Origin of the sequence: Parvularcula bermudensis HTCC2503 (genome assembly GCF_000152825.2) — a bacterium.
GTDB lineage: Bacteria > Pseudomonadota > Alphaproteobacteria > Caulobacterales > Parvularculaceae > Parvularcula > Parvularcula bermudensis.
On sequence record NC_014414.1, the window covers coordinates 1988656 to 2045559 of the forward strand.

Consider the following 56904-nt stretch of genomic DNA (forward strand, 5'->3'; position numbering starts at 1 on the left):
AGGACTTTGCCGTGAGCGTCAGCCATGAAGATATCACCGACCGGCTCATCTCCGTTCTAGATCTCGAAACGATCGATCGCGACCTTTATCGCGGGCCTGTCTATCCTGGGGCCAAGAACCGGGTGTTCGGCGGCCAGGTGCTGGGACAAGCGGTCATTGCGGCGTCAAGGTCGGTGGTGGAAGAGAAGAAAATTCACTCCCTCCACGCCTATTTCATGCGAGCGGGCAACGCGACCAAGCCCATCATCTATCAGGTGGAACGTGACTTTGACGGGCGTAGTTTTGCGACCCGCCGGGTGATCGCGATTCAGGGCGGCGAGCCGATTTTGAACATGGCAGCCTCTTTCGCCGTCGAAGAAGAGGGGATGCACCATGCGGCGCCCATGCCGGAAGAGCCGAAGCCGGACGAGTTGATCAATGATCATGCCCTGGCGGAGGAGAAGGATGGCCATTGGCCCCCGCTCATCATTGATCTGTTACGCAAACCGCGCCCTTTCGAAATCCGCCGTGTGTCGCCGCGGGACGATATCGTGCCCACAGAGGCCCCCCCACAGATGAGCCTCTGGCTGAGGAGTTGGGGGCCGCTGCCCGAGGATAGCCAGATCTTGCACCGCGGATTTCTCGCCTATGTGTCCGATATCGGACTGATGGGCACGGCCATGCGGCCCCATGCGGTCAGGTACACCTCCCCCGGCATGGTCGCCGCGAGTCTCGATCATGCGATGTATTTCCACGAAGATGTCGATGTCACCCAATGGCTCCTCTATACTTGTGAGGCCCCATGGGCAGGCCATTCGCGCGGCCTCAATCGTGGTCGGTTCTATACGCAGGACGGCAAGCTCGTCGCCGAAACGACCCAAGAAGGGCTGATGCGGTTGCGTACACAACAAAAAGATCAGGCGAGCTAACGCCGTCCGATCGCAGGATGGCGCCGTCGACGGCGCCATCAGATAGGGAGGACAATATGACCGACGAGATACCCCACGATCTGCCCCTCGACCGGCTCGTTCCGTGGCTCGAGAAAGAAATCGATGGCTTTGCCGGCCCCGTGACGGTGACAAAGTTTAAGGGCGGTCAGTCAAACCCGACCTATCGGCTGTCGACACCGGGGGGGGATTATGTGCTTCGGCGCAAACCTTTCGGCGATCTCCTGCCGTCAGCCCATGCGGTGGATCGTGAATATCGGCTGATTTCGGCCCTCAGCGAGACCCCCGTACCCGTCGCCGAGCCGTTTTGTCTGTGTGATGATGATGACGTGATCGGCTCGATGTTTTATGTTATGGAGTTCGTTCCTGGACGGACCATATCAGATGGTCTGATCCCCGATGCGACGCCAGCGGAACGCGGCGGGATGTATCGCAATTTGATCGAGACCTTGGGCGACCTCCACTCAGTCGATTATCAGGCGCTTGGCCTGTCTGACTTCGGTAAGGCGGGCAATTATTTCGAGCGTCAGATCGGGCGATGGACCAAACAATATAAAGCGGCAGAGACGGACGATATCCCCGAGGTCGAGCGGTTGATTGAGTTCTTGCCGGAAACAGTGCCTGCGCAGCAGCGAAGCTCGATCATTCACGGCGATTATCGCATCGATAATGCCATGTTCGACGTCGATAGTCCTGAGATTCTGGCTGTTCTGGATTGGGAATTGTCGACGATCGGCGATCCGATGGCGGACTTTACCTATTTGCTTATGCAATGGTCGTTGCCTGTCTATAAAGGCCAGGCCGGGTTGATGGGGGCCGATCTCGATGCCTTGGGTATTCCTCAGGTCAATGAGGCCGTGGCGATTTACCGTGCCCGGACAGGCATCGATGGCGTACCGGACCTCAACTGGTATTTCGCCTATAATCTCTTCCGTCTTGTGGGTATTTTGCAGGGGGTCAAAAAGCGGGCTCTGATGGGTAATGCGTCGAGCCCTTTTGCGATGAAGGCTGCGGCAATGATTGAGCCCTTCTCGAAAATGGCCTGGACTTTTGCGGAAAAAGCAAAAGGACCCAACTGATGGCGACGCCCGCACTGATCGATTGTTTGTCGGCGGACGCGCCGACGGTACCTGAGCGCTGGATGCAGGGACGCACGGCCTATGGCGGGTATTCCGCCGCCCTGGCCTTGAGGGCGGCCCGCGCCCATGCGGCCGCCGATGCGCATTTGCGGTCGGTCCAAATTGCTTTTGTCAGCCCCTTGACCGGCCCCTTAACGCAAAAGGCCGTCACGCTTCGGGAGGGGCGCAGCACTCTTTTTGTGCGCGCCGATTTGAAGACCGAGCAGGGGGTCGGTCTTGCGGGAACCTTTGTCTTTGCCCGCCCCCAGGAGGCGGCGGCCACGTACGAGACGGCCACCTTCCCCGCGGAGATGACGCCCGTCAGTGATGCGAAGGATGTCCCTCGGCTCTCCATAATGCCGAGATTTATCGAGAATTTTGATCTCCGCCATGGCGGCGCCGCCCAGCGCGGGGTGTTTCAATGGTGGGTTCGGTTACGGGAAGGGGCAGGCCTCGACCGAGAGACACGCCTATGCCTTCTTGGCGATGCCTTGCCCCCGGCGGCCTTGTCCTTAGGGCCCGCCGCGGCGGTCAGTTCCGTGACCTGGCAAATGAACTTTCACCCAAACCCTGCCAACGTCGATAGTGAATGGTGGTTGCTCCGCTCCCGGACGACCTCATTGGGGCTCGGCGGCAGCCATCAATGGATGGAGCTATGGGCGGAGGATGGCACCGCCATGGTGTCGGGGGTTCAACAAATCGCGGTCTTTGGATAAGGAATGGCCGTCATCCGGCGGCATTTTTCTGTCCGCCCATAGGCAATCCGTCTGCTGGTCTATCAGAGATAATCGAGAAGGTGCAGGGTGAAATGGGCCGCCTGACGCGCGGCAATGGGGCCAAGGCGCAAATAATCGTCATTGGGCGCTTCTTGAGCGATATTGCTCCCCGCCCTGATCACCAAGAACGGTACCCCGAGAGAGACGGCGACATGGCCAAGGGGGGCTGATTCCATCTCCATAATATCAACGTCGAAGCGCGTACGAAGGGTCTCGATCCGCTGCGTGGTCACGCCGAAAAGGTCGGAGGACGCAACAACGCCGCGCCGCGCTGTCACATTGTAGGTCTCGCCATTGGCCGAGACCTCAGGCCCCTCATAGGCGGCGATCGCGTCGTCGGCGCGGGCGAGGAGCTCAGCGGGGGGCGAGAAGGCGTTCTCCATCTCCGCCCCATTATCCGGGCCATTCATCGGACGATAGACCATACCGTCCGCTGTCAAACTGCCGTAATCATGCTCATAGGTCACTGTCGCAACGATGACATCTCCCGTGCGGAGTGTGGGGTCAATCCGGGCACCGGTTCCACTCATCAGAACAAGCCGCGGCTTCATTTCGGCCACGAACAGGGTTGTTGTCATGCCGGTGAAGGTTTTGCCGATGCCGGTAATCGCGACCACCACCGGCGTATCGTCGATCATCCCTTCCCAATAGGGAATGCCCCAGAGCGACTTCTTCTCCGGTGCCGTCATCGCCTCCACGAAGGGAGGAATTTCCTGGGGCACCGCGCCGAGGATCAAGATGGTGTCGGTCGGCGTGTAATGGGTTGGGCTTGCCGGGGCGGGGGCGGCAAGGCCTGTGCTGCAACCGAATAATAGGGCGGCAAGGATACCGATAAAGCGATGTAACATGAGCTGCCCCCTTCTGAGCTTGTGCCTAGAGGTTCCCGGACCCTTGCAGCAAAGTCCAGCCTATTCATGTCACGGGGCCTTGGTTGAAGGGGGGCAGGGCTTGCGCCTTGGCATGTGGGCAGCTAGGGCCCAGCGCTTGCGGGAGGTGACGGCACGTCAAGACCATGTGCCCACCGCACCGCATCCCTTCGCCAACCAGGAAGGATAACATGGCAAAGAAACTTCAAGGCTACCTGAAGCTTCAGGTACCGGCCGGCGCCGCCAATCCGTCGCCGCCCATTGGTCCCGCGCTCGGTCAGCGGGGACTTAATATCATGGAATTCTGCAAGGCGTTCAACGCCGCCACGCAGGAGATGGAAAAAGGGATGCCCGTCCCGACCATCATTACCATCTATACGGACAAGTCCTTTACGTTCGAGACCAAGTCGCCGCCGGCCTCCTACTTTCTGAAAAAAGCCGCCGGCCTGCCCAAGGGGTCTCAGGCCCCCGGCAAGGAAACCGCCGGTAAAGTGACCAAGGCCCAGCTTCGCGAGATCGCTGAGGCGAAGATGAACGATCTCAACGCCAATGACCTCGATGCGGCGGAAAAGATTATTGCCGGGTCCGCGCGGGCCATGGGCTTGGACGTGGAGGGCTGATCGATGGCGAAGCAAGGCAAACGTCTGCGGAATGCAAAAGAAAATCTCGACGCGCTGGCATTGCGTTCGGTGAGCGACGCGGTCGCTCTGGTGAAGGAAAATGCGTCGGCGAAGTTCGATGAAACCATCGAAATTGCGATGAATCTCGGGGTCGACCCCCGCCATGCCGACCAAATGGTGCGGGGGGTTGTGAACCTCCCCGCCGGCACGGGCAGGACGGTGCGGGTTGCGGTCTTTGCGAAGGACGACAAAGCCGAGGAGGCGCGGGCCGCCGGGGCGGATGTCGTCGGGGCCGAAGATCTCGTCGAGCAAGTGCAGAATGGTCAGATTAATTTCGACCGGGTCATCGCGACCCCCGACATGATGCCGCTTGTCGGTCGCCTCGGGAAGCAATTGGGCCCGAAGGGGCTGATGCCCAATCCGAAGGTCGGGACGGTGACGCCGAATGTGACGAAGGCGGTACAGGACGCCAAGGGGGGCGCGGTCGAATTCAAGACCCAGAAGCAGCCCATCATCCATGCGGGGATCGGCAAAGCGAGCTTTGATGCCGCTAAGCTCGAAGAGAATGTCCGCGCATTCGTCGAGGCGGTGAACCGGGCAAGACCTTCCGGGGCGAAGGGCACCTATATCAAACGGATTGCCCTGACCTCGACCATGGGGCCGGGCATTCGGATTGATCCGCAAAACGCGGTGAACGCCGAAGGCTGATCGCCGAAGGGCGCGAAGCGAGGCTGTCGGGATCGGCAAGGGGGCTTTTCCCCATGCCGACACGGCAGAAGCGCCATTTGCCCCTGATGTCGACATCCCATCGTTTCGAATACAGTTAGGGGCTCGCCGGATGGCGAGCCCTTATGTGTTGAGGCGCGGAGAAGGGAGAAACAGGAGCGGTCGCGAGCGGCCCACTCCTCGCCCTCCAGGGGAGCGAGACGACCGCCCCCGATGGATCCCTAAGGAAAGGGCGCCGCTTAGCGCCGATTGACGGGCGCGCCCGTCATAACGGCCGTATCGGTGTCGCGGTTCCCCACTTGCCAATCGATGATGCCATTGCGTTGGCGACGATTGACCGGCGCCGGGGAGGCGGTGTTGGCCTGAACATCATTGATGATCGTGGGGACGGAATTGAGATGGCCAAGGGTCGAGACCTCGACCCCGCTATTGCCGTCAATGTCGTTATCCTCGATCAGGCCGCCGGAATTGATGACCTTGATCCCGTCACCGCGGTTCGACCAGATCTGGTTGAGGCGCACCAGAACCTCTCGCGCATTCTCTTCGAGAAGGACCCCGTGACTGGCATTGTCGAGGATCTTATTGCCCACAAGGGTGGCGGGGCCGGAGCCGCTATAGCTGAGCCCCACTCCATTGGTGTTGATAAGGTTCCCTGTCGCCAACATCGAAGCGCTGCCATCGAGGCTGACCCCCTGATGATAATTGTTCGACACGATATTATCGATCAACACGGCCCGATCCCAGGCAGGTTGGGTCTGGCTGACCGCAATGCCCATGCGTCCCCCGGAGACCCGGTTTTTCTCGAGCAGCGCCATCCCACCGGCAAGCTTCACCAGCTCCCCATTATGGTGGCCCGCCCCATCGACCGCGGCGCCGACCATGCTGAAGATCCCGCGCCGTACGTCGACGCAGGGCTCGGTCAGCCCCTCGCTCGCCATGACCACCGATCCGCCGAACCGATCCTGATAGAGGGCAATCAGCGATCTGTCGGTCTGCATCCAGGCCGGCTCGAAGGAGACATTTTCGATCTGCACATGCTCGCTGGGCAATTCGGGGTCGAACCGCACGCAGCTGCCATCGACCAATCCGTTTTCCCCCGTCGCCGCCTTCGTCCGTTTCACCGGAAGGATCCGCGGGCGGGACGGTCCGCTGCCTTGACCTTCGATCCTGACGGATCGCGTCAGTTCAAGGTCTTCGAAGTAAATCCCCGGACGGACGACAACCACGCCCCCCCAGGCGACATTGTCGATGGCGTCCTGGATGGAGCTATAGCTCTGGACGTCCTGATCGGCGGCATACCCGCCCTGGTCCACGACGACATAGCGCGGCAGGCGCTTGTCCTTTTCGAGTTCTTCCTGCTTCGCCGCCGCCCGGGCTTTCGCTTTGGCGCGATCCTGGGGGGTGATGGTAGGCATGCCACCAAAGCTTTGGGCGGCCGCCGGGGCGATGGCGGCGGTCATCAGGCAGGCGGCCATGAGGCTGCCAAGGGCGGTACGGATCACAGGGCGGTTCATCGCAATTCCCTCGGACATCGACTTCTTACTCATGGCTCGTCGGCTCATAGGTAATTTCGTATAATTCGTTCAGTGCCTTTTGCGCCGGGGCATAGCCAAGGCCGATGGCTTGCCCGAAATGATGGGCCGCCTCGGATCGGCTGGGGTCGACCGGATCGTCGCCGTAAATCCCCTCCCGGTAATATTGTCCCAGGGCATAATGGGCGAGGGGATAGCCGAAGGACGCGGATTTCTTCAGCCAGGTCACCGCCACCTCTCCATTGACAGGAACGCCGATCCCCTCAGCGTGCATCACGCCGTAGATATACTGCGACTGCGGATGATTGACCCCGGCGGCGGCGGCGATGAGAGCAACTTTCTGAGGGGGCGTCAGCACCCCGGTCATCCCGTCCCGCTTTTGCTCGGGGGTGAGACTGTCCTTGTCCTCGACCAAATTATACTGGAACCGCTCGATTGCCTTACGGGTCTGCGGCCCGACATCGCCATCGATCGGTCCCAGATAGAGCCCGAGAGCCGCGAGGGCGTTTTGGACGATATCGTCATTGCCGCTGAATTCCCGCTCGATCTCCTCAATCGCCAAGGCAAGACGACGCTGCTGAAGAACGCGGGTTTTCTGCTCCAGATCGGTGAGCATCGGCGAGGGACGGCTGAACGCTTCGGGCAGCGGCGGCTCCCACTCACCCTCTAGCTTGAGGGCGGTCTCGATCTCGTCCGGTGTCATCAGCTCACGAATGCTGTCGGCGGCCTTCAGCGCAAGAGGGTTGGCATTGCGCGCCCGATTGGTGGCGAGCCGGTAGAATTTCAGCGCTTCGACATTGCTTTTCGGCAGGCCGGTGCCCTGCTGATACATCGTTCCCAGACGATAAAGATCGAAAGCGGACCCCGATGACAGGATCTCGACGATCAAGGACTCCGCCTCCTTGACCTGCTCGGTGCTCATCTCGGCGCGGAGGATCGGCAGTCGGTCTCTGGCATAGGCCCGGGCATTGATCTGCGCGAAATCGGGCTGTTGCCTATAGGCCGAAAAATCATGGGTTGCGGCAATGGTATACCAGGCCAGCGCCCGCTCGAGATCCTTGGTGATGACACCGGTTTCCACCGGGCTGAAGGTCGGCGCTTCCTCGCCGCCACCGACGAGGAAGAGCGGGGAGTTGGTGAAGATATCGCCGAGAATTTGCCGCGAGCGCACGTCGCCCGCAATCGCGTGCTTGGTCCAAAGGTCGAGGGCTTCGAGCACCTTGGTTTGATCAATTTGTCCAGAAGGGTGACGGGCATAGGCCCGAAGGGCGTCTTCGAAATCCGCGAAGGCCGTTCCACTGAATGCCGTGGTCAGTGCCAACGCGCCAGCCACGAACAAACGGAGCGGCCGCCGCCCCCCGGTCGAAGTGCCGAACGATCCCATCCTCAATCCCCTCTTCATCCCGCCGGGGAAGGAGCCATTCCCATCGCCCACCAGGTCACCTTCACTATTGTTAACACCTTCAAACCGCCTTGGCACCCCTCCGTCATCGTTTTCACGGGGCCCCCTCAGCTTTTGTGACTTCGAAGACGCAAACCTCGCCGTCGATCAGACACCGACATTCATGTCCGCCCTGCCGGGCCGCGTGGGGAATATCGATCTTCGCCAGGGGGTCATCGGTGGACAGCTCAATGCGGGTGCCGGGCGCCGCAGCCCTTAAGGTCGCCTCCAAGCGGAGGACCGGCAGGGGGCAGCGCAAGCCCCGTAGATCGAGACGTAAATCGGGCGATTCCGTCATCCGGCGGCGCGCGCCGATTGTGCTCGGCGTGCCTCTCGCCCTTGGGTGTCGACGCTGGGGGGAAGACCCATCACCTCGCACAATTCCGCCACCGAGCGGTCGAGATCGCGGGGGTACCACAGCACTTCTCGCTCGCTGATCGCGCCTTTGATCGCCAAGACACGCGGGCAGAACAGCGCTTCGGCTGGGGTCGGGAGCCGATTGTCCCCTTCGCGCTCGACCCGGGCGCAGCCCGAGGCCACGGCAAGCGCGCCGAGGTGACGGCGCCCCTCGAGCGGTGCCCGCCAGTGACAGACCCCGCCGTCTTTCTCAATGCCCCAGCTCGCCGAGAGAAGGAGGGGGCGTCGGACGACCGCCGGGCCTGTTGCCACGAGGCGGAGCGCGGCGCCCTTGCGCGGCGTCTCCTCAAAGCGGGTCGCCTTTCGGCTCATGCCGGCGGCCGCCAGGACGCTTCCGTCGATCAACGGAAAGGTCTCGACCAGGAACGGCTGATACGTGGTGGCGACGCGCCTGGCGGTCTCTGCTGCCTGCTGAGCATCGGCAAATAGCCAGGTGCGCTCACTGATGCCCGAGCTGCGAGGGGGCAGGGAGAAGGAGAAACGCCAGGGGCGATCGAACGCCTCGGCAATGGCGACCGCTCCCACGGCGCCTTGCCGCGCCGCTTCGAGGGGCGAGGAGAAACAAGGGGCGAGACTGGCAATATAGGCGGCATGTGCCGGAGCCAAGGCGGCAAGGTCGTCCCAATTCGCCATCGCATTCACCTCCAGCCGGAGCGGGCCACCCCTTGGTGTCCGCGGTGGTGCTGGGGGCGGGGCGGGGGGCGGAGGTTTAAGGGCGATGGGCCGGGTCCCACCATCGAGGATGAACCCCATGGCCGCCGCCTCGCTGACGGCCTCGGCCGCGGCCTCGTCGGAGGAGGGGGTCAAGACGGCCAGACGGGCCGGCGGAAGCCCCTCAAGCTGGAGGATGAGCGTAAGGGGGGCAGGGTCGCCGCTATATTGGTCACACAGCTCGGGATCGCGGCTGAGGCCCGCCTCCCCCAGCGCCTTTGCCAAATCGTTGAGGTCTGCCGTGAGATCGGCGCCGCTCGGCTCGGCTCTCTCGCCCTGGAACAGGGTCGCAGGCAGGATTTGCCGGTCGAACAGGCCAGCCAGCGCCGTCGAGACGCGCGAAAGAGCGCTGGGCCCAAGCCCATTTAAGAGCCTATGGGGACCGGTCCCAAAAGTGGGCGTATCGAGTATCGCCGTCTTGACCACGATCAGGACAGTTACGAGTTCATTTGCGAAGTCAAGATAAGTCAGAGCTCTCGCCATCCTCGCCGAAGGGGCGTACCCTTAAGAAGTGTTGTCTCGGTGAGGCCGAATTACGGGAGATCGAACCGCTATGGATGGGCCTGAATCGCTGTTCGCTCGGCGTCTTGAGGGATTTTCAGCGCCCGCGGCGGAACCGGCGCAAGAATCGCTTTCGGCGGAGGGGGCGACCATTCTGTCTGCGGATTATCCCCATGCCGGCGCGATGCTGAGGGCGGCGCGCGATGCCATGGGGCTGACCCGCGAAGATGTCGCACGACAAACCAAGATCAAGTCTGAGCGCCTCGAAGCGATCGAGACAATGGCAATCGATGATCTTCCGGCGAAAACCTACACGCTGGGGTTTGTGCGGGCCTATGCGCGGATTACCGGATTGCCCGAAGACAGTTTGGTCGAGCGGTTCAAGGCCGATGCGGGCTATGGCTATGGGGCGGCCCCGACCCAAGATGAGCCGGCGGTGCGGGCCTCGTCCATCCCCAAGGAGCAGCGGCGCGTTGGAATCGCCTCAGTCGTGGTCCTAACCCTTGGCATCATCTGGGTCTCTTGGCGTGTCCTCGAAGCGGCGGCGCCGGAGACGGTGGAGACGGCGTCCCTCAATGGCGTCCCCATCGTGGAAAGCGCCCGGGCTGACTCCGCCGTGACCTACGAAGTCGGCACCTCGATTGGGCCGCAAAATGAGGGGACGATGCGCGAGAGCGCGCCGCAACTGTCGAGGGCAGGAGAGACGGGCGGGGATCCGGTGGTGACGCTTGATCCCACTCGGTTGGCCGAGAGCCTTGAAGCGGGGGAACGGGCCGCCCGGGAGGCCGCCCTGACCGAGGCCCTCGCGGCTGAGGCGGCGGCGTTTCTCGACGAAAATCGCCCAATGTCGGCCCCTGAGACACCGGCCACCGACCGCCCCTCCTCAACGGCAAATGAGCTGAATGCCCAGAGCCTTGCGCAACTCGAAACGCAATCGCCGCCGCCGGCCGCCGGCGACGCTCCAGCGTCGGATCCGATCGGCCCTGATGCCGAGGCCGACCCGGTGAACAGGGTCACCGGCACCGCCGCTCCAGCCCAGCTGACCGCCCCCGAGGCGCCGGACGCGGTGGACCCGGACGAGATCATCGTCGTTGAGGCCACAGCGCCGCAACTGGCGGCCGAACCAGCGGCGGCTCAAGCGATCTCCGATGCAGAAACGCAAGTCAGCGCCGAGGCCGCGCCGCAAGGACGGGTTCCCGCCATGATCCGGATGGCCCTTGAACCGGTCTATCCGGCGCGGTGTGAGAGCGAAGCCGCGGCCAGCGAGGTCGTGGTCGTCGCCTATGACGTTTCTCGGTATGGCAAGGTCCTCAACCCCCAGGTGGCGGAGAGCTCCAACGCCTGTTTCGATCGATCCGCCGTGGCCGCCGTGGCACGGTGGGACTTCTTTCCGGCTCAGGAAAACGGGGAGAATGTCTTCGATAGTCGCCGGACGAGCCGCGTGGTCTTTCAGCGGCCCTAGCCCGGCAAATTCCCGTCCTTGCCAAGCGTTGGCCGCCATCGCCTTTCCACTCATTCGGCGCCATCGATTGAGCCCTGTCATCGGTCGGCCTATGTGAGGAGAGGCAGCCCCTTGTCCCGTTCCCCCTGGTTATTGGCGGCCCCCTGTTGATTGGAGGAAGGTCATGAGTATCCGTCCCTGGCGCGACATTGAGCGCCGACCCAGCCGGAAGATCCATGTCGGCCCCGTCGCTGTGGGCGGCGACGCCCCGATCGCTGTTCAGTCCATGACCAACACCGATACGGGCGATGCCAAAGCGACTCTCGACCAGATTGAGCGGATTGCCGAAGCCGGCGCCGATATCGTCCGGGTGTCGTGTCCGGACAAAAGATCGACCGCGGCGATGGCGGAAATTTGCCGGTTGAGCCCCATTCCCGTGGTGGCCGATATCCATTTTCACTATCAGCGGGGGATTGAGGCCGCCGAGGCGGGCGCCGCTTGTTTGCGGATCAATCCGGGGAATATCGGTAAGCGGGAGCGGGTGCTTGAGGTCATCAGCGCGGCCCGGAACAATGGGTGTTCCATGAGGATCGGCGTGAATGGCGGCTCCCTCGAGCGGGACCTTTTGGAGAAATATGGCGAGCCCTGCCCGGAGGCGATGGTGGAGAGTGCCCTCAACCACGCCCGGGTCCTTGAGGAGGAGGACTTCCACGAATTCAAGATTTCGGTGAAGGCGTCCGATGTTTTCCTGACCGTCGCGGCCTATCAGGCCCTGGCGGAGGCCACCGACAAGCCCTTGCATCTGGGGGTGACGGAGGCGGGCGGCTATCGCATCGGGACCATCAAATCGTCCATCGGCCTTGGCTCTCTCCTCTGGGCCGGGATCGGCGATACGATCCGTGTCTCCCTGTCCGCTGAACCCGAGGATGAGGTGAAGGTGGGCTATGACATCCTCAAATCCCTCGGCTTGCGCCATCGCGGGGTGAATGTGATTTCTTGTCCGTCCTGCGCCCGCCAGGGATTTGACGTGATCCGCACCGTCGAGACCCTCGAGGCGCGGCTGGCGCATATTTCCACCCCGCTGAGCCTGTCGATTATTGGCTGCGTCGTGAACGGGCCGGGCGAAGCGCGGGAGACCGACATCGGGTTCACCGGCGGCGGGGGAGATGCGGGGATGGCGTATTTGGGCGGCGTCCCGGCCTTCAAGCTCAAAAACGAGGAAATGATCGACCGTCTCGTGGCACTGGTTGAAGAAAAAGCGGCAAAATTTGAAGAAGAGCAGGCTGCGGCGGCGCAAGTCGCCGAATGACCGGCATCGAACAAAAATGCCGTGTCACATAAAGACGACGCCGATTCGTCCTTAATAAAGTCCTGAACTCGGCCTGACCATTAAAGAGCCGAACGAGGAAAATATTATCCGTTCTTTCGTACACCTAAGGCTTGTAATGAGTTGGGGTCTGGGGAATGGGACGGCAGATTTGGGGAGCGGGAGCCTTAATTGCCCTGCTATGCCTCGTATCTTCCTGCGGCGGTGGGGGCGGTGGCGGCAGCGCGGACACGGCCCCCAGCGCGGGGAGCGTGGGGACGCCGACCGCCTCGGGGGCCGACCCCGACGGTCCCAGCGACGACACGCCGAGCCCCGATCCCGAGCCGGCCCCTCAACCTTCTCCTGAACCGGCTCCCCTTGAGGCGGCGGAGAACGAAGATCTCTTCGCGCCCATCATCGCCGCCATTGAGGCGTCGCCCGTGGAAAATCTGCTGGTGGTTTTCGGCGATGAGGATGAGCGCCTTTTTGCCTATGAGAAGGGGCATTTCCCGGAGCAGGAAACCTATCTCACGGCGTCAGCCGCGAAATTGTTATCGGGGGCGACCTTTTTCCGGCTGATCGAGGACGGCGTGATGCGCCTCGACGATCGGCCAAGCGCGTATTTCGATTATTGGACCACCGATCCAGCGGACCCGCGGAGCGAGATCACACTCGCCCATCTTCTGGGCTTTGTCTCCGGCTTCCACAGCAATCCTTTGCTCTCACCGGGATGCGCGAACAATCCACTGATGACCCTCCAGGAATGCGCGCAAAAATACTACGAAGACGGGCTGAACGGGGATCCAGGCGGGGTGTTCGACTACGGGCCTTCTCACTTCCAGATTGCGGCGGCCATGGCCGAACAGGCGATGGGTCTGCCCTATACCGAGATATTCGAAACGGTCACCGCCGCCGCGATCGGTATGACCGATACAGAGTTCAAATCGCCGAGCCGGCAAAACCCGAAGGCCGCCGGCGGCGCCACGTCGAGCCCGGTGGATTACGAGAAATTCCTGCAAGCGCTTCTGTCAGAGCGGTTCTTGCCCAATCTCTCCGCTTTTGCCGAAGACCGGACCCCGAATGCCCGTTTTCGGGGACGCCCGAAGGTCAAGAGCATCGAGGGATCGGATTGGCACTATTCCAGCGGGGCATGGCTTGAATGCGATGCTCCCCGCTTCACGAAAGCGTGTGCCGAAGAGGCCGTGATCTCAAGCCCAGGGGCCTTTGGCTGGACCCCGTGGATCGATCTTGCCCACGGCTATTACGGCATGGTGGCGATGGAGGAATTCGGGGTTTTCGAGCAAGAGATTGGCGAGGAGGGCGTCCGCCTCGAGCAGGAATTGCAACCCCTGATCGAGCGCGCCCTCGAAGAGCTCCGGGCGCGGCGCTAACGCGCCTATGCCCCATTAATCTCCTCGCCATGGTGCGTCATGCTGCTCTGCAACAAAAACCGTGTGTCTCCCCGGTAACCATGTCATAACCCTTCCAAGAATGGGGATTGGTCGCGTGTTTTCGGCACGACCCAGCGGGGTGGGGTATGCGTGGGCTCAGGTTGCTCCTGGTCGTGATGGCCATTGGGACTTTTTTGGGGGGGTGCAGCGAAAGCGGATCCCGCTTGCAGGACATGGTCGATCCGGGGACACCTCCTGATCCTGATCCTGATCCTGATCCTGATCCCGACCCAGGTCCTGAGCCTCAACCGATCGATGTTCTGTTCGCGCCGGTGGTCGAGGCCGCCGATGCCTCCGTCGTCGATAATTTGCTGATCATTATCGGGGACCGGGATGGCCGCCTCTTCGCCTATGAGAAAGGGGTTTTTCCTGAGGAGGAAGCGATTCTCACCGCATCGGCGGCGAAAATATTGTCCGGCGCCACCCTTTATCGGTTGGTTGAGGATGGGGTCCTCTCCCTCGACGATCAGCCGCAGGATTATCTTGATTTCTGGACTGACGACCCTGCGGACGTCCGCAGCCGGATCACCTTGCGGCACCTCCTTGGTTTCACTTCAGGGTTTGATGCGACCCCCGTCCTGTCCCCTGGATGCGTCAGCAATCCTTTTATCACCTTGCAGGAGTGTGCGAAGCGCTATCACGACGAGGGGGTGGAAGCGGAACCCGGCGAGATTTTCTATTACGGGCCGGCCCATCTCCAGATCGCGGCGGCCATGGCCGAGGTGGCGACAGGGCTCCCCTATACCGAAATCTTTGAAACCGTCACGGCTGCGCCACTGGGGATGACGGATACGGAATTTCAATCCCCCAGCCGCACCAATCCGCGGGCTGCGGGGGGCGCTGTCTCATCACCCAATGACTATGAGAAACTTCTCCGCGCTCTGCTGGCGGAGCAGTTCTTACCCGATCTTGAGGCGTTTGCCGTGGACAGGACCGCCGATGTGATCTTTGGCAGCCGCCCCCAGGTCACCGGGATTACGGGGACGGATTGGCACTATGCGACCGGCGTTTGGATCGAATGCGATACGCCCCGCTTCAGCGACGCTTGTCTTGATCAGCCGACGATTTCGAGCCCCGGCGCCTTTGGATGGACGCCGTGGATCGATATGGCCAATGACTATTACGCCATGGTGGCGATGCGAGAATTTGCCTTTCTCGATCAGGTGATCGCAGAGGAGGGGGTCCGCCTTGAACAGGAGCTGCAACCGTTGATCGAAACGGCCCTGCGGAGTTTGAGGGCTCAAGGGGGGGCGGTCGCCTTCGCCCCCCGGCGACAGCTTGACCTGGACTTGTGTCGCGGGGGAGACACATGGCAGATCATGGCGCCCCGGCCAGACGGAAAGCGTGCATACGGTGATCCCCCAAGACAAGCTCAATGCGCTCAAGACGCGGTTCGCTGAGGTCGAGGCCAAGATGGCCAAGGCGACGGAGGCCGATGAGATCGTCCGCTTGTCGAAGGAACATGCCGAGTTGAAGCCCGTGGCGGAAGCCGCTCTGCTGTTGACCGACGCCCGACAGGGTCTCCTCGATGCCGAGGGGCTGACCAAGAGCACCGACCCGGAAATGGCCGAGATGGCCAAGGAAGAAATCGCTTCCCTCACCGGCCAGATTGAGCGGCTGGAGGCGGACCTCCAGCTCATGCTCCTGCCCAAGGACAAGGCGGATCAGGCGCCGGTCATCCTGGAGGTGCGGGCGGGCACCGGCGGTGACGAGGCGGCCCTGTTCGCCGGCGATCTTTTCAGGATGTACCAACGCTATGCCGCGACACGGGGGTGGCGGGTCGAAATCCTCTCAGCCACCGAGAGCGGTGTCGGGGGCTACAAGGAAATTCAGGCGAATGTGTCGGGCGACAATGTTTTCGGACGGCTGAAGTTTGAAAGCGGCGTGCATCGGGTTCAGCGGGTGCCTGAGACCGAAACCCAAGGACGTATTCACACGTCAGCGGCAACCGTTGCGGTTCTTCCCGAGCCTGAGGATATTGATATCGACATCCAGGAGAGCGATTTGCGGATCGATGTGTTCCGGGCCAGCGGGCCGGGGGGGCAGTCGGTGAACACGACCGATTCCGCTGTGCGTATTACGCATATTCCGACAGGGGTGGTCGTCAGCCAGCAGGACGAAAAATCACAGCACAAGAACCGCGCCAAGGCGATGAAGGTGCTCCGGGCACGGCTTTATGAGGCGGAGCGGAGCCGTGTCGCCGCCGAGCGAGCGGCGGAACGCAAGGGGCAAGTGGGGTCGGGGGATCGCTCCGAACGGATTAGAACCTATAATTTCCCCCAAGGGCGGGTGACGGACCATCGCATCAACCTGACCCTTTATAAGCTCGACAAAGTGATTGCCGGTGAGGCGGTCGATGACTTGATCGATGCCCTTATTGTCGAGGATCAGGCTGAACGTCTGGCGGCGATGGAATCGGACGCCAGCACTAAGTAGCCTGCGCGACCTCAAAGGGCCGAGAAATCGTAGCGCAGGCCGATCTCGGCGATGACACCGCCATTTTCGATATCGAGTTGGCCATCGAACAGGGCCGCCTGATTCGCAAAGGTCGTCTCACTGATAGTCAACTCGATCTCAGAGGTGCCGCGATAGCCCAGTTCGGCGAAAATGTTCAGCTTGGGGAGGACCGCGTAGCTGGCCCCGGCCATGAATTGATAGGCGAATGCCGGCTCATCGTCATCGACGATCGTCAAGCCCGACGGGGCATAGGTGAGGTCGTTATAGGCGATGCCGACCCCGCCGCCAAAATAAGGGGTCAGCAGCGAAAAGGGGCTGTCAGCATCGATATAAAGGTTCGCCATCCAATAGGTCGTCTGGAGGCTACCGCGCGCGTCTCCTATGATATCGCCCACGCTCACACTGGTGGATGTGGTCGAATTGGGGAGGAGAGCGGCGGCATCAATCTCGCTCGCCGGGACGCCAGCTAGGCGAAAGCCGTCATGAACATCGACATCATACTCGACGGAGGCCGCCTCGAGCTCCACACGAATATTGTAGCGCGAGAGGCCCAGAACCCCGCTATAGGTCGCACTATCGTGGAACTCGGTCTCCCACGATAGGGGTGTGCCGTCCGGCAACGTGGTGCCATCAAGGGGAGACTGAGAGTTGGTGATCAGGAAATCTTCGGTCAATCGGCCTTCATTGGAGGAATTGCCGAGGAAGCTGCCGCCGATGGATCCACCGATATAGAGTGTTGTTTCCCGGGCGATGCCGGTATGCGACCCGATCATCGCGAGGCAGCCGGCCCCTCCCAAAAGGGCGCTCGTTAGACGCAACTTCATGGAGTGCTCTCCCTCCCATCGACCCTCAAGCCTATTGGAAAGCCATTGTCCCCCAGAACACAAGTCTCCTCATCAGCATATCAGGATCTCCTGTCGATCCTTGGGCGCGTTGGCGTGGCGGAGGGGGCGCCGTGCCGTGTCGCCCCACTTCGGGCAGCGGCGAGACAGCTCCTGGCGGGCTACCCGACCGCGGCGCTCGATGCGCGGGTGCTGTTGGGCCATGTTCTAGGATGCGGTCCGGCGGCGCTGATTGCCGCCGATCAGGAGGAGGTGGGCTTGGAGCCTCTCACGGCCTTTGCCGCTCTTCTCGATCGCCGCCGACGGGGGGAGCCTGTGGCCTATTTGACGGGGGAGCAGGAATTCTTTGGCCGCGACTTTCACGTGACCCCGGCGGTCCTGATCCCGCGGCCGGAAACGGAGTTGTTGGTGGAGGCGGCCCTTCGCCCCCTGCCCCATGGGGGACGGCTCCTCGATCTTGGGACCGGCAGCGGCTGTATCGCGGTGACGATCCTGGCCGAGCGCCCCGATAGTCGGGGGGAGGCGATTGACCTGTCAGCCGAGGCCCTGGCCGTCGCCCGGATCAATGCTCGCCGCCATGGGGTCGAGGGAAGGCTGGGCTTGGCGCCGGTCCCCTTTGAGGCAGCGCCCTCAGGGCCGTTCGATCTCATTCTCTCCAATCCGCCCTATATCCCTGACGACCAGTCTCTCCCGACGAGCGTTGAGAGCTATGAGCCGCGGCAAGCGCTAAGGGCGGGGGCGGACGGTCTTGACGCCTATAGGGTTCTGGGCCCCGTCATCGCCCAGCGTCTGGCGCCCCAAGGCACGGCCCTCCTCGAAATTGGGGCCGATCAAGCCGCCGCCGTGACGGCCCTGTTGAGGCGGTCCTTCCCCGTCCATCAGGTCAGCGTCAAACGCGATCTTGCGGGCCTTGACCGTATGGTGACGATCACTCCCCTTTAAGCACGCCCTGTCCGATGCCCCTCCGGCCGGGGGAGCGGCGACAGGTCGGTCACAGGGAGGTCTCGGTGCCCTCCGTGAGATGGAACACCCGATCCTGCGGGGAGGGGAGGTGCCCCACCCGCGACTGATCGAGGCCGATGCAGTACCCCCTCAAGATCCGCCCCGACGCGCCATGGCCAACGATCACCGTCGGACGTCGGAGATCCTCGAGAAAATGTCGGATTCGGACTGCTGCATCCTTATAGGCCTCGCCGCCGGGGACGGCGAACGCCCATTTATCGGCCTGCCGCTTTTTCCATATCCCGGGGGAGTGCGCCTCGATGTCGGCGACCGTTTGGCCGTTCCAATCGCCCAAATCGACTTCCAGCAATCGCGCATCGAGGGTGTAGCCTGAGGCCGGCAATCCGAGGGCGTTCCGAATAATTTCCATGGTTTGCCGTGCCCTGGACAGCGGGCTGGCCGCAAAATCATACGCTGCTGCGGCGGGGCCGAGCTGGGCGGCGAGGGTCTGGCCGTTGCGGCCCGCCTGCGCCTTGCCGGTGTCATTGAGAGGAATGTCAGAATGCCCCTGAAAGCGGCCTTCTTTGTTCCAATCGGTTTGGCCGTGCCGGATGAAATAGAGAGGGAAGGGGAGCACGACCGGTCCGCCGGGCAGGGGACGGGCGCAATTGTCCACGGCGTTCGGTCCCATCGTCCGCCCCCTCTCAGCCATGCTTGATTACCTTTCGAAGTCTCGGGCGATTCCAAAAAAATCGCCATTGCGATCGATCCGCTGTCATTACGACCATCAGCGCGCTTGTCCCGAGGAGAGGGCACGTCTAACGCTGCCCTGTCTACGCCCGCTTGTGCCGAAAGGAGTGCCGATGTCCATTCTCGTCGACAAGAATACCAAGGTGATCTGCCAAGGCCTGACCGGTAAGACCGGTACATTCCATACGGAGCATGCCATTGCCTATGGGACCAAGATGGTGGGCGGGGTGACCCCCGGAAAGGGCGGCCAAACGTGGGAAGCCGGCGAGGTGGCCAGTGGCGCGACCTTACCGGTGTTCGATACGGTTCAGGCGGCCAAGGAAGAAACCGGCGCCGATGCCTCCGTGATCTATGTGCCGCCGAAATTCGCCGCCGCCTCGATCATCGAAGCGATCGAAGCGGAGATTCCCCTCGTCATCACCATCACCGAAGGCATTCCGGTCCTCGACATGGTCAAGGTGAAAGCCAAGCTCGAAGGGTCCAAGACGCGGCTTGTCGGCCCCAATTGCCCAGGGGTCATCACACCGGATGAATGCAAGATCGGGATTATGCCGGGCCACATCCACCGGCGCGGATCGGTGGGGATCGTTTCGCGCTCCGGCACTCTCACCTATGAGGCGGTGCATCAAACGACCCAGGTCGGCCTAGGGCAATCAACCTGCGTCGGGATTGGCGGGGATCCGGTCAAGGGCATGGATTTTATCGACGTGCTCGAGCTTTTCCTTGCCGATGACGAGACTCAGCAGATCATCATGATCGGTGAAATCGGCGGTTCGGCGGAGACCGAGGCGGCGGCGTTTCTCGCCGAGAGCAAGGTCAAAAAACCCACCGTTGGCTTCATCGCCGGGGTCACCGCGCCGCCGGGACGGCGCATGGGGCATGCGGGGGCCATCGTTTCGGGGGGCGCCGATACCGCCGAGGCGAAGATCGAGGCCATGAAGGCGGCCGGGATTTCGGTGTCACCTTCCCCCGCCGGTCTGGGGGCGACCATGAAAGAATTGCTGGCAGGCTAAGCTCTGGCCCCGGCACCCAAATGTTCCCGATTGATGGGCTCAATCGGGAAGTATGTTGCGCCTTTATCGAGGCGACCTAAATATGTGGCGTATGCACTAGACATTAATGACCTCGCCTGAAGGGGGATCGCGGCGACGGTCGCCAAAGGCGAAGGAGTGTGAGCTCTATGGCTCATGACGGATCACAGGGCGGAAACTTTCAGGCGCGCAAGGGATTGCACGCCACAAGCTTTCTGAGCGGCGGCAACGCAGCATATCTCAATCAGCAATACGAACAGTACACGAAGAATCCGCACTCGGTCGAACCGGCGATTCGCGCATTTTTCGAGGGATTGGAAGACAGCGTGAACCCGCATGACGCTCCCAGCGGCCCGAGCTGGGCGCGTAAGGACTGGCCGCCGACGCCCTCCGACGAAACGACCGCCGCCCTTGGCGGCGATTGGGGCGCCGTCGAAGGCGCCTTTGAGAAAAAGATTGCGGACCGACAACCCAATCTTGCGCCGAATGATGTCATGTCGGCGGTACGTGATTCGATCAGGGCGCTGATGCTGATCCGTGCCTATCGTATTCGGGGACATTTGATCGCTGATCTCGACCCCCTGAAGATCGAGGAAAAACCGGTTCACCCCGAGCTTACCCCCGAACATTATGGGTTTGCCGAAGAGGATTTTGACCGCGAGATCTTCATCGACAATGTCTTGGGCCTTGAGACCGCTAATTTGCGGACGATTTTGTCGATCCTTCAGCGAACCTATTGCGGTACCTTTGCCGTCGAGTTCATGCACATCACCTCCCCCGTGCAGAAGGATTGGATCCAGCGCCGCATCGAGGGCATGGATAAGGAGATCAAGTTCACCGAGGATGGCAAAAAGGCGATTTTGCTGAAATTGATCGAGGCGGATGGCTTCGAGAACTTCCTCCAAACCAAATATACCGGCACGAAACGGTTTGGGCTCGACGGGGGCGAATCGATGGTTCCGGCCCTTGAGCAAATCATCAAGCGCGGCGGGGCCCTTGGGGTTGAGGAAATCGGGATCGGCATGCCCCACCGCGGGCGGCTGAACGTTTTGGCGGCGGTGATGGGGAAGGCCTATCATCAGATCTTCCACGAATTTCAGGGCGGGGCGGCAATCCCCTCTGATGTCGGCGGCTCGGGCGATGTGAAGTATCACTTGGGCGCCTCCTCCGACCGCTCCTTCGACGACAACAATGTGCACTTGTCTCTGACCGCCAACCCGTCTCACCTTGAGGCGGTGGATCCGGTGGTGCTCGGCAAGAGCCGGGCAAAGCAGGATATGGGCCCCTCCGAACGGGTCTCGGTCTTTCGGACCCAGGTCCTCCCGCTTCTCCTCCATGGGGATGCGGCCTTTGCCGGTCAGGGCGTCGTGGCTGAGTGTTTCGGCTTCACCGGTCTGCGAGGGTATCGGACCGGCGGGACGATGCACTTTATCGTCAACAATCAGATCGGGTTCACGACCGCCCCCCGATTCGCACGCAGTTCACCCTATCCGTCCGATGTGGCGAAAATGGTGGAGGCACCGATCTTCCACGTCAATGGCGACGATCCGGAGGCGGTGGTTTTTGCGGCGAAGGTGGCCACGGAATTCAGGATGGAGTTCGGCCACGACGTTGTGATCGATATGTGGTGTTATCGTCGGTATGGGCACAATGAGGGCGATGAACCGTCCTTCACCCAGCCGCTGATGTATCAAAAGATTAAAGATCATCCGACCACGCGGGAGATCTATACCCAGCGCCTCGTCGAAGAAGGGCTTATCACCCAGGAATGGGCCGAAGCGGAAATGCAGAAATTCCGCGTCTTTCTTGACGAAGAGTTTGAAGCGGCTGGTGAATACGAGCCGAAAAAAGCGGACTGGCTGGACGGCAAATGGTCTGGCTTTTCCACTCCTCAGGATGAGGATCGTCGCGGCGATACCGCCGTCGATATCGATCGCCTGAAGATGATCGGGAACAAGCTGGTGGAGGTGCCGAAACACATTACGGCGCACAAGACCCTGCTGCGGATCCTGAAGGCCAAGAAGGCGATGTTCGACGATGGGAAGGGGTTTGACTGGGCCACGGCGGAGGCTTTGGCTTTCGGTTCGCTTCTCCTCGAAGGGTACCGGGTGCGGCTGTCGGGGCAGGACTCCGTACGCGGTACGTTCAGCCAGCGCCACGCGCAATTCGTCGATCAAAAGACCGAAAAGCGCTATACGCCCCTTCGCCATCTATCTGAGGACCAGGCCCAGTTCGAAGTCATCGATTCACACCTGTCAGAATTTGCGGTGATGGGGTTCGAATATGGCTATTCCCTTGCGGATCCCACCACGCTGGTTTTGTGGGAGGCGCAGTTCGGTGACTTCGCCAATGGCGCCCAGGTGATCTTCGATCAATTCATCTCTTCGGCCGAACGCAAATGGCTGCGGATGTCCGGCCTGACATTGCTTCTCCCCCATGGATATGAAGGGCAGGGGCCCGAACACTCCTCCGCCCGGTTGGAGCGATATCTCCAGGCATGTGCGCAAGATAATATCCAGGTGGCGAATTGTACGACGCCGGCCAATTATTTCCATATCCTCCGTCGTCAGATGAAGCGGGAATTTAGGAAGCCTCTCGTTTTGATGACTCCGAAATCATTGCTTCGCCACAAGCGGGCCACATCGACCCTGGAGGAGATGGGTCCTGGCTCCTCCTTCCACAGAGTGTTGTGGGACGACGCGGAATCGTCGGTTGGCTCGACGATCGAGCTGGTGCCCGACAATGTTATCAAGCGGGTCGTGATGTGTACGGGCAAGGTTTATTACGACCTGCTCGAAGAACGCGAAAAACGCGGCATCAGCGATGTTTATCTGATGCGGGTTGAGCAACTCTATCCGTTCCCGCGGACCTCTATCATGCGGGAATTGCGCCGTTTCGATAAGGCCGAGATGATCTGGTGCCAGGAGGAGCCCCGCAATATGGGTGCCTGGACCTTTATCGAGCCCAATCTCGAATGGGCACTCAAACAGATTGACGCAGAATATCAGCGGCCACGCTATGTCGGCCGACCGGCCGCGGCGGCGACCGCCACCGGCCATACCGCCCAACACAAAGCCGAGCTCGAGGCCTTTCTCGACGAAGCGCTGACGACGGAGAAGTAAGAGCGACATGACAGAGATCCGGGTACCGACTTTAGGTGAAAGCGTCACGGAAGCGACCGTCGGCGAATGGCTTGTGAAAGAGGGCGACAGGGTGTCGGTCGACGACCCCCTGGTGGAGCTCGAAACGGACAAAGTGTCGGTCAGCGTCCCGGCCCCCATGGCGGGGGTCATCACCTCGATCACGGCCAAAGAAGGCGACACGGTCGAACTCGATGCGCTGCTCGGCGAAATAGGTGAGGCGAATGGCACAAAGGCGTCCTCCTCCGCCTCTTCGTCCAATGGCAGCGAGGCCGCCGCCTCGAGCGCGCCGACAAATAAGGATGAGGGTGGCGAGCCGATTGAGGTTCTTGCCCCCTCTTCAGGGGAGAGCGTGACCGAGGCCGATGTCGGCGAATGGCTCGTCAAGATTGGCGACCAGGTGGCGGTGGATGAGACCCTGGTCAGTCTTGAGACCGATAAGGCCGCGGTCGATGTGTCGGCGCCATCGGCGGGCACCATCACCGAGATCCGGCAGAAAGAGGGGGAGACAGTGACCCCCGGGACAGTCCTTGCCATCATCACCCAAGGTGGCGGAGCGGTGCCGGAGACCAAGTCACCCGAAAAGGCCAGCTCGGCGAAGCCCGACCCGGCGGCGGCCAAATCGGCGTCGACCACGGACAGAGCCGCACTTTCCCCTGCCCCTCGCCGCATGATCCAGGAAAATGGCCTCGACCCCGCCTCTATTGCTGGGAGCGGCAAGGATGGTCGGATCACCAAGGGCGATGTCGTCAGCTATCTGAAGGATCAAGAGGCGAAGCCGACGCCTACACCGTCCACCCCAAGTCCTTCCGCACCGCGCGATCTCGGTGAGCGGGAGGAACGGGTCAAAATGTCCCGTCTGCGTCAGACGATCGCCCGTCGACTGAAAGAAAGTCAAAACACAGCGGCCATGCTGACGACCTTCAACGATGTCGATATGTCGGCGGTCATGGAGGTTAGGTCTCAGTACAAAGATCTCTTTGAGAAGAAGCATGGGGTAAAGCTCGGCTTCATGTCGTTCTTTGTGAAAGCCTGTGTGCATGCCTTGCGGGAAATTCCCGATGTCAATGCGGAGATCGACGGCACGGATATCATTTACAAAGACCATTACGATATCGGCATCGCCGTCGGGACGGAGAAGGGGCTTGTCGTGCCGGTCCTACGGGACGCTGAGCAAAAATCCCTCGCCGAGATCGAAAAGGGGATCACGGATTTCGGTCGCCGCGCCCGCGACGGTCAATTGTCGCTTGAGGAGATGCAGGGCGGCACCTTCACGATCACCAATGGCGGGGTATATGGCTCTTTGATGTCGACGCCGATCCTCAACATGCCGCAATCGGGGATCCTTGGGATGCACCGTATCGAAAAGCGGCCGATCGTTGTGGGGAACGAGATCGTTGTCAGACCGATGATGTATCTGGCTCTCAGCTACGATCACCGTATCGTTGATGGAAAGGGCGCCGTGACCTTCCTGGTGCGGGTGAAAGAGAATCTGGAAGATCCCCAGCGGCTTCTCCTCGATCTGTGAGGAGGGGCGGGCGGTCTTAACCCGGGCCAGCGGGGCACTCTTGGCGGCCTCTCGGCCGCGCGGGGTTGGCGGCGTGGCGCGTAAGCGCCGGGGTCACTGACCCCGGGCGGCCAAGTATTGGTTCGCGAAGGGGCCCCCTATGGCGGTTTTGCTGGTCCCCAGTGAGGGGGCATCGCCAATGAGGAAGCGTGTCAGACAACCAGAAGGGGGGGCTTGCGCGCGCCCCCTGGCGAAGGGGCCCTCGTCATATCCAGGGTTTGCCCTCGGGCGTGGAGCCTCTTACATCGCGCTATGACCGACGCCCTCGACCCCTCCCGCCATCACGACCGACTGCTCGTCATCGATTTCGGCAGTCAGGTGACGCAGCTCATTGCCCGCCGCCTCCGAGAAGACGGCATCTATTGCGAAATCCATCCCTTTAATCGTGTGGATGCGGCCTTTCTCGAGGAGTTCTCCCCGAAGGGCATCATCCTCTCCGGCGGCCCTTCCAGTGTCAGAACGGCCACCGCGCCGCGCCCGATCGAGGCTATCTATGCGTATGGCGTCCCGATCCTGGGGATCTGCTATGGTGAGCAATGTCTGGTCGCGCAGCTCGGCGGTGAGGTGGAGCGGGCCACACACCGGGAATTTGGTCGTGCCGATGTAACGGTGGTTAGCTCTAGCCCCCTGTTCCAAGGGGTGTGGACCGAGGGGGGCACCTATCCGGTCTGGATGTCCCACGGCGACCGAGTCATTGCGTTGCCGGATGGATTTCACCCGATCGCGACGACCCCTTCCGCGCCCTTCGCCGTCATTGCCGACGAACTTCGCAACTATTACGGGGTGCAGTTCCACCCCGAGGTGGTCCACACCCTCGACGGGGCGCGGCTTCTTTCCAATTTCACCCGTCAAATTTGTGGCCTCTCCGGTGATTGGACCATGGCGTCTTTCCGGGAGGAGATGACGGCGAAAATCAAAGACCAAGTGGGCGATGGCCGCGTGATCTGCGGCCTGTCCGGTGGGGTGGATAGCGCTGTGGCCGCTGTCCTGATCCATGAGGCCATCGGGGATCAGCTCACTTGCGTCTTCGTGGATACAGGGCTGATGCGTCAGGGCGAAGCCCGCGCGGTCGTCGATCTGTTCAGAGAACATTATCACATCCCCCTCGTTCATGTGGAGGCGGAGGATCTCTTTCTTTCGAAACTCGAAGGAGTCGAGGATCCTGAGCGGAAGCGGAAAATCATCGGGGGCACGTTCATCGATGTCTTCGAGGCGGAGGCAAAGAAGATTAAGGGCGATTTTCTTGCCCAGGGGACACTTTATCCCGACGTGATCGAGAGTGTCAGCTTTGATGGCGGCCCCTCCGTCACGATCAAATCTCACCACAATGTTGGCGGCCTGCCCGAACGCATGAACCTCAAATTGGTGGAGCCGTTACGGGAGCTGTTCAAGGATGAGGTGCGTCACCTGGGCCAGGAACTCGGGCTGCCCGAAGGGTTCGTAAAACGCCATCCCTTTCCCGGGCCGGGCCTTGCGATCAGAATTCCCGGGGCGGTCACGCGGGAGAAGGCCGATCTCCTGCGGCAGGCCGATGCCATCTATCTTGAGGAGATCCGCGCTGAGGGGCTCTACGATGCGATATGGCAGGCCTTTGCCGTCCTGCTGCCGGTGAAGACCGTAGGCGTAATGGGCGATGAGCGGAGCTATGACTGGGTTCTGGCCCTAAGGGCGGTGACCTCGACCGACGGAATGACTGCCGAGAGCTATCCCTTCGAGCATCGCTTTCTTTCTCGCGTCGCTACACGATTGATTAACGAGGTCGACGGAATCAATAGAGTCACATACGATGTTACATCAAAGCCCCCCGGCACCATCGAGTGGGAATAAATTAGGGGGGCGGACCGTCGCACGGATTTGCGGTCGTTTCGGAGGAACCGCTGCCAGACTGGGCAGTTACCATATCAACCTCAGGAGGTGGCGATGAATCGGCAAACCATCATCGGCGCTGCGAAATCGACGCGTGGACGTATGAAGACAATGATCGGGCTATTGACCCGTAATGACGCGCTGACCAGTGCGGGACGGAGTGACCGAGCAGAAGCATTGGTCCATCACTCCCTCGGACGGCGGGGCTCCCGCCGCTAGAGCGTTTTCACGCGATCTGGTACCCTGTTTGCGTCAAGAAAAGGCGATAAGCAAAGTCCTGGAGACGTTTTACGGCGCCGATTACGCTGATACGGCGCTAGACGGCAGACATTACTTGCGGCACTCGATATTTCGGTGGGGTGAGATATATTTCCCCCTCCTTGGAGAGTGAGCGAGTAATGGATTCTCTGCGCCGGCGGCTTCAGACATTTTCAGCGATTCCCGAAGAGGCATGGGAGAAATTCTCCACCTTCTCAGGGGTCGAAGTTCGCGAATTCGAGAAGGGCGAAATCATCGTCCGGGCGGGGGATCCTGCGGAGGTGATCTTCATCGTTCACGAGGGGTGGGCGAGACGATATCGCATGATTGGCGACGGCAGGCGTCAAATCACGAATTTCATGCTGCGCGGCGATGTGTTCGACCTGCAGGCCCTCTCGAGCCTCAAGGCGGACCATTTCGTTCAAGCGGCCACCCCCCTGACCGCTTCTGTTTTTTCCTCTCGTGATTTCCTGACCCTGATTCGTCGGTCCGGAGACATTGCCGCATCTTTTTGGTGGGCTGCGGTTCAGGAAGAGAGTATTCTCCGTGAGCAAATTGTCCGTATTGGTCGTCGAACGGCGGAGGAACGGATCGCGCATCTTCTTCTCGAATTGCGTCGGCGTTTACGGGCAGCCGGCTCAGAAGAAGAGTCCATTGATCTGCGTCTTACCCGAACCGACCTTGCCGACACGCTCGGCTTGACCCCGGTCCATGTGTCGCGGACCATGTCACGGCTCAGGAAAGAAGGTCTCATCTCGGAAGAAAAAGGCTATATCCATATTGAGAATCTGAACACGCTGCAAAAATTGGCGGGATTTGACGCCAATTATTTGCATCTTCCCATGGCTTTATCGGGCAAAGACGATCAAGTGCCGGCCCTGGAAAACGGGGCGGATAATGCCGCCCCCTGACAGATCTTTTTGCCAAGGAGGAACATTATCTATGATAGACCCCTTGGTGTCTCGCCGCGCCGTCAAGGCGCGATAACGCGCAAAGAAGGGCAGCTTGGCGCAGGTCACCGTCAGTCACAGAGCATTTTTCGGTGACGGCACTGGCCGCTGAAATCAAACTTTTGCGCCATTGGGCTTCGGCATCGCCGATCGCCTGGGCGTTCCCGGTGCGATAGGCCACCCATTCATGATAGGAAGCGATCACGCCTCCCGCATTGACCAGAATATCGGGGCAGATCTTTACTCCCTTAGCCCGGAGCGAGGCATCCGCCTCCGGTGCCACACCGGCATTGGATATTTCGATCACGGCCTTTGCGCCCACCCGATCGGCTCGGTCACGATTGATCGCATCGCCGAGGGCGGCGAGGCAGAGTATGTCGCATTCCTTGTCGAAAATGGCCTCCGACTCTTCCGTATAGGAAAGGTTGCCCTGGCCCTTGGCCTCAATCATGTCTTCGACATTCAGGCCGTCTGGGTCACTGACCGTCCCGGTCGAATCGGCAAAGGCAACGAGGTCGTCGCCGTTCTCGGCCATGGCGCGGGCGAAAGCCTGACCCGCGCCGCCAAATCCCTGTATGGCGATCCGGGCACTCTTGCCCTCTGCAAGGCCAAGCGTTTCGCGCATTGATTGGACGACGATCGCCGCGCCTTTGCCTGTCGCGCCAAAGCGGAGGTCGATGCCGCCAAGATCCAAGGGTTTGCCCGTCACCACACCGCGCCCCGCCCCCATGCGATCATAGCCCCGAGCGATCGCGGCCATTTCGGGCGCCCCGGTTCCGACATCCGGTGCTGCGATATCTCTCTCAGGCCCCAGAATATCGGAGAAGCGGCGACCGAATTCATGGGCAATCCGGGCCCGTTCGCGGTCATTGCACTGACTGATATCCACCTTGACCCCGCCCTTTGCGCCGCCAAAAGGTAGCCCAACAAGGGCGCATTTCAGCGTCATCAGGAAGGCAAGGCGCTGGACTTCGTCAGCATTCACGCCGGGGCTGAATCGCAACCCACCCTTTGTGGGGCCTAAGAAATCATTATACCGACAGCGCCAGGCATCGAGCGCGTCCGACCGTCCATCTTCCCGCTCAATGATCAATTGACGCTGAATGAGTTCGGTTGGCGATTGCAACAGTCCGACGATCGATTGCAAGTGCTGCTCATAATCGAGAAGGGGGGACAGTCGGGACAGCGCCCCTTGGATGTCGCTGGGCATATGGGTCTCTTTCATTTGATCAGTGGGGGTGAACAGATCCACCTTTGATAGCCCAGCGTCCCATGGAGCAGGGCGCAAATCCGCTATCTGTCTCGAATCGGTGGGCTGTGATTTCCACGGCATCGGGGGAGAGGTCGACCACATTGAAACTGGCCGGGCCGTCCCGCAAGCGGGTCGACAGGGTTCCGCATGTCACTGAAAGATATGTATGGTGTCCGTCCCCCTCAATTTGCGCTCTTGGGACGTGGACATGCCCCGCCAGAAGGAGGGTATAGGGACTTTTCGATAATTGCTCGCTGGCGCGCTGTCCGCGGCGGGTGGCGATGCGCAGGGGGGCTTTTGGCGGCGATAAAAACGGATGGTGGCAGAATAGAACGGCCCCCCACCCATCATGGGCGTGGGCATACTCAATCGCCCCGCCAAGCTGATCGAGATTGACCGACCCTTCCGCCCAATTGCGTCGCGCCTGCCATCCTCTCGCTGTATTAAGGCCGAAGAGGGCAGCCCCCTTGAGCGAGCTGCTGGACGGAAGCCAGCCCAGCCGGTCTTCATATCGTTTAAAGGGCGCCTTGACCCGGTCGACCATGTTCAACAGCGGTGTGTCGTGATTTCCGGGGACCCCCAGCACAGGGGGGCCGAGATCCGATAGCCAGGTCGAAGCGGCATCGAATTCCTCCCGCCGTCCCTTTTGGGTCATATCGCCGGCAACGATCACCGCATCGACGCCGAGAGAGGGGAGGATGTCTTTCACCGCTTCCAAGGCAGACTTATTCTCCGCACCGAAATGCAGATCGGCCATCTGGACGAGTCGGAGAGGAGGGGTCATGGGCGCGCGGAGAGCACTCTCCCCCCCTGATCCAGTGCGTTGAACCGGGCAGGGCTGCGAAGATCTCGAGCCTCACCATCCAGGGTCACGGGGATGGCCTCGCCAGTATCGCTGCGCACCTCGATGTCGGTGGCGCGAAAGAACTTCACATGCGGGGCATCGCGCCAGCCCATCATTGCCGCCTCGGCTGCGGTTGTGAGTAAATCAAAGGAATTCTGCGGATCGATGATTCCCACCTCGAAAACCGCCCGCCTGTCCGCCGTGGCGATAAACAGGGTGGCCGCAACGCCTTTCTCCTTAATCTTCTCGCCTTCGACCGTCGTCATTGAAATGGTCAAAGATCGGCTAAGGTCGAATGCCTGGACATCGCCTAATGTCCGCATTGCCCTGATAATTTCGCCGTCGCGTAGAGCCTCCCGCGAGTGAACCAACTTCGACATTTGCCCGGCAATGGCCGCGACGAAAAAGAGGTGATCCTCGATGCATCCGGCGGGAAGGTCATAGATTGTCTTTGCACGAAGAGCTTCCGACAGGCATTCTCGCCAATCGACATTCTCTCCGTGGACTGTTTTATGGACAACATTCATCGTCCCGCCGGGGAGCGGTAGGATCATTACATCCCGCTCCCTAAGGATATGAAGGGCGCCCGCAATCGTCCCGTCTCCGCCCCATATGATCGCCACATCATTCGTCTCAAACTCAGTGTCTTGGATCGCCGACAATAATTGATCGGGATCGGGCGCAGAAATCCGGTGCTCGGCATGGCCGATATCGGCAAGGGCAGCGGCCAATTGTGCCTCTGCGTCGGCTGGTACACTGCCCGCCAAAGGATTGATAAATCCGTAAATCAATGGGACCTCAGTGCGGTGATTAATTCGTCCTTATCCATACTGGATCGACCGTTGATACCAATCTCCTGAGCCCGCTCATAAAGATCGTCTTTCGTCCATTCTTCGTATGGGGGGTGCTGACCGCCTATGACAGAAGGGTCTTTTCCATCATCACTGGCTTTTGCATTCGCGATGCGGGCGGCTTTTTCTTTCGACATCCCCTCGTCTCTCAGACTGTTATACATCTCCTCATTCTTGATTGAGGGTCGCTGTTCAGTCGCCATGTCGCCTGTCACCTCCGCCTTTCCAGCCCTTTAAAACGCCCATAAGCGGTCTGGGTTCCGCCCTCCCGGCCGATACAGATAAATCGGACGGCGGGGGGAACCGCGGCGATTGGTCCCCGTTTCTTCTATGTCAGTAATGACTGAAATTAAATTACGGAGGACTATTATGCTCGGCTGGGCTCTCGCATTTTTCGTACTTGCCATCGTCGCAGCGGTATTTGGATTTGGCGGCGTCGCTTCGGCGTCCGCAGGTATCGCTCAAATTTTGTTCTTTATCTTCCTGGCGCTTCTCGTCGTCACTTTTGTCGTCAGGGCGTTGCGTGGTCGTTCCCCCATGTGATGGTCATACAACCTATTCGAAAAAACCAGCCTGCGGGCTGGTTTTTTTGTGCGTCAATGATGTCGCGGTCAATTTGCAAATAATCCTTAGACAACAAAAAACCCAGGCGATGGCCTGGGTTTTTCGAAGCACTATAATCGTCATTATACTGTTATAATTAAGAGACGGCGTCTTTCACGTCGTCTGCGGCTTGGCGCACTTTGCCTTCAGCTTGGTCGACTTCGCCTTCGGCTTTTAGCTTGTCATTGTCAGTCGCGTCGCCAGCAAGTTCTTTCGCTTTACCTTGAAGTTCTTTGGCTTTGCCTTTGATATCTTGTTCGCCCATGTGAATATCCTTTCTAGATTGGGGGTAGTTATCATTACAACGTCTTGTCGGACCACCGCGTTCCGTGACAGCGGCAGGTTTTCCTGACGGCCCTATGCGGAAAGAACGGGTGAGGCGGCAGGACGATCGCCCCACCACGGGGCCTGTGGTCGATGGCCCTGTGGTTTTTCCTGGCTGAGCGGAACAGCGAGGGCAGCGGCGCGTTGATATGAGGAACATTATGGAGCTTGATATGGCCAATACTGCGAGAGATTTTCCCCTCAATCGTGAAAAGCTCGCCGAGAGCGATGTGAAGGGGGATATTTCTGCCCTCCAAGACGATCTCGCGGCGCTGCGGTCCGATCTCAAAGCGCTATTCGGTGATGCGAAGGACTACGCCGCCGAACAGGCGCGCCGGGGCGGCGATCGCGGTAAAGAGACCGCCGAGAAGGCAAAAGAATCTGCAAGCGAAGCTCGCTCTGCTTTTGAAGATCAAATTCGGGAAAAGCCGCTCACCGCTGTCGGTGTCGCGCTTGGCGTTGGGTTTCTCGTCGGCCTGATCCAACGGCGATAGGCGACGACAGTGGATAAGGCGAAACTTCGTCTGATCGCCGGTGCCGTCGCCACCATGTTCGGTCTTGCCGGGGTCGTCTCTCTTGGGATTGCGGCGGTCTTGGCCTTGGCCCCAATCATGGGGATTATTTGGGCCACGGCGACGATGGCCTGTATTTGTCTCGCCATCGCGGCGCTGGCGATAATGTTGTTTCTTCTGCCGGGCAAGCCCATCGAAGAAGAAGTCGATCAATTCGAAGATACGGCCGCGGGTTTCCTGGCCGATCTGCCCTTTGATACGATCAAGGCAATGATCGAAAAGCGTCCTGTCACCATTGCGGTCATCGCCGGCGTTGTCGGCTACACCATGGTCCGTGAACCACGGGAAACCGTGAAGGCTGTGCGCCGTATGCTGCCTTACCTCATCACCTGAGTAACAGGGTGGGGGGGGTAAGGTCTGCATTTTTCCTTCACCCTCAACGTGCTAGGTTGAGGGTGAAGAGGAGAAATGGATCGGTGTTTCGGACCGCCCTTATCGTATTATCCGCTGTCTCGACCGGGTTGGCTCTCGGTCGCTCGGTGGTGACGAAAGAAGTCGAGCGGCGCAAATCCAAAATTGTTGAGGAAGCGGCGGCACGTGCGCGGGTTGAGATCAAGACCACCGCTAAAGATTATGTGCGGACCGTCATTGGCCGTTTTTTTTGGCGGACACTGATCAAGGCGCTCCTGCTCAGTCTTCTTTATCTCAGTGCCGTTTTCATGCCGATCTCCTTTCCCGTCATTACATGGGGCGTTGTGGTCATCATCGGCGGATTTGTCGTCTTCGATGTCATCGCCAATTGGCCCTGGTTGAAATTAGGGGCCGTGCAGATCCGGCAATATGGGATCCGGCCGAAGGTCATAGTCGGTGAACTCGTCGCCGTGAGGGTCCTCGAAGAGGCGCTTGCGGAGATTGACGAGCGCCAGGATACGAATTGGCACGAAGGGGTCATCTTGAGACTGAGCGGGCATACCCAGGATGGCATTTATCAAGAAATAGCTCATGCCGTCGCCGATATAGCCAGAGAAACCAGCTGGCGCGATTTGAGACCATTCATCCTTATGGGACTGGGTCAAGTCACGGCTGTCATGGTGCTTTATTCCGGGTTCGCATGGTTGATCGTCAGTCGCGTCACCACACTGGGCTAAACCGGTCTATGCTGACAGCTTGTCGCACATCGATCGGGAACAGCCATCGACCACAGGACGTTCCTTTAGGAGATAGTGACGAGACTTGGTTTTCGCTCTTCGGCGTTCGATCTCGTCCTCACAGAATGAAAGGAAGGAACGTTATGACACTCGCGACCTTGAAAGACGTCTATATCGACCAACTGCAAGATGTGTACAGCGCAAACCGTCAGTCCCAAAAAGCAACCGAAAAGCTTATCAACGCCGCCACGGATGCGGATCTGAAGGCCGCGTTGCAGCGCAGCCTAGAAGGGACAAACAATGGCATTGAGATCGTTGCGGACCTCGTTAAAGGGCATGATGCCGAACCCACCGGTGAATTTTGTAAGGGTATGGAAGGCATCGTGAAAGAGGTGAATGCGCACGTTCTCGAGGCGGATTTTTCCGATAATGACGTACGCGACGCGATGATCATTACTCAGTATCAGCGCATGGCGCATTACGCAATTGCCGGATATGGCTGTGTTGTGGCGTTTGCCCGACGTCTCGGCCTGTCGGAGGAAGCGTCCAAACTGCAAAAGTGCTTGGATGAAACATATAGTGGTGATCGGACATTTTCCGATATCGCAGAGAACGGCATCAATCGCAAAGCCGCCGCGTAAACCACTCCCCCTTCGTTGACCTCATCAACGATATTGCCCGAGCGTTTCAGAACACGCTCGGGCAATCGCGTGTTTGAGGTCCTCGAGTCGGTATGGTTTTTTCAGGATCGGCGCATTTGTCTCATACTGGTCAGGAAGACCTGCCGCGCCAAAACCGGTGGTGAAAATATGGGGGGTGTTGGTTTTCGAAAGACGCTCGGCAAGAGGGAAACTTTCCTCTCCCCCAAGATTGATGTCGAGACACACGATAGAAAATTTCTTTTTGCTGATCAATCTGTCGGCGGTGGCCATATTCGACGCAAGGTCGATCGTCTTCACGCCTAGGGCGGATAACATTTCTTCCGTATCGAGCGCGATGATGAGATTGTCTTCCACAATCAGGGCCGAGGCGAGCGGCGGCAGAGTCAAGGTTTCCTCCTGCGCAGCTGCTTTCGCTCGTTTCGGTACGGATAGTTCGGCCTGTGTCGCTTCCCAGAAGCGATCGATAAACCGTCCGGGAATCCTGAACTTGCCTCTCAGCCCCTCAGGCGGAAAGGACACTGAGGCATCCCCCCCCAAATCATAGGGAATTGACTTTTCAATGAGGGTCGATCCGAACCCCTTCCGGCTGGGAGCCAAGATGGTGGGGCCACCGGATTCACGCCATGTGATAACTAAATCGCTCTCGTCCTCGGTGAGCTGGATCTCGATAGATCCGTTCTCAACCGAAAGCGCGCCGTATTTAACCGCATTTGTGGTAAGTTCATGAACCACAAGCGAAAGGGTGGTTGCCGCAGAAGGCACCAAATAGGCATCAGTCCCGGTCAGTTTCACCCGATCCAGTTGATCTGTCCCATAAGCTTCAGTTTCTATATTGATCAAATTGTGAACCGATTGCGGTCCCCAATTATGATCCGTAATTTGATCATGGGCGCGGGCAAGGGCGTCTATTCGACCTTCGAGGACATTGGAAAGTTGTTCTGCCGTCGCTAAATTTACGTTACTTTGCGTAATCACTCCCCGGATCAGATTGAGGATGTTACGAACACGGTGATTGAGCTCGGCGATAAGGATATCTTGCTGCGCTTTGTGGGCAGCTTGTGCTTCGCTCGCGGCAGCGGTCATTCTGAGCACGACTTCTAACAATGTCACGCGAAGCGAATCGGCCGCCGCAATCTCCCCTTCAGTCCAAGGAGCGCTGTGGAAAGAGAGCTCTTCCTGCCATGCCTCAAAGCTTTTTCGAGGTGTCAGGCGGGGGCCGTTCGGCCCTGGCACCGTGGCGGACTTTCGGGGATCGCCTGCCCAGGTCACCGTCCGGCGCAATTCTCTCCGGAACAGCAAAAGGTAGTCTCGCGGACGCCGCGAGACGGGGAGGGCGAGAAGCCCGGCCGCGTGGGATGCGAAAGACTGGGCTTGCGGATAGTACCGTGACAGCGAATCGGCGGCGTAAACTTCGCTGCCATGGGTCGTGTTCAGAAACCTGAGAAGCCCTTGTATGTCCTGTACAGAAGGTGTTGTCCCGGAACGGACGATATGGTCATCTATGGCAAGGGCCGCGCCATCGAACTGGATGATCGCCGCCATCTGATCGATCAGAATATCGAAATTATCGGCCAGGCCTTCCCCTTCGGCGATCATCGCCATGATACGATCATGTACAGTCCGGGATCGGGTAGTGGCATCAAGCGCGGCGCGGCTCTCAAAATCGCTGACGAGAAAGGATAGCATTTGGGCGAAAAGCTCACAGGCCGTTCGCTTCTCAAAGGACAGGACCATGGGGCGATAGTGATGACAGGCGATCAACCCCCAGAGCTTTCCTTGATACGTAATAGAAAGCGACATCGACGCGGCGACCCCCATATTGCGGAGATATTCAATGTGGATCGGCGAGACAGATCTTAGTGTACTGAGGGAAAGGTCGAGGGGAGCCTCATTCTCATCGGTTGCCGGAACAATCTTAACCGGGACGCTGTGGACATCCGAAATGATGCGGACAGGGTTGCGAACATATAGAGCCCTGGCCTGTTGGGGTATGTCGGAAGCTGGATAGCGAAGATTAAGATAAGGGTCGAGATCCGCGTTTTTAGATTCTGCCACAACCTCCCCAGATCCATCGGGGGCGAAGCGATACACCATCACTCGATCAAAACCGGTCAGAGCCCGCACATGACGGCTCGCCATTTTCGATAAATCCGCAAGGGTCGATGATTGCTGAACCCGCCCAATCATCGATCTGACGGTCGGTGTATAATCGCGGTGTTGGCTGGTTTCTGAGCGTTCGAATTCTAGAATAATTGACCGACCGCTCATGTGAAGAGCGACATCGTATAGGTAATCCGTACACGAAAAGGGCTGTAGATGGAAGACTCGCTCTACGCTATCCTCGTGGCTCAACATCTGTAATTGGCTGCGCAGATCGTGCAATGCATCGGGGGTGAGGACCCTCGACGCATGTTCGCCGACCAGGTCAGAAACTTGAAGAGGAAGAAATTGATTTACATTCTCCGACACCTTCAAAATAGACCAGTCCGATGACAGACAAAAAAGAAATCCAAAAGATTGAATGTGCCCCAATTGATGAATGGGTTCACGGTCACAATTGGTCAGGTCAACCGGCATGTCGGGGGAAAGAAGATTGTCCGAGGTCATCAATGAGGCAGCACGTTTACAGCGGTGTGGTGGGCGTTGATAAAGAGCGCGAACCCCGTTTCGGCGGAGGTTACAATGCGATCGGCCGCCATTCCATAGGCGGGCGCCATAGAAAGACGCCTTGCCAGATCAGACCACATATCGCCATCGGGAAACAGATGGAGATAATGGCTCGGTGCTGCGTCTTGCGCTTTGATATGTTGGCGGAGCAATGCGGCCCCTAACCGTGACCCAATCATCACATAGGCCAAGCCATCGGGGGCCAAGCCATCGGGGTCAAGGGCGCGCGATGGGGGGAGGGGATGCACAAGGGCATTGAGCGGCCCAAGACCAAGATCGTCGAGATCTCGGCCAAGATAGTCCAAGGCCAAAGTGGACCAATGGTCGTACCACTCCGCCCCTGCTGCACGGAACAGCGTGCCGAATGTGGCAAACCCTATGGCATGGGTGAGAAAAAACCGGCGCCGAAAGGCCAGGCAATTCCACTTTCCTTCGCCCATGAGCAGGTCAAGCTGATCGTGGCTTGCCCGTGTTTCGGCGCGCAAGCGATGCCGTAGGGTCGGGTGAAGAGATGCCAAAGGCACTTTCGGCGAAATATTGTTCTGAGCGGCCTGCATCCCACAGACCTAGCCGCCTTCAGAGAAAAGGCAATGCTCTATTCCTCTCCCTCTTCACATATCCATGATCGTAGAGGTGCCAGTTCTTAAATAGATAACATATGTCAAATATTCGAAGACGTGGAGAAGGAGACGGCACGATAAAAGCCGGCTAATTCTGCCCCGGAAAGGATGTCGTCGTCATTATTGTCGAACTCCTCAAACCGGGCCAAGCGGTATTTTGCCCAGGCTTGTCTGTCGAACCCTGTTCCCTCCGTTTCGAGATGAAACCGACGGCGCGCAATGGCGTCGATGGCCGCCCGCTCGGTGGGGTCGACACGATCTGCAACACCTCGCGGGGCTGAAATCGAGATGAGAGTATCGCCTGTATCGACGGAAATCTTCCGATTGAGGCGGGCCAGTTCGGCATAAACGACGGCCTGCGCCCGAAATTCGTCCATATCGATCACCCCATTGCGATCAATATCGATGCGGCCGAAGCTCTGTATCGCATCCATCTCCATCATTTGACGGCTGACGCTATGGGTTTCTTCGCCAAAGGCATCGCCATCAACATTTGCAAGAGTTGCGGCGCTCGAAAACGTCACCACCGCAATACCAAGAGCAGTAAAATATTTAGACATAAAAGCCTCCACCTATAATAACGGGGGAGGCTCAATAATGTTCCGCCTGCATTAATCATCGACGGTCTTGAACGATGTCCTGAATTTGCGGCCCCTTAATGGGAGCTTTGGGCGGCCCCATCAGAAACGCAAAGCCCAATAGTCAGGCCGCCTGTTCCTTCCGGGGATGAAAGAAGAGAGCCTGGCCGATGGCCGCCTTGACCGTGTTATCCTGGAAAGGCTTGGAGATCAGATAGGTGGGCTCAGGCCGCTCCCCCGTCAGCAAGCGCTCTGGATAGGCGGTGATGAAGATGATCGGCACATCGAACAGGGCGAGAATTTCCTGGGCCGCATCGATCCCGGAGGAGTCGTCGGCGAGTTGAATGTCGCACAGCACGAGACCAGGCGGAGATTGCTTGGCCTTTTCGATGGCCTCATCTTTGGTGATCGCGTTCCCTGTCACTTCATGACCGAGGTCGGTGACCAATTGTTCGAGATCTGCCGCGATGATCGCTTCATCTTCGATAATGAGGACGCGGGTTCGGAGATCGCTTTCGATATCTCGTTGTGCCTCGTCGATTAGCGCCTCAACCTCGGCCTCGCTACGGCCGAGAATTTGGGCGGCTTCCGAGCGACGGAACCCTTCAAGCGAGACCAATAGGAACGCTTGGCGCGGGACGGGCGCGAGGGATTGCAACCGATCCTCGGGTCCGCTCGCTGTCTCGCGGAGCGCCGAAGTTTCCAGCTCGGCCCCGGTCGCGCCCCAAATCGTGTGGAAGAATCGATAAAGCGCAACCCGCGCAGAATCCGCTTCGTCAATTTGGGTCGGGTCCTCAGCCAGCGCACTCAGAGAGGCGCGGATATAGGCATCACCGCTCTCCTGGCTGCCGGTCAGGGCGCGGGCATAGCGCCGCAGATACGGCAGGTGGGGACCAAACAATTTGACGAAATCCATGGAGCCTCGCTTCTGCTATAGATCGACCGAACGCTTAATGGGTTGGTTTGGTTGCCTGGCCCCGCGAAAAAAGTTGGCGATCGGGAGGAACCCAAACCCTTATAGGGGATTACAGTAGGACTTCTTCTTATGATGAGCTCCGTGGTTATTGGAGGTCATTTCGATTGAATGTGGGTGATTGCATGACCGATTCTGACGAGGACGGCCGGAAACCGAGGGAAGGCCGGGCGCGCGGACAAAAATTGGGGGATCACCTTCGGACGCTCTACGATCAAGTCGTCCACGAAGATATTCCGCAGGATTTTCTAAAATTGCTCGAGGATGCCGAGCGCAATTCAAGCAGGGCCGACGAGCCTCAACGAACTGAGAGGTCTTGTGACCGCGACCAATGACGATGCGGGCTTCAAATCCGAATTGACGGGCCTCATTCCCCATCTCAGAGCTTTTGCGAGTACGCTGTGCGGTAACCGCGCCATGGCTGATGATTTGGCGCAGGAAGCCTTGCTGAAGGCTTGGAAGGCACGGGCCAGCTACAAACCCGGGACGAATATGAAGGCATGGTCCTTCACTATTCTGCGTAATCTCTTCTATTCCCAGCAGCGCCGGGCTTGGCGGTCTCAGCCCCTCGATCAAGAGGTGGCGGAGGCGACACTGGTTGCGAATGAAGATCCCACAGCGCCGCTCGAATTGCTGGCAATCCGCAATGCCCTTCAGGCCTTGCCGACCGATCAACGGGAAGCCTTGATCTTGGTGGGGGCTGGGGGGGTGTCCTACGAGGAGGCCGCCCAGATCTGCGAATGTGCGGTCGGCACAATTAAGAGCCGTGTCAGCCGCGCGCGGACAGCCCTCCTGGAACTTGTGGAGAATGGGACGGCGGGGTTCAACGCCGATGATGGGGCGACGGCTAGCCGCGCCTTTGAAGATATCGTCAACGAAGCGGCAAATCTGACGGGCAAGGTTGGTTGACGAAATTCGCTCCGTTCCCGATCGATTGGGCGTCGACCGATCGTTAAGGGATCGGTTGCTCTTTTGGCTATCGGTCTCGCTGATCCCCGTTCTTTTGCTGGCGTCTCTCCAGGCCTATCTCCTGGCGCGCTCCTCCTATGTCGATCGCGGCGAACAATTGCTCGTCCAGTCCGACAGGACATTGCGGTCGGTGGCCAACAAGATCAACGAAGCGGAAGTCCTTCTTGCGACCTATGCTGACGCCATCGCCCCCGATCAGTGTGATCGGATTTTAGAGACGGTGAGGGAATTTGTCCCCTTCGTCACGACGGTTTCCAGCGCCGATATGAACCGTCATATTCTGTGCTCGTCGCAAGGAAATGCCGGTTTCACCGCGCGCATCTCCCTGCCGGCGCCCACCGCCCCCTACGATAACCTGTCCTATCGCTCTGCCCTCATTTATGGGCGATTGAGCGATCAGTGGGTGTTTGTTCTATCTCGTTATGCCCGTGATCCTGACACGGATGAGCCGACCGGGGCCAGTCATTTCTCCATCGGGGTGGCGCCCCTGATGGAAGCGGTCAAATCTGAATCGCAAAGGGACGTCGATTTCGCTCTCGCGGATATCGATGGAACGATCTTGGGAAATGAGCACTTCGCGGCGATTAATCCGGTCTATTTGGACAGAACGCGGAGCAGGGGGCGTGCCCAACTGTTTCAGATGACGGGGCTCGATAATAAAACCTACGATGTCGTGGTCCGACCGCTTGAGGGGGAGAACCTCTTTTTCATTGTAACGGCGCCAAAGCCGGGCCTGTTCTCGCAAAGCTATTGGGGGCCAATCTCCTTTGTCCTGATCCCAGTTTCGGTCTTTCTCATCGCGTTGATCGCCACTTGGATTGCTATCCAGCGTATGATCCTGCGGTGGATGGCGCATTTGCAGGATCTTGCCATTGCTTATGGGGAGGGGCTTTACACCTTCAAGGGACAGGATTTCCAGGCGGCCCCCAAGGAGATCAGAGATCTTGCCATCGGCTTGGAGACCATGGCCGGCAAAATCGGTGAACGCGATGCCGATTATCGCGCGGCCGTCGCGACGCGCGATGCAGCCATTGCCGAAGTGCATCACCGGATCAAAAACAATCTTCAGATTGTGACCAGTTTTATCAGCCTACAAAGTCGTACCGTTGCCAATGCGGAGGCGCGACAAATGCTGGCCGATATTCGCCATCGTATGGACGCGCTATCGATCGTCCACTCAACTCTTTATCGGTACGAGCGGATCGACACCGTCAATATGCCGTTCTTTTTCGACTCACTTCTCCGACACCTCAGCGAAGCGTTGGGAGCGGAGGATATGGGGGTCAAGATCAAATGGCGGGTCGATGAATTCGATCGGTCTGCGGATGACGCCATTCCCATGGCTCTGTTGATTGTCGAAATTATCACCAATGCGATCAAATATGCTTTCGGGGAACAAGAGGGGGGGGAGGTCCGGATCGATCTCTCCTATGACGGAGAGCGCGCTGTCCTGGAGGTGGTCGATAGCGGCTCTGGGGTAAGCCAAGAGTGGCTTCAATCCGTTCGTTCCGGCCAACATCGGGGAATCGGCATACGGTTGATGTTGGCCTTTTCCCGCCAGCTCGGCGGGGATCTCCAGATGGAGAATGTGGCGCCGCCCGAAACCGGCCTCAGGATCAAGCTCGTAGTTCCCAACCGCCGACAACGCAAGATTGTCAGCTAGAGCCTTTTCACGCGAAGTGGATACCGGTTCCGCGCTCTGGGGGAGGAGGGGAAGCGGGCCCAGGCGCAAGGAGAGAGCGCAGGAGAGGGACTTTGGCGCGGCTTTGGAAAGAAGGGGCCAAACCAAAGAGAAGGGGACTATCCCAAAAAAAAGCCAGACCGGCTGGTCTGGCTTTTCCTGTCGGATCGATCTTGTGGCCGACCTCTTAATATGTGGACGCATCCTCGATTTCTTCGCCGACTTCTTCGACATCCTGGCCAACACCTTCGACAGTATTGCAGCCCACAGCGGCGAGACTGAGGAGAAATAAAGCGGTCAATCGAACGAAATATTGCATGGGTGATCCTCTTCTGTTCATTCTCTCAACGTCAAAGGCGTTTGGGTGTTCCCGGGACACCGCGGAAAAAAGGTTGCCTATTCCTGTCCAATCCTGGGAACCGAATAGGTCTCACTCTCCTTATCATTCATGAAATAGCCACCATGACAGATGGGACAGACACCTGAAGTTACAGATTTTGACTTAAGTTGGTCGCAATTGCGTAATTTCATGGTGAGGATGCCCTGTGGTGTGGTACATGCAGGAGGTCATCCAATATGGATGAAGTAGGAGTATGATGGGAATGAGTGGCGTTTCTAATCGCCAAGCGGTTTGCGGTCTTCTGGCCGGCACCGTCATGATGACGGGCATTAGCCACGCTCAGCCCATCGGCGCCGCCCCCGATTACCAGGCTCTTCTCGACGAACGCCGATACGAGCAATCATGGGCGCCTCTATTGGAGGAGGCCTCCTCAGCGGCTGCAGACGGAGAGGGCGGTGCGCTCCCCCTTAGCGGCCCGGCCCCCGAAGACAATGCCGCCTCGGGGCTGACTTTTCATGCCCATCAAACCGCCGCTACCCTGCCCCAGGGCTACGCTCAGTTCCTGAAAGAAGCCGAAGCGGCTCAGACCTGTCAGCTGGTGCGCGCTGTGGCGGATCAATTCGATACCCGCGCGGCGATGGCGGCGGTGGGCAATGGGGCGAGCTTTGCCTTTGGCCAAGCCGATCATTGTTCGCCGAATACCTTGAGATTTTCGGCGTCTGGGGCGGATGACAATCAAGATGTCGGCTTTACCCTTGCCCCTGAGATTACCCATTGTGTCGATGGGGGCTGCACGGTCCGCGGGTTCAAGGGGGAGATCCGGGTCGGGGAACTCATCACGGATCAGGCGAAGGGACAGGCTGGGTGGTATATGTATGCCGCCGCCGACGGCACGCGGGTGACGTGGGATCGCCAGACCGCTCAGGGCCTTTCCGACATCGCCCAATCGGTCGACGTGGCCGACAGTATGACGATGGGCGATCTCGAAGCGGGGCTGATGATCAATCGCGGCCCGGCCGACCTCTCGCTGAACTATGTTCGCCGCCGGTCGAAATTCCAGACATGGGAAGACAAGATCGTCGACAATGAAGATTATGTCGGCGTGAAACTCAGCGTCGATTGATCTCTGGTGCCGATCGCGCCGCTTCGGGGGCGGGCACTTCTATCTCTTCGCAGGAGAGCCGATTCTCATCTCGGTCCTATCTTCCACAGGCAAGGCCCTCTAAGGACGGGCTTTTCAGTCGCTTTCCTGCGACGGAGGATCGCTTTTCATGGCTGTGAAAGTTCGCTTCGCCCCCTCACCGACGGGCAAGCTTCATGTCGGCAATGTACGCGCCGCGCTGTTCAACTGGCTGTTTGCCCGGCGAACGGCGGGGACCTTTCTTCTTCGCTCTGACGATACCGATCGGTTGCGGTCGACCACCGCATTTGAGGACCAGATCCGCCACGATCTGACGTGGCTGGGCCTCCACCATGACGAATTTGCCCGCCAGTCAGAGCGTTTTGATGCCTATCGCGCCGTCGCGGAGGAGTTGAAGGCGCAGTCTTTGCTCTACCCGTGTTATGAGACGCCGGAGGAGCTCGATCGCCAACGAAAGCTGCGACGCGCCCGCGGCTTGCCCCCGGTCTATGATCGCGCCGCCCTATCCCTGTCACCCGATGAAAAAGCGGCCCTCGAAGCGGAGGGGCGTCAGCCGCATTGGCGATTTAAGCTCAGTCGTTCGGTTGTGGAATGGGACGATATGATCAGGGGAGAGACGAAAGTCGATACCAGCTCGATCTCCGACCCCGTTCTCATTCGAGAGGATGGGCAATTTCTCTACACGCTGCCGTCATGCGTCGACGATGTCGATATGGGCATCACCCATATTATCCGTGGCGAAGATCACGTCACCAACACCGCGGCGCAACTCGAAATCTTTGCCGCCATTCTATCGATTCGCGGCGGGGGGGATTTGCCGCAATTCGGTCACCACTCCCTGCTGGTGGGCAAGGATGGTGAGCAATTGTCGAAGCGACTTGGTTCGCTGACAATTGAAGACCTCCGCGCGCAAGGAATTGAGGCGGCGGCGATCACGAGCTTGCTGGCCCGTCTGGGGACGGCGGACCCGGTTATCCCCGCCGCTGACCTCGACATGCTGGCCGAGGGCTTTGCCTTCGATCGCCTGGGGCGCGCGCCTGCGCGGTTTAATCAGACGGAATTGATCGCGCTGAACGCCCGCCTCCTCCATGAGATGCCCTATGAACGGCTCAAAGGGCGGCTCGCGCAATTGGATATCGATGACCGCCTGTGGGAGGCGGTGAAAGGCAATATCGAAACCATCGCCGACGCGTGCGAATGGCGTGACATCATTGAAAAGCCCATCGAGCCGGTCATCGCCGAAGAAGACCGACCGGTTACCGAAGCCGCCGCCGCCGCTGTGCCCGATCGCGAAGTGGGGCCAGAAGATTGGCCGGCCATTATCGATGCGGTGAAGGCTGAAACGGGGCGAAAGGGAAAGAAGCTTTTCATGCCCCTTCGGCTGGCCCTCACCGGAAAGAGCTTCGGTCCTGAGATGCCGGTCCTCTTTACGCTGATCGGCGCTGCGCGCGCCAAACAGCGTTTCCTCGGTGAAGACGCCTAGAGCCGTTTCAGTCCCCCCCTAGTTGTGAAACGTCGCTTGGCCTTTGTCTGATCCCCTTTTCAAGCGAACCGGTTCTCCCATCGCTGAAAAGGGTCTAGATTATTGGTGAGAGGAACGCCCATGAGCCGCAAGAACGATTTGCCGCCAAAGGCCCACGAACCGAACGCTGAAATCGAGACGATCATCGTGCCAAGGGCGCGCGATCTCGGCGGGTTCTCGGTTCGCCGGGCGCTGCCCTCGTCTGAGCGACAAATGGTTGGGCCGTTCATCTTCTTCGATCAAATCGGCCCTGCTGAATTCGCGCCGGGTAAGGCCGTGGATGTGCGGCCGCATCCTCATATCGGTCTGGCGACCGCCACCTATCTTTATGAAGGCGCGTTGCGCCATCGCGACAGCCTGGGCAACGCGTTGGATATTACGCCGGGGGCGGTCAATTGGATGATTGCCGGAAAGGGCATTACCCATTCCGAGCGGAGCCCAGAGGAAACAAGGGGTCAGGCGCGCCGACTGTCCGGCATTCAAACCTGGGTGGCCCTCCCACAGGATAAAGAGGATATGCCGCCGCATTTCGAACACCATGGGGCGGCGAGCCGGCCAGTCCTGTCCGATAAGGGGGTTGAGATGCGGGTCATTCTGGGAAGGGCCTATGGCGAAGTGGCGGCGGCCACCCTTTTGTCCGACACGCTCTATGTCGATGTCCATCTCGCCGAAGGGGCAAGTGTTCCCGTTCCCGACGATCATGAAGACCGGGCGATCTATGTCGTCGACGGGCGGTGCCGCGTGGCCGGGCAAACAATTGAGGCGGGCGAGTGCGCCGTCTTCGGATCGATAAACGCTTTGACTCTCAAGGCGGAGGAGGGGCCTGTGCGCCTTCTCCTCTTTGGGGGCGAGACGGCCGATGGCCCCCGCCACATTTGGTGGAATTTCGTTGCGAGTTCGATGGAGAAAATCGAGGCGGCGAAGGCGGACTGGGCCGCGGCGCGTTGGCAGGAAGGGCGATTCCAGCTTCCCCCCGACGACGCCGAAGAGTTCATCCCCCTTCCGTCGCCTTAGAGCCCTTATCAAGCGACGTGGAGACCGGTTCGCGCGATAAGACAAAGACTCAAGAGACGGTCACAGCACCGATCCAATTGAAACGGCTCTTTTTGATGACCTGATCGATCACCGCCTAGGGGGAGGGGCCCCTGGACAGTCGTCGAGGGGCGTCAGGCCGGGCGCTTGGGGCTGCCGCGCATCACCGTCTCGCCCACAAGGTCCGGACGTCGCAACAGACGGAAGACTTTATCCGCTGTCATCCGGCGTTTTTGTTCCGTATCGCCAAGCCGTGAATAAAGTTCACGGGTCGTCGCATTCTCTGCGCCCATCTTTTTGCCCTAAATGTAACCAGCCATTAACCAGTCTGATCGCGCCAGGGTTAACGGGTCGTTAACAACCGTGACCCTTAGAGCGCAGGGGGGGGGAGAAAAACGCCGTCGCCGGACCCCGATATCCGTTCACTCACTCTGTGTCAGGACGTAGTGCCCGGGGGCGTCCTCAAGCACCGGCAAGTCGCCGTCACCTGGCTGGCGAGCCGGGACAGTGCCTTCGGAGCGATCGGCGAGCCATTTGATCCAATAGGGCCACCAGGAATAATCATGGCGCTCGGCGTCTTCTTTCCAGTCCTCGACGGTATCAGGCAATTGATCGTTCGTGCTGTAGTGATATTTCTTCTTTTCCGGGGGGTTGATGACCCCGGCGATATGGCCTGAGCCCGCCAGCATATATCGGACATCTCCGCCGAACAGCTTAGCCGATCTGTAGACGGATTGATATGGCGCGATGTGATCGTTTTCTCCCGCCTGCATGAAGATAGGGATGTTCACCTTGGAGAGATCGATCTTCACCCCTTCGATCTCCAATTCGCCTTTTGCTAGAAGATTGTCGCGATAGAAGTTCTTGAGATAGAACAGGTGGCACGCCTTGGTCATGCGGGTGGCATCCGCATTCCAGTAAAGAAGGTCGAACTTTTTCGCCTCTTTTCCCTTGTAATAGTTATCGACAAAGGCCGACCAGATCAGATCGTTCGGGCGCAGCATATTGAAGGTTCTTGCCATGGCGGAGCCTTCGAGCACGCCGCCGGCCGCGTCGATCTGTTTTTCCAAATTGTCCAGCTGCTTATCGTCCACAAAGAGGAGCAGATCGCCGGCTTCTTCGAAATCGGTCTGGGCCGTGAAGAATGTCGCTGTCTTGATTCGATTGTCATCGACCTGCGCCATATAGGCCAAGGTGACGGCGAGGAGGGTGCCGCCGATACAATAGCCGATCGTATCGACCTCATTGCATCCGGTCGCTCGTTCGATCGCTTCGAGGCTCTCGAAGATCCCTTCACGCATATAGTCGGGGAAAGATTTATCCTTCAACGAAGGCTCGGGATTGACCCATGACACCAAAAATACGGTGCGGCCCTGGGCAACCAGCCATTTGATAAAAGAATTCTCCGGCTGCAGATCGAGGATGTAGAATTTGTTGATCCAAGGCGGGTAAATCACAATCGGCCGCTCCGCGACATTCTCGGTGACCGGTGTGTACTGAATAAGCTGCATCAGATCGTTCTGATAGACCACCTTGCCGGGGGTTGTGGCGAGGTTCTCGCCGACCTTGAAATAGTCGAGGTCGGCTTGCTTGATCGCCAGCTCTCCCCGACCTCGTTCGAGATCGTCCATGAAGTTGCGGAACCCGGCCACCCAGTTTGCCCCCTGGCTGTTCAGGGTCTCGTCGATGACTTCTGGGTTGAGCGCGGGGACATTGGTCGGTGACATGGCGGCCAGGAACTGGTCGGCATGGAAATAGGCCCGGCGCTTTGTCGCGGCATCAACGCCCTCGGCATTGGCAATGGCATTGTCGACCCATTCCCCAAACAGAAGATAGCTCTGCTTGATGAAGTCCAGCATGGGATTTTCCTCCCAGGCTTTATGTCGAAAGCGTTTGTCCCCGGGTTTCGGCTGCGCAATGGGGCTGGCTTCTACGCCCGACATCCGTTCCAGAGTCGTTGAGAAGAGCTTTGTATAGTTCTCCCACAGGCCCAGTTGTAATTGCATGAGTCGGAGAGGGTTTGAGGTCAGCGCCGCGGCGACTTCGGTGCCGGCTTCGCTTACATTTAAGGGATCGGGATTGGTCTCGGTATTTTTACGCCCAAGATCGGCTCTCCGATCGACAACGTCTTCGAGGATCTCGCGTGTCCGGACATTGATTTCAGCCATATACTCGGCGAACTTTTTCATATCCGTGTAAACGGGGGCCGCCGGATCGGCCTTCAGCCCTGTCATGGCGGCCGCCTTAGGCGCAGTCTTCGTTGTCGCCTTCTCTGGAGCCGCCTTCTCTGGAGCCGCCTTCTCTGGAGCCGCATTCTCTGGGGCCGCATTCTCTGGGGCCGGTGTCTTCTCCGAGGAAGACGGGGCGGAGGAGGTCGCGGCACGCTCACTGCTGGCGCCCTTCGCGGCGCCCTTGGCGGGGTCGGCCGTCTGCGGCGCGCTGCCCGGTTGGTCTTGCTTCTCTGCGGCGGCCGCCAGGTCGATCCCCTCCTCCTTCGGGGAGGCGCTGCCCTTATCCTCGAACGTCTTCACCGCAGAGATCTTCCGCGGGGCGGAGGGGGCCCGCCGAGGGGTGCGATCAGCCGAAGGCTGCGGCGGTGTTTCCGCCGGTGCGGCCTTTTTCGACGCCGCTGTCTTTTTGGTGGGGGTCGTCTTTTTTGTCGCCGCGCGTTTCGTTGCGGACTTGCGGCGCGGGGAAGGAGAGGTCTTTTTTTGATTGTTCTCTGACATCGGATTCCTTGCCTTGAGGCGATGGGCGTGCGTAGACGCGGTCTCGACTGATGTACGGGCCTATAGGGCGGACGCAACGGGGGGGCGAGGGTTTCATGCGGCGAGCCATCGAAATCGCGCTTACTGCTGTGGTCGGTTGCGGTTTTTTAAGCAGTTGCGAAACGGACGTGCCGCAGAGCGTGGGCCTTGAGGGGACGGAAAACCAAGTTATCGCCGACCGAATCACCCAGCGCACGGCCGAGGCAGCGGCGGCGCCGCCGCGCCCATTGTCCACTGTGCCCGACGAAGCGCCGGCGATGCCGAGTGATATCGCCCTGGCGGCGGATCGGTCGGATTTGGCCGAGACACGGGCGACGGTGCGGCGGGCTGTTACCGATGCGCAGCAAGCCGAAGCCGATGCCGCCCTCAGGGCGCGGGCAGACCGTTTACTCGCCCAGCTTGAACGGGATCGCGCGATTGCCAGGTCTGTCGGCTCGTTGGCTGATCGCTTTCCGAAGGAGGACCGCCAATGAGGATAGGAGTGGCCGGATTGGGGACTGTGGGGGTGGGTCTCCTACAGCTCCTGGCCGATGAGCGGAGAGCTGGACGCGCCCGCATCGAGGCGACGGTGACCGCCATATGTGCCCGCGACCGGCGCCGGGATCGCGGGATCGATTTGGCCGACATGACATGGGTCGATGATCCGGTCGCGCTGGCGGCCTCGGACGAGATCGATGTCTTTGTGGAGCTGATGGGGGGCGCGTCGGGGGCGGCCAAAACCGCCGTGGAGACAGCGCTAGAGGCGGGGAAACCGGTGGTCACGGCGAATAAGGCGCTGATCGCTGCCCACGGCCTTTCACTTGCGCGCCTTGCCGAAGAGCGGGGGACGGCCCTGAAATTCGAGGCGGCGATCGCCGGGGGCGTGCCGATTGTGCGCGGCCTGCGCGATGGCTTGGCTCTATGCCATACAGAGCGACTTTCCGGCATCCTCAACGGGACCTGTAATTTCATCCTCGACAAAATGACGGCCGAAGGGGCGGCATTCGACGAGGTTCTCAAGGAAGCGCAGGAGGCCGGCTACGCCGAGGCGGATCCGAGTTTCGACATCGATGGCATCGATGCGGCCCATAAACTCCATATTCTGGCGATGATCGCCTTTGACGCCGCCCTGCCGGACGATGCGGTCACGGCGCAAGGGATCACGGGCGTGGGTCTTGGAGATCTGGCGATGGCAACGCGCCTCGATCGGGTCATGAAATTAGTCGCCGAAGCGCGACAGCAGGGGGACGGCTTGGCCTTGAGGGTCACGCCGGCGCTTGTGCCGTACGATCATGCCTTCGCCCAGGCGCATGGGCCGGGTAATGCCGTTTCCGTTACCGCCAGCCCCCTTGGCGATCTGCTCTTTGCCGGACCCGGCGCGGGGGGTGGGGCCACCGCAGCGGCCGTGGCGGCGGACCTTTGCACGCTCGCCCGGGGGGACGGCGGCCCGGTCTTTGCCAGTCCCGCCATGAGATTGCGAGAAGTGACAATTGCCGATGCGGGCGACATCCAAGACATCTATGCCTTGCGCTTACCCTTGGCGGCGGATCATGGGGCGCTCGACGATCTCGTTACCGATATCGAGGCGGCGGGGGTTGGCATTGATCGCCTCGATTTGCCCCCTTCCTTAGGCACAGCGGGGGACATTGACGCCATTGCGGTAACGACGTCCGTAAAAGCGCGTGACCTACGCTCGGTTTTAGATAAGCTTTCCGCGCAATCAGCCCTTCGCCATGCGCCCGGGGCCTATCCCATGATCGATCCTTAAAGAATCGATCCTTAAAGAGTTGAGGAATGAGTTTAATGAGCACCTCCACCGAATATCTTGACCGTTTTCTCGCCATTGAACTCAGCCGCTGCACTGAGGCGGCGGCGGTTGCCGCGTCGACCATGATCGGTCGAGGAGACAAGGAAGGGGCGGACCAGGCGGCGGTGTCAGCGCTGCGCGACGCCTTCAACAAGCTCGATATCGATGGGACGGTGGTGATCGGCGAGGGAGAGCGCGACGAAGCCCCGATGCTCTTTATCGGCGAGAAAGTCGGGAAGGGCGGCCCGGCCGTCGACATTGCCCTCGACCCGCTGGAGGGCACGACCCTGACCGCGAAGGCGATGCACAATGCCCTCGCCGTGGTCGCCATGGCGACCGGTGGCTCACTCCTCCATAGTCCCGATGTCTATATGGAAAAAATTGCCTGCGGGCCGGGCTATCCCGATGGGGTGATCGATCTGGACGCCTCGCCGCGGGAGAATATTGAAAATTTGGCGAAGGCAAAAGGGGTCAAGCCGTCCGAGCTGACGGTCTGCGTCCTCGACCGTGAGCGGCATCAGGCGATTATCGATGCGGCCCGGACGGTCAATGCGCGGGTCTTCATGATTCCCGATGGCGATGTGGCCGGGGTGTTTCACACCACCGATCCGAATACCGGCATCGACCTCTATCTTGGGTCCGGCGGGGCTCCCGAAGGCGTCCTTGCCGCGGCGGCTTTGCGCTGTGTCGGCGGCCAGATGCAGGGGCGGCTTATTTTCCGCAACGACGATGAACGGGCGCGCGCCGAAAAGGCCGGGATCACTGATCTTTCCAAGAAATACAGCCTGATGGACATGGCCTCCGGCGATGTGATGTTCGCGGCCACGGGCGTGACCGATGGGTCCATGCTGAAGGGCGTCAAGTGGAAGGGTGATCGTGTCGAGACCAATACGGTTGTGATGCGGTCCAAATCCGGCACGGTCCGTTATCTCGAAGCGTCGACCAAATCCGCCAACTACGATTTCCTGAAATAAGCGGTCACCGAAAATAGGCGCGCAAGGTCGGGGCCCGTCTTGGACGAGTGCCGCCCGGGGGGGGAGGGCGTCTTTTTTCTGGCCTTAGGTGCGGCGCAACACTTGTAATTCCTGCGGTGTTCTTTAGCGACAGGGAGGTGTCTCAAACCCGAACCCTCCTGCCGCTCCTCCTGGCCGCTGCCTTTTTGCTGGCGTCCAACGGTCTTCAAACAACAATGCTTGCGCTCCGCGGAATCTCTTCAGGGTTTCCCGATGCCGTGATCGGGTTACTCCTGTCGGCCTATTTCGCCGGTTTCATCACAGGCTGCCGCTATGCCCCGCGATTGATCCAAAATGTGGGACATATTCGGGCCTTTACTGCCTTCGCCTCCATTGCCTCTGCGGCGGCTCTGGCGCATTCGCTTGTGACGGTTCCGTGGGCGTGGCTGTTGCTCAGGGTGGTGACCGGCTTCTGCTTTGCCGCCTTGCAGATCATTCTTGAGAGCTGGTTGAACGAAATCTCCACCAATGAAAGCCGGGGACGGATTCTCTCGACCTATCGGATCACGGACTTCAGTTCGGTGACGGTGGCGCAATTGGCGGTGGGTCTGTTCGAACCGACGGATTTCCCGCCCTTCATCGTGATGTCCATCGGGCTGTCGATCGCTCTTGTCCCGATTGCCTTGACCCGTGTGGCGGCGCCGGCGCCCCCTGCCAGCGCCAAGCTCAATGTGCGGAAACTCTTCCGCGTGTCGCCCCTGGCGGCGGTGGGCGCGTTCGTTGTGGGGGTCTCCTCGGCGGCTTATTGGTCCCTCAGCCCGGTCTTTTTGACCGCCGCAGGGTTCACGAAGGAGACGGTCGGGGCGTTTATCGCGGCGATCATTTTTGGCGGTGCGATCGGTCAGTGGCCGATCGGCGCCCTCTCTGACAAATTCGACCGGCGGCGAGTGATCATCGCCGTCTCAATGGGCACCGTGATTACCGCGCTTGGGATCCCGGCGGTGGCGGAGCTGGGGCGGGGCCCCCTTCTCATCGCTGGTTTTGCCTTCGGTATTTTCGCTCTCCCAGGGTTCGGTCTCGCCGTAGCCCATGCGAATGATCACGCCGAGCAGGGGGAGGCGCTATCGGTGAATGGAGGTCTCTTGATGCTGTTCGGGGCCGCATCGGTGATCGGCCCGATCATCGCCCCGCCCATCATGGCAACTTTCGGCAATTCGGCGCTCTTTTTCCTGGTCGCGTCCGTCTATGCCCTTCTGGTGGCTTTCGGCCTCTATCGGATGACGGCCCGCGCGGCGCCGGAGGTGCAGGAGCCCTATGTCCCGGTTCCGCGCAGTTCACCGGCTATTTTCGAGCTGGATCCGCGGATTGACGATACAGCGGACGAGGAGACGGAGGAAGACCGCGACGATCAGGGGGCGGAAGCGGGCGGCCAGTCGTCGGCGACGGCGCCCTGAAGCCCAAAGCCCTCCAAAGAGCGTTCCGTCCTTCTTCAAGGGGGGAGAGGGGCGGAAGAAGGGGGGCGCCGGGAGATACGAACAGCCAATTCCGGTGTCTCCAGCGCATTTTCAGGCGACATGGGCACCGGCTCGCTTGAAAAAGCGCGACAATACAAAGGCCTAGAGATCTTTCCCGCTTCGCATTGACCTGAAACGACTCTCGATCCTGGCGCTGGTCAGCCCTCAACTGAAGAGGTCGATCGCCTCTCCCTCCATCGGCGGCGTCCAGACATCCTCTGTGGAGAAGGCGCTGTCGAGGTCGACCATCTCCTCGCCGAACGTGTCGGCAGGTGCGTCGGTCGGCTCGAAGAAGAATTTTCCAAGGAAGAAGGCGGCGTTCACGTAGGAAAATTCAAACGTCTGGCCGACAAGGGGAAAATCACCCTGATCGTTGAAATGCCGCAGCACATATTCGGAGGCGGCCTCGCCATCGACGGCGATGTCGATTCGGGCTCCGGGCAGGAAGCCCGGCCAGTTGAACCCATTATTGAAGGTTACCTCAAGAATGGACACCGGCTCGCTGAAGGTGAGGGTCAGTGTTTCCCCCTCCGTCACAGCGGCTCCAAAGGAGCCACGGAAGAAAAATCCGCCCGGTGCCCCCACGCCGAGGCCACCGTCAAAGACATCGTTTCCAGGATTGAGGTCGAACAAATTGACCGAGGTCGTGCCGCCATTGGTGCGGCCGGACGCGGTGACGGTTACATCGCTCTCAAAATCCGGACCGAGGGGAATATTTTCATCTGCGTCCCATAAAGTGGGGGGGCCGAAGGTGAAGTCGTTCATGACCACATTCCCAGGCTGCGAAAGCCCCACAAAATCAAATACAGATACAAGTCCCGCCAGCCTTGCCTGACTGGTCTCAAACAGTTCGACCATGTCCCTTACCCCACCACAACGATCATTATCTCGTCAGGATTGACGAAATTCACGGAGAATGCAAGCAAAAGGAGTAGGGTAAAGAAGCGCAACTACACACTTCTTTACTCGCATTATTCTTGATGAGCCTCTCAGTTGGTAAACGCTGCGCAGGCCACCCGTCCGCCCGCACCCCCAATGGGCTGGGTTTCGTGATCGTCGGGGTTTTCATGCACAATCAGCGCAAAGCCATCGTCGTCGAGGCCGAGATCGGCGGTCAGGCCTTCGGCAAACAGCTCGGCGCGCAGATGGCCGGTCCCGTGGGCATAGATATTCGGCATGTCGGCTTCGGAACGCCCCGTCGCGTTCAAGAATCCATGGGGCACGCCCGCCGGATTAATGTGACCGCCTGAGGCCTGAAATCCGGCGTCTGGGTCACTGCAATCGCCGACTTGATGGGCATGTATGGCGTGAAATCCTTGGGTCAGTCCTTCAAGGTCCACACGAATGACCATGCCATTGGGGCCGGGGGTGGCAAAAGCAGTGCCGATGCGGGCGCCGCTTGGATCGATGAAATCCGCGGCCAGGGCGTCGGCACCGGGGGCCGCGGCCAAGGGGCCGTGATCGGCCATGGCTGGGCTTGCCGCTTCGCTCTCAGGTGAAGGCGGCGGCGTGCCGTTACCGCAGGCGACAAGGGGGAGGGCGAGGCTCGCGCCCAGGAGGCGAAGAGGGCGATAAGGGGGCATTGCGAGAACTCCTTGTTGTGCGTGGCGATCCCAAAGCGAATTTGCTAACGCCGTGTCGACAGTGATTCCTGTTTCAACCGACATAGGGCGACGTGGCCGACTCAAAAGACGAACATACCGAGAATATTCCCCCCCAAGGCGCAGGATCCGGTGACGGGGAGGAGGGGATCGCCCCGATTTCGATCACCGAAGAGATGCAAAAGTCCTATCTGGACTACGCCATGTCCGTCATCGTGAGCCGCGCGATTCCCGATGCGCGGGATGGCCTGAAGCCCGTTCACCGGCGGATTTTGTGGTCCATGCAGGAGCAGGGGTACACCCATGACAAGCGGCATCGGAAATCGGCCAATGTCGTAGGGGACGTCATCGGGAAATATCACCCGCACGGTGATACCGCCGTCTACGACGCATTGGTCCGCATGGCGCAACATTTTTCGATGCGGCTGCCGCTGCTTGATGGCCAGGGGAATTTCGGGTCCATCGACAACGACCCTCCCGCCGCCATGCGGTATACTGAGGTTCGAATGGCGGCGCCGGCGGAGGCGCTGCTCGCCGATATCGACAAGGATACGGTTGATTTCCACGAGACCTATGACGGGGAACGGCAGGAGCCGGGGGTCTTGCCCGCACGGTTTCCGAACCTGTTGGTCAACGGCGCCGGCGGTATTGCCGTCGGGATGGCAACGAACATCCCGCCGCATAACCTTGGAGAGATCATCGATGCGACGGTCCGGTTGATTGATGAGCCCCATGTGTCGGACGAGGAGCTGCTCTCGATCGTGCCGGGGCCGGACTTCCCCACAGGGGCGTCGATCATGGGGCAATCGGGTGCCCGTCAGGCGTTGCTCACCGGGCGGGGGTCCGTCGTCATGCGGGCGACCACCGCGGTCGAGGAGGTCCGTAAGGACCGCTTTGCCATCATCGTTTCCGACATCCCCTTTCAAGTGAACAAAGCGGCCATGGTCGAGCGGATCGCGGGGCTTGTGCGTGAGAAGAAACTCGAAGGCATCGCTGATTTACGAGATGAAAGCGATCGGCATGGGATCAGGGTCGTTATCGAGCTGAAGCGCGATGCCAATGCCGAGGTCGTGCTCAACAACCTCTATAAGCAAAGCCCGCTTCAGACGTCCTTCGCCTATAACCTTCTCGCCCTCAATCGGGGGCGACCGGAGCAAATGACTCTTCGGACCGTCCTCAAGAGCTTTGTGGATTTCCGAGAAGAAGTCGTCACGCGGCGGACGAAGCACCTGTTGATGAAGGCGCGAGATCGCGCCCATGTCCTGGTCGGACTGGCCATCTCCGTGGCCAATATAGATGAGGTCGTTCGGTTGATCCGAGAGGCGCCCAATCCCGCCGCCGCGCGGGAGGCGTTAATGGGCCGAAATTGGCCCGCCAAGGATCTAGCGTCGCTGGTGGCCCTCGTCGCCGACCCGCGCCATAGCCTGCAGGAGGACGGCAGCCTCCGCCTGTCCGAAACCCAGGCCCGCGCTATCCTCGATTTGCGGCTCCAACGACTGACCGCCCTGGGGCGCGATGAGATCGGCGATGAACTGCAAAGCCTCGCCGATAAAATCGCTGACTATCTTCAAATTTTGCGTGATCGTGATCGCGTACTGACGATCATCAAAGACGAGCTGGCCGATGTGCGGGAGCGCTTCGCAACGCCGCGCAAAACCCAATTCATCGATGCCATTGAGATGGAGGATGAAGACCTCATCGCGCGCGAGGACATGGTCGTCACGGTCAGTCATGCCGGCTATGTGAAGCGGACCTCTCTTGACACCTATCGGGCCCAGCGCCGGGGCGGAAAGGGCCGGTCCGGCATGGCGATGAAGGACGATGATTTCATCAGCCAATTATTTGTCGGGAATACGCACACCCCGCTGTTGTTTTTCACTGATCGGGGGATGGCGTATAAGCTGAAATTGTGGCGCCTGCCCGAGGGGGGACCGACCTCCCGCGGCAAGGCGTTCATCAATCTCTTGCCCCTCGATCAGGGCGAGCGGGTGACCAATATCCTGCCCCTTCCCGACGACGAAGCCCAATGGGCGGATATGGACATTGTCTTCGCCACGCGGAGCGGCAATGTTCGTCGCAATAAGCTCTCCGATTTCACCAATGTGAATAAGGCCGGCAAGATCGCCATGAAGCTCGATGAAGGCGATGCCTTGGTCGGGGTCGGGATCGCGCGGGAAAGCGAAGACATTCTGCTGACCACGCGTAACGGGATGACCATTCGTTTCCCGGTCGACGCGGTGCGGGTCTTCAGTGGGCGCACCTCAACGGGGGTGCGGGGTATCAGGTTCAAACCCAATGACGAGTTCGGCGAGGACGGCGTCATGTCCATGGCGATCCTGCGGCATCTCGACGTGTCCTCCGAAGAGGCCAAGGCCTATCTCAAACATGCCGCCGCCATGCGGCGCGCGGCCGGAGAGGGAGAGACCGAAGGCTCCGACGCTGAGGCGGAGGGGTCGGAGGCAGCCCTCTCCACAGAGCGGTTGGCCGCAATGCAAGCGGCGGAGCAATTCATTCTCACCGCGACGGAGAACGGCTACGGCAAACGCACCTCCTCCTTTGAGTACCGCACCTCAGGGCGCGGCGGTCAGGGGATCGCCGGGATCGTCACCTCGGCGCGCAACGGCCGGGTCGTGGCCAGTTTCCCTGTCGAGGATGCCGACGAAATCATGCTGGTCACCGATGGCGGTCAATTGATCCGAACGGGCGTGGCCGATATCCGTGTGGCGGGTCGCAATACCCAAGGGGTCAAGATCCTCACCACGCGGGAGACCGAACGGGTGGTTTCCGTCGAGCATGTACCCGAAGCGCAAAATGACGACGACCTCCCCGACGATGAAACGGAGATGTAAGCCATGGGCGACATTATCGGCCTTTACCCGGGCACTTTCGATCCGATCACTTTCGGTCATACGGATATCATTCGACGGG

The 56904-nt window shown here is 59.7% G+C and carries 55 protein-coding genes (1 of these 55 only partly in view); 34 read left to right on the top strand and 21 right to left on the bottom strand.

Going from position 1 to position 56904, the window contains the following annotated elements; genetic code table 11:
• Positions 1 to 11 precede the first annotated feature (11 nt).
• Genes PB2503_RS09415 through PB2503_RS09425 form a run of 3 tightly spaced genes read left to right on the top strand, consistent with a single transcriptional unit; the run spans position 12 to position 2760 of the window.
• Positions 12 to 908, top strand: a complete 897-nt coding sequence (locus PB2503_RS09415; protein WP_013301019.1) for an acyl-CoA thioesterase — start codon at positions 12 to 14, stop codon at positions 906 to 908.
• A 56-nt stretch (positions 909 to 964) separates the two neighbouring features.
• On the top strand, positions 965 to 2005 hold the full coding sequence (locus PB2503_RS09420) for a phosphotransferase family protein (protein ID WP_049782050.1): 1041 nt from the start codon (positions 965 to 967) through the stop codon (positions 2003 to 2005).
• Positions 2005 to 2760, top strand: coding sequence for a thioesterase family protein (locus tag PB2503_RS09425; protein ID WP_013301021.1), 756 nt, complete (start codon positions 2005 to 2007; stop codon positions 2758 to 2760). Before PB2503_RS09420 ends, PB2503_RS09425 begins: the two co-directional genes overlap by 1 nt.
• A gap of 62 nt (positions 2761 to 2822) precedes the next feature.
• Here PB2503_RS09425 and mtnN read toward each other — a convergent pair whose 3' ends face one another.
• Positions 2823 to 3668 (bottom strand): 5'-methylthioadenosine/S-adenosylhomocysteine nucleosidase, encoded by an 846-nt coding sequence (mtnN, locus tag PB2503_RS09430; protein WP_013301022.1) that lies wholly within the window; start codon positions 3666 to 3668, stop codon positions 2823 to 2825.
• Between the two features lie 209 nt (positions 3669 to 3877).
• On the opposite strand from mtnN, the gene rplK reads away from it, so the two are divergent.
• Entirely contained in the window at positions 3878 to 4306 is a 429-nt protein-coding gene (gene rplK / locus PB2503_RS09435) for a 50S ribosomal protein L11 (protein ID WP_013301023.1), read from the top strand.
• A 3-nt stretch (positions 4307 to 4309) separates the two neighbouring features.
• The gene (gene rplA, locus PB2503_RS09440) at positions 4310 to 5014 is read left to right on the top strand and encodes a 50S ribosomal protein L1 (protein WP_013301024.1); all 705 of its coding nucleotides are present in this window, start codon (positions 4310 to 4312) and stop codon (positions 5012 to 5014) included.
• A 257-nt stretch (positions 5015 to 5271) separates the two neighbouring features.
• On the opposite strand, the gene PB2503_RS09445 is transcribed toward rplA, so the two are convergent.
• From PB2503_RS09445 to PB2503_RS09460, 4 genes are all read right to left on the bottom strand, one after another.
• Positions 5272 to 6579, bottom strand: a complete 1308-nt coding sequence (locus PB2503_RS09445) for a right-handed parallel beta-helix repeat-containing protein (protein WP_148235244.1) — start codon at positions 6577 to 6579, stop codon at positions 5272 to 5274.
• Positions 6572 to 7948 (bottom strand): peptidoglycan-binding protein, encoded by a 1377-nt coding sequence (locus tag PB2503_RS09450; protein WP_013301026.1) that lies wholly within the window; start codon positions 7946 to 7948, stop codon positions 6572 to 6574. The genes PB2503_RS09445 and PB2503_RS09450 overlap by 8 nt, the downstream gene beginning before the upstream one ends.
• Positions 7949 to 8060: 112 nt before the next feature.
• Positions 8061 to 8303 (bottom strand): sulfurtransferase TusA family protein, encoded by a 243-nt coding sequence (locus PB2503_RS09455; RefSeq protein ID WP_013301027.1) that lies wholly within the window; start codon positions 8301 to 8303, stop codon positions 8061 to 8063.
• Positions 8300 to 9616 (bottom strand): hypothetical protein, encoded by a 1317-nt coding sequence (locus PB2503_RS09460; RefSeq protein ID WP_013301028.1) that lies wholly within the window; start codon positions 9614 to 9616, stop codon positions 8300 to 8302. The genes PB2503_RS09455 and PB2503_RS09460 overlap by 4 nt, the downstream gene beginning before the upstream one ends.
• A 70-nt stretch (positions 9617 to 9686) precedes the next feature.
• Between PB2503_RS09460 and PB2503_RS09465 the strand changes: the two genes are divergently transcribed.
• The 5 genes from PB2503_RS09465 (at position 9687) to prfA (ending at position 16268) form a co-directional block, all read left to right on the top strand.
• Entirely contained in the window at positions 9687 to 11096 is a 1410-nt protein-coding gene (locus tag PB2503_RS09465) for a TonB family protein (protein ID WP_013301029.1), read from the top strand.
• A 163-nt stretch (positions 11097 to 11259) separates the two neighbouring features.
• Entirely contained in the window at positions 11260 to 12384 is a 1125-nt protein-coding gene (ispG, locus tag PB2503_RS09470) for a flavodoxin-dependent (E)-4-hydroxy-3-methylbut-2-enyl-diphosphate synthase (RefSeq protein ID WP_013301030.1), read from the top strand.
• Positions 12385 to 12539: 155 nt separating this feature from the next.
• Entirely contained in the window at positions 12540 to 13772 is a 1233-nt protein-coding gene (locus PB2503_RS09475) for a serine hydrolase domain-containing protein (protein ID WP_041534970.1), read from the top strand.
• 146 nt (positions 13773 to 13918) lie between these two features.
• The gene (locus PB2503_RS09480; RefSeq protein WP_013301032.1) at positions 13919 to 15232 is read left to right on the top strand and encodes a serine hydrolase domain-containing protein; all 1314 of its coding nucleotides are present in this window, start codon (positions 13919 to 13921) and stop codon (positions 15230 to 15232) included.
• On the top strand, positions 15186 to 16268 hold the full coding sequence (prfA, locus tag PB2503_RS09485; protein ID WP_013301033.1) for a peptide chain release factor 1: 1083 nt from the start codon (positions 15186 to 15188) through the stop codon (positions 16266 to 16268). Before PB2503_RS09480 ends, prfA begins: the two co-directional genes overlap by 47 nt.
• A gap of 11 nt (positions 16269 to 16279) precedes the next feature.
• On the opposite strand, the gene PB2503_RS09490 is transcribed toward prfA, so the two are convergent.
• Entirely contained in the window at positions 16280 to 17113 is an 834-nt protein-coding gene (locus PB2503_RS09490; protein ID WP_013301034.1) for an outer membrane protein, read from the bottom strand.
• Positions 17114 to 17158: 45 nt separating this feature from the next.
• Here PB2503_RS09490 and prmC point away from each other — a divergent pair, with 45 nt between their 5' ends.
• A complete protein-coding gene (gene prmC / locus PB2503_RS09495; protein ID WP_158305842.1) occupies positions 17159 to 18073 on the top strand; it encodes a peptide chain release factor N(5)-glutamine methyltransferase in 915 nt (304 codons plus the stop codon).
• Positions 18074 to 18122: 49 nt separating this feature from the next.
• Here the strand turns inward: prmC and PB2503_RS09500 are convergent, their stop codons facing one another.
• Positions 18123 to 18764 (bottom strand): histidine phosphatase family protein, encoded by a 642-nt coding sequence (locus tag PB2503_RS09500; RefSeq protein WP_013301036.1) that lies wholly within the window; start codon positions 18762 to 18764, stop codon positions 18123 to 18125.
• A gap of 172 nt (positions 18765 to 18936) precedes the next feature.
• Here PB2503_RS09500 and sucD point away from each other — a divergent pair, with 172 nt between their 5' ends.
• The 6 genes from sucD to PB2503_RS09525 all read left to right on the top strand — a co-directional run bounded on the left by sucD (position 18937) and on the right by PB2503_RS09525 (position 27596).
• A complete protein-coding gene (gene sucD, locus PB2503_RS09505) occupies positions 18937 to 19836 on the top strand; it encodes a succinate--CoA ligase subunit alpha (protein WP_013301037.1) in 900 nt (299 codons plus the stop codon).
• Between the two features lie 167 nt (positions 19837 to 20003).
• Positions 20004 to 22976 carry a 2-oxoglutarate dehydrogenase E1 component gene (locus PB2503_RS09510; protein ID WP_013301038.1) on the top strand — a complete coding sequence of 991 codons (2973 nt, stop codon included), beginning with the start codon at positions 20004 to 20006 and terminating at the stop codon, positions 22974 to 22976.
• Between the two features lie 7 nt (positions 22977 to 22983).
• Positions 22984 to 24522, top strand: a complete 1539-nt coding sequence (gene odhB, locus PB2503_RS09515; protein ID WP_013301039.1) for a 2-oxoglutarate dehydrogenase complex dihydrolipoyllysine-residue succinyltransferase — start codon at positions 22984 to 22986, stop codon at positions 24520 to 24522.
• Between the two features lie 291 nt (positions 24523 to 24813).
• Positions 24814 to 26388, top strand: a complete 1575-nt coding sequence (gene guaA, locus PB2503_RS09520; protein ID WP_013301040.1) for a glutamine-hydrolyzing GMP synthase — start codon at positions 24814 to 24816, stop codon at positions 26386 to 26388.
• Positions 26389 to 26481: 93 nt separating this feature from the next.
• Positions 26482 to 26646, top strand: a complete 165-nt coding sequence (locus PB2503_RS14700; RefSeq protein WP_158305843.1) for a hypothetical protein — start codon at positions 26482 to 26484, stop codon at positions 26644 to 26646.
• Between the two features lie 179 nt (positions 26647 to 26825).
• Positions 26826 to 27596, top strand: coding sequence for a Crp/Fnr family transcriptional regulator (locus PB2503_RS09525; protein ID WP_013301042.1), 771 nt, complete (start codon positions 26826 to 26828; stop codon positions 27594 to 27596).
• 25 nt (positions 27597 to 27621) lie between these two features.
• Here PB2503_RS09525 and PB2503_RS09530 read toward each other — a convergent pair whose 3' ends face one another.
• From PB2503_RS09530 to PB2503_RS09545, 4 genes are read right to left on the bottom strand one after another with little or no spacing between them, the layout of a single operon-like run.
• A complete protein-coding gene (locus PB2503_RS09530) occupies positions 27622 to 28845 on the bottom strand; it encodes a Glu/Leu/Phe/Val family dehydrogenase (protein ID WP_013301043.1) in 1224 nt (407 codons plus the stop codon).
• Between the two features lie 19 nt (positions 28846 to 28864).
• Entirely contained in the window at positions 28865 to 29671 is an 807-nt protein-coding gene (locus tag PB2503_RS09535) for a metallophosphoesterase family protein (RefSeq protein ID WP_148235247.1), read from the bottom strand.
• Entirely contained in the window at positions 29668 to 30522 is an 855-nt protein-coding gene (locus PB2503_RS09540; protein WP_013301045.1) for a diacylglycerol/lipid kinase family protein, read from the bottom strand. Before PB2503_RS09540 ends, PB2503_RS09535 begins: the two co-directional genes overlap by 4 nt.
• Positions 30519 to 30785: a DUF7218 family protein gene (locus PB2503_RS09545; protein WP_013301046.1), complete on the bottom strand. Its 267-nt coding sequence runs from the start codon at positions 30783 to 30785 to the stop codon at positions 30519 to 30521. The genes PB2503_RS09540 and PB2503_RS09545 overlap by 4 nt, the downstream gene beginning before the upstream one ends.
• A 166-nt stretch (positions 30786 to 30951) precedes the next feature.
• Between PB2503_RS09545 and PB2503_RS14355 the strand changes: the two genes are divergently transcribed.
• Complete coding sequence (locus PB2503_RS14355; protein WP_013301047.1) at positions 30952 to 31125, top strand: DUF1328 domain-containing protein; 174 nt, start codon at positions 30952 to 30954, stop codon at positions 31123 to 31125.
• Between the two features lie 157 nt (positions 31126 to 31282).
• Here the strand turns inward: PB2503_RS14355 and PB2503_RS14360 are convergent, their stop codons facing one another.
• On the bottom strand, positions 31283 to 31450 hold the full coding sequence (locus tag PB2503_RS14360; RefSeq protein WP_013301048.1) for a CsbD family protein: 168 nt from the start codon (positions 31448 to 31450) through the stop codon (positions 31283 to 31285).
• Positions 31451 to 31682: 232 nt separating this feature from the next.
• On the opposite strand from PB2503_RS14360, the gene PB2503_RS09555 reads away from it, so the two are divergent.
• From PB2503_RS09555 to PB2503_RS09570, 4 genes are all read left to right on the top strand, one after another.
• Positions 31683 to 32003, top strand: coding sequence for an ElaB/YgaM/YqjD family protein (locus PB2503_RS09555; protein WP_158305844.1), 321 nt, complete (start codon positions 31683 to 31685; stop codon positions 32001 to 32003).
• A 9-nt stretch (positions 32004 to 32012) separates the two neighbouring features.
• Positions 32013 to 32414: a hypothetical protein gene (locus PB2503_RS09560; protein ID WP_013301050.1), complete on the top strand. Its 402-nt coding sequence runs from the start codon at positions 32013 to 32015 to the stop codon at positions 32412 to 32414.
• An 83-nt stretch (positions 32415 to 32497) separates the two neighbouring features.
• Positions 32498 to 33169: a hypothetical protein gene (locus PB2503_RS09565; protein WP_013301051.1), complete on the top strand. Its 672-nt coding sequence runs from the start codon at positions 32498 to 32500 to the stop codon at positions 33167 to 33169.
• Positions 33170 to 33312: 143 nt separating this feature from the next.
• Entirely contained in the window at positions 33313 to 33810 is a 498-nt protein-coding gene (locus PB2503_RS09570) for a ferritin-like domain-containing protein (RefSeq protein ID WP_013301052.1), read from the top strand.
• Positions 33811 to 33834: 24 nt separating this feature from the next.
• Here PB2503_RS09570 and PB2503_RS09575 read toward each other — a convergent pair whose 3' ends face one another.
• The 4 genes from PB2503_RS09575 to PB2503_RS09590 form a co-directional block, all read right to left on the bottom strand.
• Complete coding sequence (locus PB2503_RS09575; protein ID WP_013301053.1) at positions 33835 to 36438, bottom strand: HWE histidine kinase domain-containing protein; 2604 nt, start codon at positions 36436 to 36438, stop codon at positions 33835 to 33837.
• Positions 36438 to 37055: a biliverdin-producing heme oxygenase gene (locus tag PB2503_RS09580; protein WP_013301054.1), complete on the bottom strand. Its 618-nt coding sequence runs from the start codon at positions 37053 to 37055 to the stop codon at positions 36438 to 36440. The genes PB2503_RS09575 and PB2503_RS09580 overlap by 1 nt, the downstream gene beginning before the upstream one ends.
• A gap of 104 nt (positions 37056 to 37159) precedes the next feature.
• Positions 37160 to 37678, bottom strand: coding sequence for a hypothetical protein (locus PB2503_RS09585; protein ID WP_013301055.1), 519 nt, complete (start codon positions 37676 to 37678; stop codon positions 37160 to 37162).
• A 142-nt stretch (positions 37679 to 37820) separates the two neighbouring features.
• Complete coding sequence (locus PB2503_RS09590) at positions 37821 to 38612, bottom strand: response regulator (protein WP_013301056.1); 792 nt, start codon at positions 38610 to 38612, stop codon at positions 37821 to 37823.
• Between the two features lie 182 nt (positions 38613 to 38794).
• On the opposite strand from PB2503_RS09590, the gene PB2503_RS14705 reads away from it, so the two are divergent.
• The 3 genes from PB2503_RS14705 to PB2503_RS09605 are packed head-to-tail and all read left to right on the top strand — an operon-like array spanning position 38795 to position 41301.
• Entirely contained in the window at positions 38795 to 39004 is a 210-nt protein-coding gene (locus PB2503_RS14705) for a NepR family anti-sigma factor (RefSeq protein WP_013301057.1), read from the top strand.
• Positions 38988 to 39578: a sigma-70 family RNA polymerase sigma factor gene (locus tag PB2503_RS09600; protein WP_013301058.1), complete on the top strand. Its 591-nt coding sequence runs from the start codon at positions 38988 to 38990 to the stop codon at positions 39576 to 39578. The genes PB2503_RS14705 and PB2503_RS09600 overlap by 17 nt, the downstream gene beginning before the upstream one ends.
• Positions 39571 to 41301 (top strand): sensor histidine kinase, encoded by a 1731-nt coding sequence (locus PB2503_RS09605; RefSeq protein ID WP_148235248.1) that lies wholly within the window; start codon positions 39571 to 39573, stop codon positions 41299 to 41301. The genes PB2503_RS09600 and PB2503_RS09605 overlap by 8 nt, the downstream gene beginning before the upstream one ends.
• Positions 41302 to 41506: 205 nt before the next feature.
• Here the strand turns inward: PB2503_RS09605 and PB2503_RS09610 are convergent, their stop codons facing one another.
• On the bottom strand, positions 41507 to 41638 hold the full coding sequence (locus PB2503_RS09610; RefSeq protein ID WP_013301060.1) for an entericidin A/B family lipoprotein: 132 nt from the start codon (positions 41636 to 41638) through the stop codon (positions 41507 to 41509).
• A 283-nt stretch (positions 41639 to 41921) separates the two neighbouring features.
• Between PB2503_RS09610 and PB2503_RS09615 the strand changes: the two genes are divergently transcribed.
• From PB2503_RS09615 to PB2503_RS09625, 3 genes are all read left to right on the top strand, one after another.
• Positions 41922 to 42782, top strand: coding sequence for a hypothetical protein (locus tag PB2503_RS09615; RefSeq protein ID WP_148235249.1), 861 nt, complete (start codon positions 41922 to 41924; stop codon positions 42780 to 42782).
• Positions 42783 to 42930: 148 nt separating this feature from the next.
• Positions 42931 to 44283 carry a glutamate--tRNA ligase gene (gene gltX / locus PB2503_RS09620; protein ID WP_013301062.1) on the top strand — a complete coding sequence of 451 codons (1353 nt, stop codon included), beginning with the start codon at positions 42931 to 42933 and terminating at the stop codon, positions 44281 to 44283.
• 120 nt (positions 44284 to 44403) lie between these two features.
• Complete coding sequence (locus tag PB2503_RS09625; RefSeq protein ID WP_013301063.1) at positions 44404 to 45336, top strand: pirin family protein; 933 nt, start codon at positions 44404 to 44406, stop codon at positions 45334 to 45336.
• A 152-nt stretch (positions 45337 to 45488) separates the two neighbouring features.
• Here PB2503_RS09625 and PB2503_RS14710 read toward each other — a convergent pair whose 3' ends face one another.
• Positions 45489 to 45647, bottom strand: a complete 159-nt coding sequence (locus tag PB2503_RS14710) for a hypothetical protein (RefSeq protein WP_013301064.1) — start codon at positions 45645 to 45647, stop codon at positions 45489 to 45491.
• 129 nt (positions 45648 to 45776) lie between these two features.
• Complete coding sequence (locus PB2503_RS09630; protein ID WP_013301065.1) at positions 45777 to 48083, bottom strand: PHA/PHB synthase family protein; 2307 nt, start codon at positions 48081 to 48083, stop codon at positions 45777 to 45779.
• 95 nt (positions 48084 to 48178) lie between these two features.
• On the opposite strand from PB2503_RS09630, the gene PB2503_RS09640 reads away from it, so the two are divergent.
• From PB2503_RS09640 to PB2503_RS09655, 4 genes are all read left to right on the top strand, one after another.
• Positions 48179 to 48595, top strand: coding sequence for a hypothetical protein (locus tag PB2503_RS09640; RefSeq protein WP_013301066.1), 417 nt, complete (start codon positions 48179 to 48181; stop codon positions 48593 to 48595).
• Positions 48592 to 49869: a homoserine dehydrogenase gene (locus PB2503_RS09645; protein WP_083811048.1), complete on the top strand. Its 1278-nt coding sequence runs from the start codon at positions 48592 to 48594 to the stop codon at positions 49867 to 49869. The genes PB2503_RS09640 and PB2503_RS09645 overlap by 4 nt, the downstream gene beginning before the upstream one ends.
• Positions 49870 to 49904: 35 nt before the next feature.
• Entirely contained in the window at positions 49905 to 50882 is a 978-nt protein-coding gene (gene glpX / locus PB2503_RS09650) for a class II fructose-bisphosphatase (RefSeq protein ID WP_013301068.1), read from the top strand.
• Positions 50883 to 51019: 137 nt separating this feature from the next.
• A complete protein-coding gene (locus PB2503_RS09655; protein ID WP_013301069.1) occupies positions 51020 to 52315 on the top strand; it encodes an MFS transporter in 1296 nt (431 codons plus the stop codon).
• A 225-nt stretch (positions 52316 to 52540) separates the two neighbouring features.
• Here PB2503_RS09655 and PB2503_RS09660 read toward each other — a convergent pair whose 3' ends face one another.
• Positions 52541 to 53233, bottom strand: coding sequence for a hypothetical protein (locus tag PB2503_RS09660; RefSeq protein ID WP_013301070.1), 693 nt, complete (start codon positions 53231 to 53233; stop codon positions 52541 to 52543).
• 131 nt (positions 53234 to 53364) lie between these two features.
• Positions 53365 to 53958, bottom strand: a complete 594-nt coding sequence (locus tag PB2503_RS09665) for a superoxide dismutase family protein (protein WP_013301071.1) — start codon at positions 53956 to 53958, stop codon at positions 53365 to 53367.
• Between the two features lie 92 nt (positions 53959 to 54050).
• Between PB2503_RS09665 and gyrA the strand changes: the two genes are divergently transcribed.
• Positions 54051 to 56825 carry a DNA gyrase subunit A gene (gene gyrA, locus PB2503_RS09670; protein WP_013301072.1) on the top strand — a complete coding sequence of 925 codons (2775 nt, stop codon included), beginning with the start codon at positions 54051 to 54053 and terminating at the stop codon, positions 56823 to 56825.
• Between the two features lie 3 nt (positions 56826 to 56828).
• Positions 56829 to 56904: the 5' end (the start) of a pantetheine-phosphate adenylyltransferase gene (gene coaD / locus PB2503_RS09675; RefSeq protein WP_013301073.1), read on the top strand. It continues 428 nt past the right edge of the window; the window shows 76 of its 504 coding nt (coding positions 1-76); its start codon is at positions 56829 to 56831; its stop codon lies beyond the right edge, outside the window.

Coding starts and splice junctions, on each gene's coding strand:
- PB2503_RS09420 (WP_049782050.1), top strand. CDS start 965: ATGACCGACGAGATACCCCACGATCTGCCCCTCGACCGGCTCGTTCCG.
- PB2503_RS09425 (WP_013301021.1), top strand. CDS start 2,005: ATGGCGACGCCCGCACTGATCGATTGTTTGTCGGCGGACGCGCCGACG.
- mtnN (WP_013301022.1), bottom strand. CDS start 3,668: ATGTTACATCGCTTTATCGGTATCCTTGCCGCCCTATTATTCGGTTGC.
- rplK (WP_013301023.1), top strand. CDS start 3,878: ATGGCAAAGAAACTTCAAGGCTACCTGAAGCTTCAGGTACCGGCCGGC.
- rplA (WP_013301024.1), top strand. CDS start 4,310: ATGGCGAAGCAAGGCAAACGTCTGCGGAATGCAAAAGAAAATCTCGAC.
- PB2503_RS09445 (WP_148235244.1), bottom strand. CDS start 6,579: ATGAGTAAGAAGTCGATGTCCGAGGGAATTGCGATGAACCGCCCTGTG.
- PB2503_RS09450 (WP_013301026.1), bottom strand. CDS start 7,948: ATGGGATCGTTCGGCACTTCGACCGGGGGGCGGCGGCCGCTCCGTTTG.
- PB2503_RS09455 (WP_013301027.1), bottom strand. CDS start 8,303: ATGACGGAATCGCCCGATTTACGTCTCGATCTACGGGGCTTGCGCTGC.
- PB2503_RS09460 (WP_013301028.1), bottom strand. CDS start 9,616: ATGGCGAGAGCTCTGACTTATCTTGACTTCGCAAATGAACTCGTAACT.
- PB2503_RS09465 (WP_013301029.1), top strand. CDS start 9,687: ATGGATGGGCCTGAATCGCTGTTCGCTCGGCGTCTTGAGGGATTTTCA.
- ispG (WP_013301030.1), top strand. CDS start 11,260: ATGAGTATCCGTCCCTGGCGCGACATTGAGCGCCGACCCAGCCGGAAG.
- PB2503_RS09475 (WP_041534970.1), top strand. CDS start 12,540: ATGGGACGGCAGATTTGGGGAGCGGGAGCCTTAATTGCCCTGCTATGC.
- PB2503_RS09480 (WP_013301032.1), top strand. CDS start 13,919: ATGCGTGGGCTCAGGTTGCTCCTGGTCGTGATGGCCATTGGGACTTTT.
- PB2503_RS09490 (WP_013301034.1), bottom strand. CDS start 17,113: ATGAAGTTGCGTCTAACGAGCGCCCTTTTGGGAGGGGCCGGCTGCCTC.
- PB2503_RS09500 (WP_013301036.1), bottom strand. CDS start 18,764: ATGGGACCGAACGCCGTGGACAATTGCGCCCGTCCCCTGCCCGGCGGA.
- sucD (WP_013301037.1), top strand. CDS start 18,937: ATGTCCATTCTCGTCGACAAGAATACCAAGGTGATCTGCCAAGGCCTG.
- PB2503_RS09510 (WP_013301038.1), top strand. CDS start 20,004: ATGGCTCATGACGGATCACAGGGCGGAAACTTTCAGGCGCGCAAGGGA.
- odhB (WP_013301039.1), top strand. CDS start 22,984: ATGACAGAGATCCGGGTACCGACTTTAGGTGAAAGCGTCACGGAAGCG.
- guaA (WP_013301040.1), top strand. CDS start 24,814: ATGACCGACGCCCTCGACCCCTCCCGCCATCACGACCGACTGCTCGTC.
- PB2503_RS14700 (WP_158305843.1), top strand. CDS start 26,482: ATGAATCGGCAAACCATCATCGGCGCTGCGAAATCGACGCGTGGACGT.
- PB2503_RS09525 (WP_013301042.1), top strand. CDS start 26,826: ATGGATTCTCTGCGCCGGCGGCTTCAGACATTTTCAGCGATTCCCGAA.
- PB2503_RS09530 (WP_013301043.1), bottom strand. CDS start 28,845: ATGCCCAGCGACATCCAAGGGGCGCTGTCCCGACTGTCCCCCCTTCTC.
- PB2503_RS09535 (WP_148235247.1), bottom strand. CDS start 29,671: ATGACCCCTCCTCTCCGACTCGTCCAGATGGCCGATCTGCATTTCGGT.
- PB2503_RS09545 (WP_013301046.1), bottom strand. CDS start 30,785: ATGGCGACTGAACAGCGACCCTCAATCAAGAATGAGGAGATGTATAAC.
- PB2503_RS14355 (WP_013301047.1), top strand. CDS start 30,952: ATGCTCGGCTGGGCTCTCGCATTTTTCGTACTTGCCATCGTCGCAGCG.
- PB2503_RS14360 (WP_013301048.1), bottom strand. CDS start 31,450: ATGGGCGAACAAGATATCAAAGGCAAAGCCAAAGAACTTCAAGGTAAA.
- PB2503_RS09555 (WP_158305844.1), top strand. CDS start 31,683: ATGGCCAATACTGCGAGAGATTTTCCCCTCAATCGTGAAAAGCTCGCC.
- PB2503_RS09570 (WP_013301052.1), top strand. CDS start 33,313: ATGACACTCGCGACCTTGAAAGACGTCTATATCGACCAACTGCAAGAT.
- PB2503_RS09575 (WP_013301053.1), bottom strand. CDS start 36,438: ATGACCTCGGACAATCTTCTTTCCCCCGACATGCCGGTTGACCTGACC.
- PB2503_RS09580 (WP_013301054.1), bottom strand. CDS start 37,055: ATGCAGGCCGCTCAGAACAATATTTCGCCGAAAGTGCCTTTGGCATCT.
- PB2503_RS09585 (WP_013301055.1), bottom strand. CDS start 37,678: ATGTCTAAATATTTTACTGCTCTTGGTATTGCGGTGGTGACGTTTTCG.
- PB2503_RS09590 (WP_013301056.1), bottom strand. CDS start 38,612: ATGGATTTCGTCAAATTGTTTGGTCCCCACCTGCCGTATCTGCGGCGC.
- PB2503_RS14705 (WP_013301057.1), top strand. CDS start 38,795: ATGACCGATTCTGACGAGGACGGCCGGAAACCGAGGGAAGGCCGGGCG.
- PB2503_RS09610 (WP_013301060.1), bottom strand. CDS start 41,638: ATGCAATATTTCGTTCGATTGACCGCTTTATTTCTCCTCAGTCTCGCC.
- PB2503_RS09615 (WP_148235249.1), top strand. CDS start 41,922: ATGAGTGGCGTTTCTAATCGCCAAGCGGTTTGCGGTCTTCTGGCCGGC.
- gltX (WP_013301062.1), top strand. CDS start 42,931: ATGGCTGTGAAAGTTCGCTTCGCCCCCTCACCGACGGGCAAGCTTCAT.
- PB2503_RS09625 (WP_013301063.1), top strand. CDS start 44,404: ATGAGCCGCAAGAACGATTTGCCGCCAAAGGCCCACGAACCGAACGCT.
- PB2503_RS14710 (WP_013301064.1), bottom strand. CDS start 45,647: ATGGGCGCAGAGAATGCGACGACCCGTGAACTTTATTCACGGCTTGGC.
- PB2503_RS09630 (WP_013301065.1), bottom strand. CDS start 48,083: ATGTCAGAGAACAATCAAAAAAAGACCTCTCCTTCCCCGCGCCGCAAG.
- PB2503_RS09640 (WP_013301066.1), top strand. CDS start 48,179: ATGCGGCGAGCCATCGAAATCGCGCTTACTGCTGTGGTCGGTTGCGGT.
- PB2503_RS09645 (WP_083811048.1), top strand. CDS start 48,592: ATGAGGATAGGAGTGGCCGGATTGGGGACTGTGGGGGTGGGTCTCCTA.
- glpX (WP_013301068.1), top strand. CDS start 49,905: ATGAGCACCTCCACCGAATATCTTGACCGTTTTCTCGCCATTGAACTC.
- PB2503_RS09660 (WP_013301070.1), bottom strand. CDS start 53,233: ATGGTCGAACTGTTTGAGACCAGTCAGGCAAGGCTGGCGGGACTTGTA.
- PB2503_RS09665 (WP_013301071.1), bottom strand. CDS start 53,958: ATGCCCCCTTATCGCCCTCTTCGCCTCCTGGGCGCGAGCCTCGCCCTC.